The sequence below is a fragment of the Pseudoalteromonas spongiae UST010723-006 genome (assembly GCF_000238255.3).
In the GTDB taxonomy this organism is placed as follows: Bacteria; Pseudomonadota; Gammaproteobacteria; order Enterobacterales; family Alteromonadaceae; genus Pseudoalteromonas; species Pseudoalteromonas spongiae.
Genome location: NZ_CP011040.1, coordinates 692,060 through 749,730, shown reverse-complemented (window position 1 = coordinate 749,730; position 57,671 = coordinate 692,060). Strand labels below are relative to the sequence as shown.

Here is a 57,671-nt window from a genome sequence, read left to right as displayed (position 1 = left end):
GTTTTTTTCATACTGCTCTCTTGTTACCTAAATCGCTAAGGTTTCTAATTAATAGTGCCGTGATACTAATACCAATTCACTTAAGTAGCTGCTCATCCTCGCGGGATAAATATCATGCTAACGGCGTTAGAATTTATCAATGTGGAACAACTACATAAGAAATATTATGCCTTGTTACCATTTCATTTATCCAGCGCTATCCCTAGTCTCACACTTAACAGAATTGGTATCAAAAATCGCGCCTATTGTAACAAGAACATAAAAAAAGCCAATCACATGGATTGGCTTTGCAAGTACGTTAGGATTCTAATTAGCTAACTTGTTTTAGCTTTGCCTGTTCTGGCTTTAGTAAATTCATATCAAAATCAAATTCATCAACGCGTATTGCAAGCTCACGTTTTACGTTGTAGTCGACCAGCATTTTATACTCATCAGCTGTAATAACGTTTGCTACCAATGCGTTATCGAGTGTTTCAGCGAAGCGTACGCCAGCTTTAATTTCTTTCTTACGTAGCGACTTTTTAATCTTAGCTAGCATCTCTAAACACTCTAGTTTAGCGAGATACGCTTGCTGATTAATGTCGTGTCCATCGCCATTCGAAGCATGCACTAAATGCGTTAATTGCTTTTTAAATTTGGTATTTAACTGACACTGATGCGCAAGTTCTCTTACCAAATCATCACTGATACGCATTGAGCTTTCAGAGTAAGTTACTGTTATCAAGCGCATAAACTTACGTGTTGCACCTGATGGGAAGTTTGCTAAGAAATCGCTGATTGCGTTTTCAGCTTGTGCAATGGCCCAACGTGTTGCGTAATGGAAGTATGGTGCTGCTTGTGCACGGTCTTCAGCAGACACTTTTTGCTCGTAGTAACGAATTGATGCCATTGCTGCGTATAAGTAACTCATTACATCACCTAAACGCGCTGATAGTAGTTCAGCTTGCTTAAGTTTGCCGCCAAGTACAAGTAATGAGAAGTCTGCGTATACTGCAAGTTTTGCTGAAAGTTTATTTACCGCTTTTTCGTACTGACGCACTTCAGACAGTTTTGACTTCGCGCCTGCAGTAAATGGCAGTAAACCTTTAGTAAATGCACTTAGACTGTTGCCAACACTGTAGCCAATTGTTTTAGTTAACAAGCCGCGGAACGTAGCGTCTGCATTTTTTTCAGTACTGTGAATTGATTCAACCATGCTTTGTAGATGTGGGTGACAACGCATTACACCTTGACCAAAGATCATAAGGTTACGCGTAAGAATGTTTGCACCTTCTACTGTGATTGCAACTGGTTGACCAAGGTAGCCTTGCGCTAAGGTATTTTGCGGACCGCATTGAATTGCTTTACCGGCTTGAATATCCATTGCTGAATTTAGAACGTCACGGCCAAGCTCTGTCATATGGTATTTTGCAATTGCGGTTACAACGGATGGTTTTAAGCCTAAGCCCAAACCTTCTGTTGTTAATACACGCATTGCTTCTTGTAAGTACGTTTTGCCCGCAATATCAGCCAGTTTTTCTTGAATACCTTCAAATAAGCCAATGCTTAAACCAAATTGCTCACGCACTGCTGCGTATTCAGACGCTGATTTAAGTGCTACGTGGGCAGTTGAACAACCTAACGCTGGTAATGAGATACCACGTCCCGCGCCCAAACAACTTACAAGCATTTGCCAACCGCGACCAATGTTCTTTTGACCACCAATGATAAATTCCATCGGTACAAAAACACTCTGACCACGTGTTGTACCATTGTAAAATTTAATGCCCATTGGGTTGTGGCGATTACCCAGTTCAACACCTGGATGATCTTTTGGAATTAGCGCACAAGTAATGCCTAAATCTTCTTCGCCGCCAAGTAGCCCTTGTGGATCTTTTACTTTAACCGCAAGACCAAGTACCGTTGCAATTGGTGCAAGCGTGATATAACGCTTATCCCAAGTTAACTCTAAACCAAGTACTTGTTTGCCTTGGTATTCGCCCATCGTTACGATACCTTGGTCTGGAATACCGCCAGCATCAGAACCCGCTTCAGGGCTTGTTAGGGCAAAACATGGAATATCTTGGCCGATAGCTAATTTAGGCAAGTAGTGCTGACGTTGCTCTTCTGTACCATAGTGCATTAATAGCTCACCCGGACCAAGTGAGTTTGGTACCATTACGGTTACTGCTACAGCTGTACTTTTTGTGGCGATAGTCGCAACAATTGTTGAATTCGCATATGGGCTAAACTCTAAACCGCCATACTGTTTAGGAATAATCAGTGAAAAGAAGCGATTTGATTTAATAAACTCTAGAATATTGTCAGGTAAATGATTTGAACTTTGGATCTCAGTTTCATCAATCATGTCTAACAATTGCGCTACTGGACCATCTAGGAATGCTTGCTCTTCATCGCTTAGTTTTGCTTCAGGCACTGCACGTAACGCATCAAAATCAGGCTTACCTTGATAGATTGAACCTTCCAACCAAACATCGCCTGCATCTAAGGCTTCTTGCTCTGTTACAGAGATACTTGGTAATACTTTTTTCAAACTTGTTCTTAAACTCATGGCTACTCATCCGACCAGATAATTTTTATACATTACGTCATAAAATTTTGTTTAGATCAATTACTCTAGTTAAAAAAATTAATAAATTTATTACATTTAGTAGTTACATCACTGATTTTACATAATTTTTAAATAGACACACATGTACGCTGAAACGTTATTTGAGCATGTTTTTGTGGGGTAAATTTGCGCAGTAGAGCAAAGCACAGGCTGTAATTTAAACAGAACTATAAAGCAGAACGATAATAAAAAAGGCCATAAAGGCCTTTTTTAGGGGGCATCACTTTTCATTTGAGACTGAATATAATTTGGTAATCCAATCAGTTTTATTAAGTTCAGATGCTGCTCTAACCAATAGATATGATCCATTTCGGTATCATCAAGTAAGGTTTCGAGTATTTCCCGTGTCACATAGTCTTTTTCGTCTTCACATACTTTAATGATTTCGATAAGACTTTGCTGAACCGTGTGCTCTGCTGCTAAGTCGTTTTCGAGCATTTCTTGCACATTGCTGCCAACGTTAATTGGTTTACGTGACGCCGTGTCCGGTGTTCCTTCTAAAAATAGAATACGCTCAATCAATTTATTGGCGTGTTCTAGCTCTTCTTCATATTCGTGGGCTAATTGCTTGTGTAGTTTTTCAATGCCTAAATCTTCATAAATTTTACCGTGCGCCAAATACTGATCCATCGACGTTAACTCAAGTGTAAGCTGGCGGTTAAGTAAATCAATAATCTTCTGATTGCCTTTCATTACTTACTCCTCAATTTGACTTTGTAGGTAATTTTCAATACCGATGTTACCGATCAGTGAAAGCTGTGTTTCTAACCAATCAATATAATCTTCTTCATACTCTAAAATATCTTCGAGCAATTCTCGGCTAACGTAATCTTGTTTGTCTTCACACAATGCGATTGCTTGTTTTAATAATGGAACTTGGTCCATTTGCATAGCAAGATCACATTCAAGCATTTCAGTAGCGTTTTCACCTATGCGCAAACGCTCTAAATGTTGAAGGTTTGGTAAGCCTTCTAAGAATAAAATGCGTTCAATCAAATCATCCGCTTGCTTCATGTCTTTAATTGACTTTTTATAGGCCTTTTCATTTAGTTCCTCTAGGCCCCAATTTTTAAACATACGTGCGTGTAAAAAAAACTGATTAATTGACGTTAATTCGTGTGTAAGCACTTGATTTAACGTCATCAGTACGTCTTTATTTCCTTTCATTACGATTACTCTACGCGATATTAGATGTAATAACTCTAGCGCATATAAAACGAGAAACAAGGGATCTAAAAGACTGTTTTTATATTAAAAATTCAATAACCTAGCTAAAATGTTTAAGCAATTTTAAAGGCTATTGAAAATGATTTTTAATTGGTTTATTACCCAAGTTTGAACTATGCAATTTTTAACAATGTACTAAACTTGAATTATTGAGTTGTGAAGGTTTAGCACTATGAAAATTGCATTTAAAAAAGCCATTGCAGTTACGTTATTATTGGTTATCACAAGTACGTTTTTACTCAATATTCTTATGCAAGAATACACTGGCTGGACTAGAAAATTGGCGTGTTACGACAAGTGTGAAACACTCGGGTTTGAGTCATGTGTGTTGAAAACGAGCAAAAGCGATATACATCAACATCAATGCAACGGCATTAACAACAACGATATTATCGTGTTAGTTCTAAACTAATCAGGAAATCTCGCCTGTGTTGTTCGTAAAACTTCGTTAACACAGTCATTTAGTAAACTTAAATTAATTGGTCTTCAAGCTCTGTAAATAGGTTTTCTAACTCAGCTTTGTTGTACACAGAGCTAGCTGCACAACTAAATTTTAATGGTTGGCCGAGTAATTTGTCTCTATTGATTGAAATTGCTTCAAAACGTTTCTTTAATGCTTCAACATCACCTTGTTCAAGCCCTGGGCATACACAAATAAACTGTCCTGCCTGCCAATACGCTACTAGCTGGTCGCCACTTAGCTCTTTAGAGATATGGTATAAAATTTCAATTAAAACGTGTTCAACAACGGTCTGACCAAGTAAAGAGCGAATATTCTCAAGCCCTTCAATGTCGACTAACAACACCCCTACTGGGTATTCTTTGTTTTCGTTTGCTTGATTTAATATACGTTGCACCGCACGTCTGTTAGGCAAGTTGGTCATTGGGTCAATCATTGACAACTCTTCAGCGTAAAGCGAAAACGCTTTTGTATCTTGCCAACGTCTGTAAGCATATGCTGAAAACCCCAAACTCAAAACGCACAGCGTAGGAATGACTTCCGCGAGCCCCCTAACTCCAACTTCGTGGCTGATATGATGTAGCCAATCAATTACGTTGAACAACAAGAACAAAAAGTAACTTACAACAAACAACAAAATTAGCGCAATTAAGTCCCAAAACATACGCCTTCTAATTTGTTGCTTTATTACGTCTATCATAACTGCTCTCGGCTCTGCTTAACTGCTAATAGGGCTTTTCCTCAAAGTATAGCAGTGTGCAATGGGTTAACGTGATTATGTGCCACAAAACGTACGATAACTCGTATCAAACGGGTGATTAGCGTGAAGTTCGTTAGCGCTTTGATTGTTTAATAATGCAAAATAATGCGAAATGGTTTGAGTTGCCTGCTTGGGGTTAGTTACACACTTATCAAGCAAGGTTTCAATGTCGCTGTTGGAAAAATATGCATTTTTTATAACATGACACATTCGGGGTATTAAGTCCAATTTTCGCTGTGATTGCCATAACTTAAACCATTCTGATTGAACAATATCAAAATCAGCATGTATGTGTTTTTCCGTCATTGCCAATTGGCTAAACGCACCATTAAAATCTTTTTGTTCCTGTTCGAGATACTTCAATAATGCTTGAACAACTGGTTTTGATTGTTGTTCTTTTGGGTCAAGAGCAAGTTTTTCACACATTCGCTGGTGGAAATAGCTTTCATATTTTTGTGGAAACAAATTCAATACAGTTGAAAGTAGCGATATCGACTTGCCTTCATCTTGTGCGACAAGTCCAATAAGACTTTCGGCTAAGCGCGCAAGATTCCAGTGCATTATGCCTGGTTGATTACGGTACGCGTAGCGCCCTTGCCTATCAATACTGCTAAACACTTGCTCAGGTTTATAGATTCCCATAAATGCGCATGGGCCAAAATCAATACTCTCTGCACTTAATAAAACATTATCGGTATTCATAACCCCGTGAATAAAGCCATTAGCCATCCAACTTGCTACTAGATCAGCTAATCGGTCACTTACAACATCAAACAATGAGAGGTATGGATTTTCATGGTCAATAAGTTCTGGGTACAGTTGCTTTATTGTGAAATCGGCGAGTGTTTTTAATACAGCGCTATCTTGATGCATCGCCGCGTATTGGAACGAGCCAATGCGTAAGTGACTTTTTGCTACTCGGCATACCACTGCGGCTTGCTCAAGATCATCGCGCATAATTTTATCGTCGCCTGCAACCACGTACAGACTGCGCGTTGTATCAATACCCAGTTTATGCAGGTATTCACTTACGACATATTCTCGAAGGGCAGCTCTAAGTGTTGAGCGACCATCGCCACCTCGCGAATATCGCGTACGCCCACTGCCTTTAAGTTGCAAATCATAATGTAACCTATTCTCTGCTCTCACTTGACCCAATAAATGCGCACGGCCATCACCAAGCTGCGGGGTTAAATTGCCAAATTGATGCCCCGCATAGCCAAGTGCAAGAGGATTGCACGAATCAATCAATTCATTACCCGCTAAAATCTCTGGGTTTTTTGAACTAAAACTAACAGGCAGGGTTAAACTTGACGCTAACTTATCGTTAAACACAATAGTTTTAGGCTGTGCCAGCGACTCTGGTTTAATCGATTGAAATAACGCGTCAGGTAGTTCACTATAGTATTGAATTAAAGACATAAACGATCCCCAGAATAATTAGCGCCAACATGGAAAAGACGTGTGTAATGATTAAACCGTTATTCGACACTTTTGCTCAACTACCTTATCAAATCGATTACGCACAACGTCATTTTAATGTTGGAAATTATACACATTTAAGTAGGTTAACGCAGGCGCAATTAGACGACTTAACGTTTTGTTTAAAGTACTTACAAAAAGTAGGTATAAAAAATGAAAACAGTTTTAATCGTTTTCGTAATGAAATAGAAAAATTATTGCTATGGCTTTGGTTCAAACATAATTGCGGCTTGAGGTCGCTTAATAAAGAATTATTAACCACATATACATTATTTTGCCAATCTCCGGATGCCACTTGGTGCGCACTCAGGCATAATCCGCGTTTTAAACTGCGTAATGGCGAGCGCCATGTTAATGAAAACTGGCGCCCCTTTAAATCTGCGGTAATGAGTTATGAATCTCGCGCGTCGATGTTTACTGTGCTCAACCACTTCTGCGATGCCTTAACGCAAGCTGCTATTATTAAAGTCAACCCAATAAAAGCGCTGAGAAAAAACGACGCAATTTTAAAAAAGAATAATAAGCCTGTAACGCGCACAAAAGCGATTGACGAAAGCATGTTGCGGGATGCGTTTGCGCGCTACCAAAACGATATTCATAAAATGCGCAACTTGTTCTTGCTTTACCTAGTTAGGAAAGCGCAATTGCCGCTGCAAGCTTTTTCTCAACAAAACGCTGATTCAGGCCCACTGTTGGCCCACCTAGACCTTACCGAACAAGTACTTTATTTTTTTGATAATAATCAGTTAACCCCGCATCGTTTGTGTGACATTGGGTTACAAATCGCGACATGTTACAAGCAGCTTCGCGGAAATGCGCTTACGCTAGATGCCCCCTTGTTTCACAGAGAAAGGGGTAATGGCAGTTACGAAGTCCGGCAGTTAAGACGTTTAATCACCGCCATGGAAAAAGAGATCAGCTAATTATGGAAAATGAATACGCAATCTTCGTCGCAATTACAAGCTTGGTTATCGTCTATTCGCTTTTTGCCAAACGTATTGGACAAGTAAGCATCACAGGCCCAATGTTTATGCTGTTTTTCGGCTTTTGTTTTGCGTATTTTTTTAGAGCTCCTAACCACTTAGAATTTGACGTATCTGCATTTCAAATTTATATCGAACTCACCTTGGCACTCATCTTATTTGGCGACGCGGCGAAAGCCAGGATATCGGTGTTAACGCACAGCTACCTCTATCCGCTTTTACTGTTACTCATAGCAATGCCGTTAACCTTTTTATTTGGCACCTATATCGGCACTATTTTATTTCCTGATGAGCCATTTATCCATTTGGCTTTGTTGGCGATTATTTTAACGCCAACAGACGCAGCGCTCAGCAGTAACTTTATCGACAATCAAAAAATTCCAGCGCAAACACGCGAGGCAGTAAATGTTGAAAGCGGATTAAATGACGGTTTAGCGGTACCCGTATTTTTATTGCTTTTATATTCCGCGAGCAATCAACAAACCTTGAATCTAACAAATACGCTTATGATTGCAGTCAAAGAAATCGGCGTAGCGATTTTTGTGGCCGTTATTGTGTCTGTACTCGTCTTTAAGCTAGTGATATTTTCTGAAAAATACCGACTTTATAACAAACAAAATGAAGTATTTATTTGTGTTGCTATCGCTATTTTAATCTTTTTAGTTGCGCAACTATTCGGCGGTAGTGGTTTTTTTGCCGCCTTCACCGCAGGCTTGCTGTTTGATTTTAAATTTAAAAAAGCGTTTAAACGTCAGCGACTCAGTAACGCCCATGCCTTAGCTAACACCTGTGCACTCATAATCTGGTTTATTTTTGGTAACTTTGCCTTTAATTATTTGATTGATGGTGTGTCATTATTAGTTTTACTTTATGCATTATGCGCGTTAACTGTTATGCGCATCATTCCCGTGTTGTTGTCTCTGTTATTTACGCAACTTAACCTTAAACAACGATTTTTACTGGCATGGTTTGGCCCTCGCGGTTTAGCTTCCGTTGTTTTTACATTGATTTTATTGCAGCAATTAGATGGAGTCTCAGAACAGTTAATCGACATTGCTATTTTAACAATAATATTAAGTGTCTTTTTTCATGGAATAAGCTCTAGAGTCAAGTAATTGAAGGTTTTGAAAACAATATACATTAACAATTGTTTACACTCGCAAATGTTAAATAGTTGTAACCACATGTAACTCACTGTTACATTCCAAGTTCCTATAACGACAACAACCTGGGAACTATTATGACAAACAAACCTCTAAAGCTTTGTTCACTGGCAGCGGTAGCGCTTGCAGTTAACACCGCAGTAGCGACTGAAGCTGAAGGCTTATTAACCGTTAACTTATCAGACCGTGCAGCCGTAAAATCACCTTTACCAAAGCGCTATATCATTAAATATAAAAACAATTCAGCGTTTATGAATTTTGCACACTCAACAAATGTTGAGTTCGCAACTACTGATCGTTTATCAAAAATGGGCGTTAATAACGCGCAATTCAATGCATCTATTAACGCGAATATTGCACGCTTATCAGATTCACAATTAAAACAATTACAAAACGACCCTAACGTAGAATACATTGAAGAAGATTTACCGCGCCGATTAATGGCACAAACACAGCCTTACGGCATTGCAATGGTACAAGCTGATCAGGTTGATGATTCAGTTGCATCAGCTGCAAATAACGGTAAAAAAATCTGTGTAATCGACTCTGGTTTAGATCTTCCACATGAAGATATGGGCACTAATGGCGGTACCGTAACTGGCACAAACAACAGTGGTACAGGTAACTGGTACCAAGAAGGTGGTCCTCACGGTACACACGTAGCGGGTACAATTGCAGCCATTGATAATGGTGTTGGTGTACGCGGTGTAATTGGTTCAGATCCATCACTTCATATTATTAAAGTATTTAACGCAAGCGGTTGGGGTTACTCATCTGATCTTGTTGCGGCAATGAATGAATGTAAAAACGCAGGCAGCGACGTTATTAACATGAGTCTTGGTGGCTCAGGTTCGAGCACATCAGAGCGTAATGGTATTCAAGCAATTGCTGACGCTGGTTTATTACTCATTGCGGCTGCTGGTAACGATGGTAACCCATCGAATACTACTGATATTGAAAGCTTCCCTGCATCATATGATTCAGTAATGTCTGTCGCAGCGATTGACAGTGCAAAAGCACTGGCCGATTTCTCACAAAAGAACAGCCAAGTTGAAATCGCAGCACCGGGTGTAGATGTGTACTCAACTTACCCAGAAGGCACGGGCCAAGTTGTTTCGCTATCTGTTGGCAGCAATGCATACAGCGTTAACGCAATGGAAAACAGCGGCTCAGTTACTGCACCTCTTTATGATTTTGCTACAGGTGAATCTACTGATTCAGGCGCAAACGGTAAAGTATGCCTAATTCAGCGCGGTAACATCTCATTCCACGACAAAGTTAAAAACTGTCAAGATAGCGGCGGCGTTGGCGCGGTAATCTATAACAATGCAGCAGGTAGTTTCGGCGGTACGTTAGGCGATACAAACCAAACTTCGATTCCAGCTGTAACAGCTACCGATACTGACGGTGCAGCAATGCTGTCTCAAACTGGTCTATCAACAACAATTGAGATTGGTACTGGTAACTACGGCATGATGAGCGGTACTTCAATGGCATCACCACATGTAGCGGGTGTAGCAGCATTAGTATGGAGCCATCACCCAAGTTGTAGTGCAGACGATATTCGTGGCGCATTAAATGCAACGGCTGAAGATTTAGGTACAGCAGGTCGTGATCTGAAATTCGGTCACGGTTTAGTGCAAGCGAAAGACGCTATCGACTATTTACAAGCAAATGGTTGTTCGGGCGGTACAACACCACCTAACCCAGGTGAGAATGTACTTGTTAACGGTCAGACGGTATCAGGTATTAGTGCAAATACTAATGAAGAGATCCTGTACACATTTGAAGTTCCAGCAGGCGCTACCGACGTAACAGTATCAATGAGCGGTGGCTCTGGTGACGCTGATTTATATACGCAATTTAATGCAGCACCAACTGACAGCAGTTATGAGTGTCGCCCATATAAATCTGGTAACAATGAAACATGTAATCTAACGCAATCTGGCGGTACTTATTATGTGCGCTTAAAAGCTTACAGCAGCTTTGCCAATGTAAGCCTTACCGCAAGCTATACTGAAGGTAACGACGGTGGCACAGGAGAACTTACGCCAATTAACGATACCGTAAACGATGTATCAGTTTCACGTCGTAGCTGGCAGCGTTATACAATTGACCTAGCAGCTGGTTACACTGATTTTAATGTAACTATGTCTGGCGGTACTGGTGATGCGGACTTATATGTAACGCATGGTGCTCAATCAACAACGAGCAGCTATGATTGTCGTCCATATGAAAGTGGTAACAATGAATCTTGTTCATTCAGCACACCACAGGCAGGTACTTGGTACATTGACGTATACGGTTATCGCGCAGCAAGTGGTATTACGCTAAACGTGCAAGCTAACCCATAAGCAACACGACATCTTAATCATTGAAAAGCAAGGAAAGTGGCTAGCCACTTTCCTTTTTTGTATTAATAAACCTCTTGCGGGCCGTCAACCGCCACACATTTTTCATTTTTACACATGCCTTTTGGTTCAAATAGGCGCTGACAAATCCCCATTGTCCCCTCTAACGCATGTTTACTCTTTTCTAAGCGAATAAGTTCAGCAGTAAGTGCTTCAATTTCATCTTTATCACTAGTTTTTGATGATAAAACTGCATAACCACTTGCGCCGCCACAAGGGTTAGAACCGGTTGACACGACATAACATTGTGCACTTGTATCACAACTTACGTCCGATTGCGCAAGCTCAATACGCTCTTTAAAACCGTCTAGCGTTTTGCTGTCCGTTTTTGCAATGCTCACCTCTTTATCCAAGTTTTTAAGCTTGTCTGATGTCTCTACTTTTTTAACGCTTTGCTGTGCTTGAGGCTTTAACTCTTGTTTTAATTCTTGTTTTACGTCGTTATTGCTATTAACTTCGTTGTCACCACACGCAGTTAACATAAAAAGCGCCGACAGCGCGATTATTTTATTCATTGGAGCTACTCCTAATATTTAACCTCAAATATAAATTAAAAATTTGCTTCTAACTTTCATTTAAGCAAGCCTAAGTCTTTAACTCAGTAGCAATCACTTGCTAGGACTAATAAGTACTTTTATATTTTCAGGACTTTAATACGTCGTAATTTTGTATCTTACATTCAAGTTACTTAAACACGATTATCCTTAAGAAAAAGATACCAGTCTTGTAACAAAGACACAAAATCATCTAAGCCGCATTCACTTAGATCATTTGTTGTATCAACCGATAGCATTTCTTGATCAAACCGTTCTTGTTCAAAATCGCTTACGCAATGTTGGTTCACACGTACAGCAACCTCTCCATCAACAATCGACATCACCATTTCTTTACCACGGAAATTGACATCATGGGTAAATGCGCTCGTTTTTTGATTAACTTGAACGAGTAAATCATTCACCGCGCTACTACTAATGCCTGTTTCGTCAACAAGCCAACGGGCGATATTTGCTTGTTCATCGCTAATCAATAGTCTAAACCCATCGATCGGATCTTTGATAAACTGATATTCCACTACTTAAACTCTCAATACTAATTATGCTGCTAATTGTACGCGTTTGTTGTAACAACAACGATATCGATTTCGTGTTATTGCCAAATAAACACCTACCCTCGCAAAACCATTACCTAAACTGCACACCATTGCGTCGATTACAGTGAGTTATTAACTAGTATGATGTGTTCTTATTGATTATTTTATATAAAATAGAAATAACTAATTGCAAAGCCCAAGGTCATAATACCGTGCGGTAACATCACATGAGGCCAAAACAAGCTTCTGTAAAACAACGTTCTGCCTTGCTTATTGTATTCACAACTCCAAGATGCATTAATCTGTAAACAATCAATCTCAGTAATTGTACCGTTTAAGTACCCTTCTATCTCGGCAATACGTTGATAATTAGCGCTTTGAAATGTTTTCCAGTACCCTTCGATTAGCCAAAACAATAATGCCGCCATCGCCGCGTACAACAACACATTATACGTTTTGCTAAATGCCCCCGAGCTTAAAACAGCCATTGCCAATGACACACTCCACGCCTTAATGGTTAGCGACTTAGCATCAAAGCTTTCTACACGTGCTTGTAAATGAAAGTATTCCTTTTCTAAAAAAACGATTTTTTGTTCTTCTGTCACTTTGTACTCCTTTTAAAAACAAGGCTCATCTTGCGGTTACCACGGTTGTTTGTCTACTAAATTGTTGCATTCGTCCTGATTTCGCTGTTAAAGCCAATTAACTAGGATATTGTGATACAAACTAAAAAAATAAAAGGCATTTTATGTTTACTCCAACCAAAGCGATGATGCTAGTCGGTGCATTTGCGGCGTATGCAGCACCCAGTTTTGCAAATACATTTCAAGCAAATGACGTATTTCAGCTAGAGTATGCAAATTCACTTAGCGTATCACCTAATGGCAAACACATTGTGTATGTTAGAAATAGCAACAACATCATGCGTGACGCAACTGATAAGCACTTATGGTTGGTAAATACTGAAACAGGTGATCAAACACCGCTCTTTTCTGATGATAAACAATACAGTTCACCTATTTGGTCACCAAGTGGCGATAGGATCGCATTTATTAGTAACCTCTCAGGAAACAAACAAATACACGTCCACTACCTTAAACAAAACCGCACAGCAAAAATTAGTAATGTGCAAAGTGGCGTTACTAACCTAACCTGGTCACCCGATGAAAAGTGGCTCGCTTTTAGCCAAAAAGTGTCTGAAAAACCTAGCGTCATCGCAAAAATGCCTACAGCCCCTAAAGGGGCTAAATGGTCAAAGCCGGCCATTGTCATCGATAAAGCATATTATCAAGCTGACGGCAGTGGCTTAGTAAAACCCGGGTATAATCAACTGTTTGTAATTCCTTCGGAAGGCGGAACACCGCGCCAAATCACTTCTGGTAATTATCATCACAAAGGCCGTTTAGCGTGGCGCCAAGATAGCAAAGCGATTGTGTTTTCAGCGAACCGTATAACTGACTGGGAATACAAAACGTTGGAAGGCGACTTGTTTCAAGTAGACGTAAACAACTTAGAGTTAACTCAGCTAACAAACGCGCCAGGACGCGAGTTCAGCCCACAATTTTCAAAAAACGGTAACAAGCTCGTTTATTTACAAAGCTCTAATGCACTCAACCCATATCGCAATAACATCTTGAATGTGATGGATTGGCAAACGAAGCAATCAAGCCAAATTAAGCCAGACTTCGACCGCTCAGTTAACCAGCCAAGTTGGATTGGTAAAAACACCATCGCATTTAGCTATGATGATTTTGGTAAACGTAAAGTCGCCACTATTACGACTAAAGGTAAGTTAAAAGACTTAACTGATACCTTGTCAGGGACCACACTCGGTCGCCCATATATTAGTGGTGAATTTAGTGCAAATTACCAAGGTGATATTGCATTTACGCACGGCAGCGCAACAAAACCTGCCGATGTAGCGATAGTTTCAACAAAAGGTAAAGTTACCCAACTCACTGCGCTCAATAACGACTTACTAAACCATAAAACATTGGGTGAAGTTCACGAGATTAACTACAAATCGTCTTTTGATGGGGAGCAAATTCAAGGTTGGTACATCACTCCACCTAATTTTGATCCAAACAAACAATACCCAATGATTTTAGAAATCCATGGCGGTCCGCATTTAGCCTATGGTCCGCATTTTTCTGCAGAATTACAGCGTTTCGCTGCCGAAGGCTATGTTGTGTTTTATGATAATCATCGCGGCAGTAGTTCATATGGCGAGCGCTTTGCAATGCTTTTAAAGTATAAATACTCGTCAAAAGAAGACTTTGCCGATCACAATTCAGGCGTTGATGCGATGATAGCGAAAGGTTTTGTTAATCCTGACCAAGTTTATATTGCGGGTGGTTCCGCAGGGGGTATTGCAACAGCCTACGCCATTGGCTTGACCGATCGCTTTAAGGCTGCGGTTGTTGTAAAACCTGTTATTAACTGGCTAAGTAAAGTGCTCACCGCCGACAGTGGCCTTCGCCAAATTCCAACACAATTCCCGGGTATGCCTTGGGATAACGTAGAACACTATTGGCAGCGCTCGCCACTCTCGCTGGTTGGTAATGTAACAACACCGACCATGCTGATCACAGGAGAAAAAGATTTACGCACGCCGATGGCAGAAACTGAGCAATATTATCAAGCGCTTAAACTACGAAAAATAGATAGCGTATTGGTGAAAATTCCAGGCGCTTATCACGGTATTGCAAGTAAACCGTCACGCATGATTAGTAAAATTGAACATACGCTCGCGTGGTTTGAAAAATATAAATAATTTAACAGTGGAAATTGGCAAATAACAATCGGGGTGCCCCAACCTCAATGCCAATTACACATTGACCGTTTTCCCAACCATTTTAAGCCAGTTTCGACTGGCTTTTTTTTACGCATGAATTTTCGCGCTACACTATTTGATAAATTTATTTACGTTTTAATTATAAATTGATTAATTTTACCTTGATTATTTAAACGCACAGCTTCACTATGCATTCATCACCAACAGAATTACATAATAATGAATATCGACTATCAACTACTGTCATCAGAATTAAGACGTACAGCGCCACTTGAACAATGCGACTCCCTCGGATTCGGCCAACAAAGAACCGACCATATTTTCTTAATGGACTATAAAGATGGCCAATGGATAGCGCCGCGCATTGTTCCTTATCAAGCACTGCAGTTAGCCCCAGGCGCAATGGCATTACATTACGGCCAATCTGTGTTTGAAGGAGCCAAGGCGTTTTTACACCAAGACAACGAGATTTATACCTTTCGACTCGACAAAAATTGCCAGCGTTTAAATGTATCTGCCAGTATATTATCGATGCCCAGTGTACCCGAAGATATGCAAATGTCGGCAATACACGCGCTGCTCGATGTAGAGCGATTATGGATGCCACGTGCAAATGGCGCCTCTATGTATATTCGCCCATTTTTATTCGCTACTGAAGATAACCTATCGGTTAGAGCCAGTAACAGCTATACCTACGCGGTCATGTTAAGTCCTAGCGGTTCTTATTACCCAAAAGGAATGACAACCTCGCTTAAGCTCCTTATTTCAAATACTTATCACCGAGCGGTGTCAGGTGGTACGGGCGCTGCTAAAGCGGCGGGTAACTATGCGGCATCATTGCGTGCACAAAAACAAGCTGCAAGTTTCTCAGCAGACCAAGTATTGTACCTTGACGCAAGCAACACGTATCTTGAAGAAGTGGGCGCAATGAATCACTTTCATATAACTAAAAGTGGTCATTTAGTTATTCCAGAATTTACCGACACCATCTTAAAATCAATTACCTCTGAATCCATTTTAGCTTTGGCAGCGCGTCTATCTGAAGAACTTGGCCTAAAACCGATACAACAAAAAATAGCGCTAACAGATTTCTTAGACGATATAAAATCGGGTGAGATAATTGAAGCGGGTGGATTTGGAACAGCAGCAGTCACTGCATCCGTAGGCCATTACATATTAGAAAATGGTGAGCATTATACGGTTGGAAACGGTGAGATTGGCAAGCTGACTTTAGCACTTCACCAGTTTTACAGTGATATGCAACAAGGTCGTATCAAGGCTCCTAGTGGTTGGTTGCAAAAAGTAGCAACAAACGCGCTGTAATCGATTAACTATGGCTTAGCTCGGCCTTTCAGCAGCTCAGCTAAGCCATCTAAATTTTTTAACGTTTCACCTTTCTCCTAGAAGCCTCTGAATTAACAATCATTTTTTGCCGATTTTCGATTCTTTGACTAGAGTAGTTATACCAATTGTTTTAATTTTCTTGATGAGTTTAAAGATTACTCAACAGCATAGTTAACAACGTTTGGTTTAGAATTATGTTTCTTTTGTCACATTCAGGGACGAAATATGAAAAGTATCAAAGCTAAGTTAATGACAAGTGTACTGATAGGTCTTTTTTCAATTCTTATTGCAGCACTTATCTCGGTATTTATTTTACGCTCGCTCGCCAAAGACTTTGACAATGTAATTAACCAAGAACTGGATTCACGTGAGCAAGTAAATATGGTTTTGAGTAATTTTAAAATCCAAGTGCAAGAGTGGAAAAATACATTGATCCGCGGCCATGACGCAACACAGTATGAAAAATATTTGCAGAGATTCATAGATAAAGAAACGGAAATCCAAAACGACTTAGCGTCGCTAAAAACTAAGCCTTATTTGCCAACCGCGCTCCAAACAAAAATATCGGAACTACAAAAGCAACATCAACAATTAGGTGCGCTCTACCGAAAAGGCCTAATTGACTTTAATAATGCAGACTTTAATACACAAGCTGGCGACAGCGCGGTTAAAGGCATAGATCGCCCGGTAGTTAAATCTCTTAACTTGCTTAGTGACGAGATTAACAAAATTGCACTTACTGAAACATCACATTTGTCTAAACAAAAAGATCAACTGATTAACTATACCTTAATCGGCCTTACCGTGATTACAGTTTTAACCATTTTATTACTAACAAGGTACATTCGCATTTTAATTACTCGACCGATTAATCACGCAGCTAAGGTGGCAAACGAAATTGCCAATGGCAATCTTGATAATGCAATAACTGGGCACAACCGTGATGAAATTGGCTTATTATTAACTGCACTCTCGCGCATGCAGCACAATTTAAATGAGGCAAATACAAACTTAACTAACCAAATGGAACACCAAAAAGAGGTTGCAAAAGTGAATGGGCGCATTAAACAAGCGCTTGATAACGTTGCCGCGCCCGTTATGATGTCTGACAGCTCGCACAAGGTTATTTATTGTAATAACCAATGCAAGTCGCTGCTAAATAATCACCAATCTAACATTCAAACTACCCAGCCACACTTTACCAGTTCAGCTTTGATAGACCATGCCGATAGTCTGTTATTTGATAACCAGCCAGAATTTGATGTATTGAAAAATGCTATTTCGACACAAGTTGAATGTGAATTAACTTACCAAGATAGCGTTATATTTGTGATTGCAGGACCGGTTAAAGATAGTTCCGGTGACGTAATAGGCATTGTTTATGAACTTAATGATTTATCAGAACAATGCCGTGCAGAGCAGCAAGTTGCAACAATTATACAAGCTGCAGTTGAGGGCAAACTGGCAACACGAATTGATGCAAGTGAATTTGGAGGCTTTATGTTGACACTTGCAAACGGCATTAACCAAATGCTCGATGCCATCGTAAAGCCCGTTAAACAAACACAAGAATATTTAAATTTAATTGGCAACGGACAGATCCCAAAGAGCATATCTGGCGACTACAAAGGTGATTTTCTATTAATTAAAGAAAGCTTAGAGCAATCCACCAGCGCGATTGCAAAACTGATTAACGACACTAACGCCATTGTACAAAGCGCTGTTATTGGTGAATTATCCAAACGGGCAGACGCCGATAGTCACAACGGTGATTACAAAAAAATTATCGAAGGCATTAACGCAACGCTTGATGCCATTGTTACACCAATAAACAACACTTCGTTATATTTAGATCAAATAGCTAAAGGTGATATACCAAACACCATTAGTAACGATTATAAGGGCGACTTTTTACAAGTTAAGCGCAGTCTCGAAACCTGTTGTAATGCCATTGAAGGCTTAATATCAGATACTAACCTGTTGGTTGATGCTGCATCGAGTGGGCAATTATCAACTCGCGCCAACAGCAATAAACACAGTGGCGATTTTGCAAAAATAGTTATTGGCTTTAACGACACTTTAGATGCAATTACCCACCCATTAAACGAATGCCAAGATGTAATGCAAGCACTCGCCGATGGTAATTTATCTAAAACTGTAAATGGTCATTATCAAGGAGAGTTTGACACATTAAAACAAGCGGTTAATCGTAGCGTTGAAAACTTATCATTATTGGTTAAACAAATTACCGATACCGCCTCTAATATCACTGATTCTGCAGATGATATAAAGCACGGCATCAACGATTTAAGCAGTCGAACCGAATCACAAGCCGCATCAATTGAAGAAACAACCGCATCGATGCACGAAATTACCGAAACAGTCAAACGTAACTCTGAAAACGCGCAGGTTGCAAATCACTTAGCCACAAAAGCTGATGAACAAGCGCAAGAAGGCGGTCGCCTTGTTGGCAATACAGTCGATGCGATGAAAGAAATAAGTACAAGCTCAAGTGAAATATCGAGCATAATTGAAGTAATTAATGAAATTGCATTTCAAACTAATTTGCTTGCATTAAATGCAGCTGTTGAGGCGGCAAGAGCTGGTGAAAAAGGGAAAGGGTTTGCGGTTGTTGCAGCCGAAGTACGCTCTTTAGCGCAGCGAAGCGCCGATGCGTCAAAAAATATTGCTGATTTACTCAATGATAGCGCAACAAAAGTGGAACACGGCATGGCGCTTGTAACGCAATCGGGTGATACGCTTGCATCTATCGTATCTAACATTCAAGAACTATCTGCCAATATGGCGAAAATTGCCGATGACAGTGCGGAGCAAGCCAACGGGATAAATCAAATCAATACCGCCATTAAGCAAATGGATGGCATTATTCAACAAAATAATGGCTTAGTAGAGCGTGCAAATGCATCCAGTAATAATATGGCCGAACGAGCAAACGAGTTACGGCACTTGATGACACGTTTTTCTCACTAACAGTGAACTTATCGCCTTTACAACCAAAAGCCCGTTTTTTACGGGCTTTTATTATTTAAAAATAAACTCAAGCGTCAATCGTTTAGGCGATACCGCCTTGTGTTAATTTTTCAGGGTTGAGTAAATTTTCAAGCTCTTGTTGTGAGAGTTCGGTTTCTTCTAAAGCAACATCAATGATTGGTCGATTTTCTTTGTAGGCTTTTTTCGCAATGTCTGCTGCCTTTAAATAACCAATTACCGGATTTAGTGCTGTGACTAAAATCGGGTTCTTATTGAGTGATTTATTAATGTTCTCTTGTTTAACCACAAAGGTCGCAATTGCTTTATCCGCAAGGTGGTAACACGTATTCGTCAGAAGGTTAATACTTTCTAATACGTTATGGGCAATCACTGGCAACATCACATTGAGCTCAAAATTACCTGACTGACCCGCAACCGTAATTGTCGCGTCGTTACCAATTACCTGCGCGCCCACCATTGCAGCAGCCTCAGGAATAACTGGATTTACTTTACCCGGCATAATAGACGAACCTGGTTGTAATGCTTGTAATTCAATTTCACCCAAACCTGACAGTGGGCCTGAGTTCATCCAACGTAAATCGTTTGCAATTTTAATAATGGCAACTGCCAGCGTTTTTAACTGACCTGACAAAGCAACAATCGCATCTTGCGAGCCAATATTATAGAAAAAGTTTTCACTTGGTTTAAAGCTAATACCAACTGAAGCACTTAGGTTACTCGCAAATTTACCGGCAAATTGTGGGTCCGCATTTATACCCGTACCAACCGCCGTACCTCCTTGAGCAAGCGGCTTCACTTGTTCAAGCGATGTGTTAATACCCGCAATGGCATTTTCAATTTGGCTTTTCCAGCTATCAAGGGTTTGTGCAAACGTGATTGGCATCGCGTCCATTAAATGAGTACGGCCTGTTTTACAAATATGCCCTACTTCTTTCGATTTTTGTGTTAACGCATTAATTAAGTGGTTCGCCGCTGGCAGTAAATGGTAGTACACGCCAATACAACAACTTACCTGAATACTGGTTGGAATAACGTCGTTAGAACTTTGACCCATATTCACGTGGTCGTTAGGGCTTACGTTTTCATCAAGAGAATTCGAAGCAAGTGTGGCAAGTACCTCGTTCATATTCATATTAGAACTGGTACCCGAGCCGGTTTGAAACACATCCACTGGGAATTGGTTGTCATATTCACCTGTCAGTACTTTTTCACATGCATCAACAATGGCTTCACTGATATGTGGCTGTAAGTGGCCGAGTTCTTGGTTTGTTTTAGCTGCCGCAGACTTTACGTATGCTAATGCCTGAATAAACCATACAGGCATGGTTAAGTCACTAATTGCAAAATTATCAACTGCACGTTGCGTTTGAGCTTGATACAAGGCATTGGCTGGTACCTTTAATTCGCCCATGCTGTCTTTTTCAATTCGGTACTGTGTCATAGTTCACCTTTTACACGCTAAAAATTCATTACTTAAAATGCGTAACTCTCGTTCCAACTTATAATATGCCTCTAACTTACCATGATATGTACGATAAAACCGTTTGAGTGCAAACAACGGTTGATATGTAAAATCGAGACAGATGCGTTGCACCACACTACCAACAAGTGGGTCGCATACTTTACCCAGTAAATCAAAGAATAAACGCCTTAAAAAGAGCTCTTGTAGCAAAGATTGTTGGCGCTCACCATAGAAATTTGCAAGTACTAAACCGGTCGAAACCAATTCATCCACTATTTGATATGCACTTGCAGACGAACATTTGCTTAGTTTAGTTAAAAGCACTGAATAGTGGCTATGAGTGTCGCTCGCATTCATTTGTAAATGATTGTTATTATCAATTAATTGAGAGCTTAATATAGATACAAATCAAATGCAAACGATTATCAATTACACGAGGTTATCACCACAAAGATCTATTTGCTGATTTTTCCAAACGCCACAAGATGACATTTGTCATATGCAATTGCTGACAAACGTCTCTAACCACCAAGCTCCTTTTGAATAACACTATAACTGCGCCGAAAAAACGGTCAGTCATTAATCATATAAAGGAAATTACTATGTATCTAATTACGAAAAACATCTACGCGTTACTTATTGCTACTGCAACGTTTACAGCTAACTATGCAAGTGCTGATCAAACGACTATTGATGAGATTGAATTGGCATCACAACAAAATAATGTGGCTCAACTTACACAAATCGCAAACACTGCCAAAGGCTATGATGCAGCGTTCGTTAACTACCGCTTGGCTATCGCACATAACATTATGGGCGAGAGTGACAAAGCGATAAGCTTACTCGATAGCGCGCAAGTGATTTTAACAGATGAAAAACTTAGTGAAGATACAACAGAGGTTAATGCATTACTTGCCCAAGTTTACGGCTATCGCATTTCAATAAAGCCAATTACAGGTATGTACTACGGCATTAAATCGTCTAACGCGCTTGCAAGCGCGAGTGAAAGCGATGAAACAAACCCGCGTGTGCATTTAATTAAGGGCATTATCGCTTACAACACACCAAATATTTTTGGTGGTAGTAAACAACAAGCGCTTAAGTCACTCAATACTTCAATTAACCACTATCAAAATGACGACAATCTGGGTTATCAGTGGGGTCAGGCTGAAGCATTGGTTTGGCGTGGGCTTACTCATTTAGCACTTAACGATGTACAAAGTGCGCTTGATGATTGGCAGGCCTCGCTCGATATTGCACCAAACTACACCTGGCCACAAATGCTTATTAGCAATAATCAAGGTTAACCGCCCAAAACACAGCTAGTGGGCAGCATGCTGCCCACTCTCTACTTAGGATCTATCATGAAAACACTAGAACAGTACCGTGAAGAATATAAACAGAAAAAACTACTCGCCATGCCAATCGCTGGCTGTTTCACATGGGCCGTATTGGGTATTTTAGGTACCTTTATCGACAACCAATACATGGGACTTATCACCTTTATTGGTACCGGAATGATTTTTTACATCGCGTTAGGTGTCGCCAAGTTAACGAATGAAGCCCTGTTTGTTAAAAAATCTGAGCGCAACCCATTTGATAATTTATTTTTAAGTACAGTTCTTATGTCTTTGATGGGTTACGGCTTAGTGATCCCAATGACTCAACTTGATCACACCACCGTACCGTTAAGTGTGGGTATTATATCGGGGTTAATGTGGCTTCCACTTTCTTGGACGTTGCAGCACCCACTCGGTATTATTCATACAGTCACACGCACAGTATCCCTTGTTATTTTATGGTATTTATTTCCGGAAGATAGATTTGTAGTACTGCCTTTTGCTATTGTACTCATCTATTTATTTAGTATTTACCAACTGTATTCACGCTGGCAAAATCAACTAAAGCAAACACACTCAACGGCATTAAACGTAGGTCAAAATGGATAATTTTAAACAAAGCCTCGCGGTAGAAGGAAAGTCATATTGGGTGTGGGGGCCACTTGCCTTTTCTAGCTTTTATTTTTTACCCCTTATTTTTAGTTTTGAACGGTTTACGCTATTTAAACTTATCGCTATGTTTATGCTGTATTGCGTATTCATTGTGTGCTACGTAAAAGCAGTCAATGCGAAAGGTGAAAAAGCACTCTCACCCGTATTAACAATCGTAGTCCTTGCTACTTTCGGGGCTTATATTACACCCGGTACACAAGCATTGTTTGGCTTTGCCTGTTATTTTTGTGGTTTTAACTTTAGGCAACAAAAAGGGTTACAAGGGTTAATAGGCGTATTACTTGGCATTGCGTTATCGGCCTATTTGTTTAATCTGATGGATTTGTACTACATAGTGCCAGCCCTTATCACCAGTATAGGCTTATATTTTATGGGCCGTGCTGAGCGCCGAGAACGCCAACATAGATTAAGTGAAGAACAAAGCCAGCAACAAATAGAACAATTAGCTATGGTGGCAGAGCGCGAGCGTATCGCCCGAGATTTACATGATTTAGCAGGTCATAGCTTATCGTCAATCGCACTAAAGGCAGAGCTTGCTGAAAAGCTTATCTCGAACGACCAAGTATCGTTAGCACAAAACGAAATACAGCAAGTGGCAACCCTTAGTCGTGAATTATTAAGCGACATTCGCCAAGCGGTTACCAATATGAAGCAGTTTAAATTAGACGAACAGTTAAACCACCTAGCAGGCGAACTAATGAAAAATGGCTTTCAGGTAAACATCAAAAATAACTTACAAAACGCCTCACCAGCTTTACAAAATACCGTATCACTTGTGCTAACTGAAGCAACCACTAATATTTTACGCCACAGCAAAGGTAACAAAGTAACAATTGATATTAGCGAAAACAAAATTTCAGTAACGGATAATGGCAAAGTGCACACATTTACAAACGGCAATGGCCTTAGCGGTATAAAGCAGCGCATTGAAGCACTGGGTGGTGAACTCCTTGTCAGCAACAAAAATGGCTTTTGTTTAGCCATGACTTTTAAAACGGAATTATCATGATAAATGTACTTGTGGTTGAAGATCAGCAAATGGTTAGAGAAGCAATTAGCGCGCTGGTTGGTTTAGACCCGTTTATTAATGTTGTTGGCCAAGCACAAGACGGCAAAGCAGCACTCACGTTTTTACATGAAAACACAGTCGATATTGTGCTATCAGATATTGAAATGCCAAATATGACCGGAATTGAATTAGCGGAATCATTGCAAAAGAATAATGCTAATTTAAAAACCATGATTATGACGACCTTCTCAAAAGCGGGTTACATAAAGCGCGCGATGAATGCAGGTGTGTACGCCTTTATCCTAAAAGAAGCCCCGTCAGAGCAACTCATTAATGCAATTAAATCGGTGCAACAAGGCAAAAAGGTGATTGATCCCGAACTTGCCCTACTCGCACTATCTGATACCGATCCACTTAACGATAAAGAGCGTAAAGCACTTAAATTAGCGGGCGATGGCCTTAAAACCCACGACATTGCCGCTAAGTTATTTTTATCAGAAGGCACAGTGCGTAATTACCTGTCAGAAGCTATTAGCAAATTAAACGCGGTAAATCGTGTAGATGCAGCGCGTATTGCACAGCAAAAAGGCTGGTTGTAAACCAGCCTTTGTAAATACATTATTTGCAGTAGCTCATATCTAAAAAGATACTTTTAAATTTTAGGTCCGATCAAATCGTACTATTGACTAGATCTACTATGAGTGAACAGCGGTATTTCAAAAGTACTTTTCTATTTCGTCAAAGTATATTGCTTGCATAGTCAGGAAAACGACCCAATCGCTCGTTTTCGTCCCGAGATAAGAGCCATCACTGCTGCATTTTAATAGCACTAGCAAATAGTTATGAAGTTTGTTACAAATGAGTCATTCATAAAAACGAGCAACACTGTGGTAGAAAAACACGCGATTCATTCGCTATAAACATGTTAGTTGTATAGGCTGATTTGACCTAAATAATTATCAAAGGGTTTACTTATGGAAAAAGAGTCAAAAAAGTCAAATAGCTATTACGTTTCCTGTTTGTTGTCTGTAGCTGGGGCAGGTTACTTTCTCTCTGAAGATAATTCTGTTCTTTCGATGATACTTCTGGTGGTAGGTTTAGTGTTCCTATCTATTGGTTTAGTTAAAAGTCAAGAATCGTTTAAAGACGATATTGAATAAAATACAACTAACAAACAGTTTAAAAGTGGACAAAATTAAGTTGGCTGGTTTCGCTCCGCTTCACATTATAGCCAACCAAATTTTGCCTTTTAACTGAGGCGTTACGACTATCCGCTTACGGCTCTTAAGTGACTTTCAGATTTGATTGAGTCCTATTAATCGAATCTGAAAGATCACGTTCAAACTGATTTATTATTGCTCGTCAGGCTCAAAACCAAATTCACCACTAATATGATTTGGGTAACCACAAATAGCGCGCGATGTTGCCATACCTGCCATGGTTGCGGCTTCTACACAACCTGCATTAACACCGGTTTTAATCCAATCTCCGGTAATCAACAGATTAGTAAATTGCGTTCCATCCGTTGCTAAACGGTATTGGCTAGAATTAACCACCGACATTACATAACGCTCACTGGGATCGACATTTGCACGCCAATATTGGCTATCAAAACGCGCCTCTCCTACCGCATTTGTTTTATCCATTAGTGCTTGCCAATCAAATTCACCTTGTTTGGCAATATCCGGCCACAGTGGATACATTTGCTGCGTAAGTTTAAAAACACTATTGGCTTTTACGCGTGCGTTACACACGGCTTGAAAATCACTCTGGGTACTTGGTGGAAAACTGTCTTGCGTAAATGCGCTACAAAAATAGGCGACATTTTTCGGCTCAACATCACCTTGCCAATCTTCTTTATTAATCAGCTGATCCATTGACGCCCAAGTATCAAAGGGTTCACTAAAGCCACTTAAAATTGGTTGCTCACCACTTGCGGGCGTATACGCCCAACCTGTTTCATCGAGTGGTTTGTCTAACCACAATTGAAACGCTTGTGTCGCAACGGCTTTTACTTTTTGTGAAGTTAAACTTAGCCCATGGTCTTTTGCTAATAACTTTTCACATAAATGAGGCAAACTGGCGACTGATATCCCATAGATGACTTTATCAAAATCAACGCCCTGTTTTAGCGTCACTTCTGGCAGAGCTTCGCCAAAGTGTTGCTGATACACATTTGGCCAATCACTGTAAAAACATTCTAAATTAATATTGTGCTGTTTTATTAGCGCTGCCTGCTCATCGTCAATTTGCTCATAAAGTGGAAATGACGGCCAGCATGGTAACCCTTTTACATCAACAAGCGGATAATATTGCCCTGATTTTAGTGCAACCTGCTTAATCAGTTTAATCTCATCGACACTGTTTTCGCCTTCAATGCTTTGCGTTGGTAAAAGTTGCGTTACTTGATGGAAATATTCAAACTTAACACCGCGTTTAATAAGTAACTCGTAAATCGGACTAAATATGGTATCGCCCATACCTGCTTGCATTTTCCACATAACTCCGCCGTGATAACACAGCGATAAGCGCAGCATTGCCAACGCCGCGACGCCCGCTTCCACATTCGGTTTTGCAAAGTCCCCGTCTTGGTAAGCAAAGACAAGATCGTAAAAACCACGAACCGGCGCAGAATCAACTGAAAACTGTGTGTTTGCCCCGTGCTTTTCTAACCACGCTCTAAAATCAAGATTGTTAATTGCGCCAAAGCCACGTTCAAACACCTTGTCTTCAATTAAGCCTTCCATCATGGCAAGGGCTAAATCAGCGCAAATATAAAGGCGGCGAATATCAGCGTTATCTTCAAGTAAGTCTTCAAACTCTTCGTTTAACCAACGCTTAAAACGTCGGATGATCCACTGAATCGCGGATGGGTGTTTTGTATTAGATAGGTTTTTATCGCTCGCACGCTTATCAAAAAAGTAACTAAGCTCGCTTAGCGTAACTTGAATATGTTTTGAGAACGTTTCTAACGAATCTTCGGCATCGTCTTTAAACTCTTGCCATTCGTCTTTGATATCGTCGATTTTTTCTTTTACTTCATCAATAAAGTGGGCAAATAGGTTTTGCTCTTCATCGTTTTCAGGCGTTTTTATATCGCGACCTTTATTCAAAGAGTTCGCTTTGTGCTCTAATTCGCCGATAAACTTTTTTATCCAAAAGTATAATAAGCGCGCGATTTCCCAAAAGTGTAAATCCAATGTGCCATCGGCAGGGTTGCCTGGAATTAGCGGAAAATCAACAGGCCATGTTTGCCACTCGTTATCAATCAGCTCTTGTAATACAACATAACTGTGAGGCTTAAACGCCTCTTGCCAGGTTGCTAGTGGCATGCTTTCGGGGCGTGCTAATTTTTCGTAGACTGATTGAATTGTTTTAAAAGAGTTAACATAAGCGCCAAACCATACGTGAAGTCCGTGCTCTTCGATACGTTGCCCTAAATACGGGTTACGGCCACTAGCGCCTTTACCACCAATGCGCCAACCTTGCTGATACACTGTGATATCGTACTTATCTTGCCAGTTTTCATCGTCTGTTAAATACACTGCGGCGGTCATCGCTGACACGCCACCGCCAAGTATCACAATTTTTTCTTTTGCCATGTTAAAGTCCTTTTGTAGCGATAATTTCACACGCTTTTTCTTGGTCAAAATCCATTACAACATTAAATGGTAATAGCGCACGATGGGTGCCGGGATAAATTCCAAACATTTCACCAAGGGGAAACGTATCTAGCTGATAAACGGTCACATCAAATTCATGCTTATAGATTTTAGCGCTGTGTACCTTTTTAATAATTGACGGAGAATGTACAACGCCTTGGTAAACTGCTTTACTGCCATCACCATTTGGTAATTGCTTAAATAAGATCTGGTCCATTTGCGGGTTTACAAAACCATCAAGCAACTGCTTGATAGCGTTTAAATCAAGGTCAAAAAAATCAGTATCGGACTTTAGAATTTCAAACGCTTCTTTCACCAGTTCGACAAAATCACTGACAAGGTGTTCGCCGCCTTGCTCAACTAAATTTACTTCAAGCAGTTTATGCTTTGCCATTTTGGTATTCGGGGAAAAAGGTTGGAAGGCATCAAGGCTAAGTTCAAAAAACTGAGGTAATTCACCAATGTTTGGCATCTTATAGTCACACAAATATTTGTTGTAACCCCAGGTCTCGCGTCCATTAATCAATGCATAAATATTATTTACTGTGATAAACGCTGGATACCAATAAATATGGTCAACTTTTTCTTTACCACGTTTACTCACCATTTTGGCGACTGGTAACCAAAATATAATGTCGGTCTCTTGCATCCACCCTTGTTCACTAAACGGAGGTACTTTAGATGCGATGTTTTCGATATCCGTAAACGTAAGCAAGGTGTACGCACTTAGCGCCTTGAAGCGAAATTCATCTGATTTAACCGCGTTGAGTGTTACATCGATATAGTGTTGAATTTTTTCGCTACAGCCTTTAACGAAAAAGCCATATTGATTGGCATTCAACATGCGACACGGTGGTTCGGCTATCACATTGCCAGGAAATTGAATAAAGTTGGGTTGTAAAGGTGCTTGCGCCATAGTCTTCCCTCTAAATCGCAAATCAAAATTAGGTATTTAACCCTTTGAAAATAGTACAAACTTGCGAAAGAGGGAATAATTAGTTTCTATTATTTTTATGCTTTAATTGGTAATTTCGATGTGCTTAGCAATTTCACTGGCTAATAACGCATAGCCTTGCGCGTTGAGGTGTACTCGGTCGGATTTTTTGCTGGCATCACCCAATAAATCAGGCAAGGTATCTTCAATAAGCACCAGATCATATTCATCAGCCAGTTTTTTATACACTGGCATAGGTGAAAGTAACAACCCAAATTGCGGTACGGCAACTAACATCACCTGCGCACCGTGTTGCTTAGAGCGAACAATCATTTGCCTTAAATTTGCTTCGAGCTGGGTTTTACTTTTGTTTTGCAGCACATCATTACCGCCATAACAAATAATAATAAGGCTCGGCGTATGCGTAGTTAACACATTATTTAAACGCGCGAGCCCTTGGCTGCTGGTTTGGCCTGAAATGCCGCTGTTTATCACTTCAATGCCCAACTCACTTGCCAGTTTTGAAGGATAGCTATTTGATTTATCGACCCCAACTCCTTGTGTAAGGCTATCGCCAAACGCAACAATGTTAGCGTATGGGCTAATTTGCACGGTATTGTTACCACCGCAACCATAAAGGCAAGTTACCATAAACATTAACAAGGTGATGCGTATCATATTACTTGCCTCTTTGCGTTAAGCAGTTTAGCTATAGCAAACTGTTTAACAATTGAATTGGGTGTTTTGGTTTGTTGCCGTTATTAAAACGCTTAACTTGTGAGCGGCACGAAAATCCAGTTGCAACAAGCTGTTCAATTGGTGTGTTATCAACCGTTTGTTGCCAGCTCATTTCATAAAGCGCACGAGATTTATCTAAGTTTTGCGTTTCGTGCCCATAAGTGCCCGCCATACCACAGCAGCCTGTTGCTTTAGCATTGAGTGTTAAACCAAAATTAGCAAACAGGTTTTGCCACACCTTACTGGCATTTGGCATTGCTGTGGTTTCGCTGCAGTGGTTTAGTAACACAAATTGACTATCAGTGTTTGCTTCTTTTTGCTCAAAGCGTTGCGATTCAAACCATTCGTGGGCCAATAACACATGGAAATCGCCACGTTGTTCGCCAAGCGCTTGGTTATATTCGTCGCGATAACACATAACAAGCGATGCATCTAACCCAACCATAGGAATATTCAGTTCAGCTATCTGGTTCAAAAATGCAGCACTGTTTTTCGCTATTTTCGCAAACTCGTTTAAAAAGCCTTTTACATGCTGTGGCTTACCATTTGGTTTAAATGGTAATAGCACTGGCGTTTTACCAAGTTTTACCAGTAACTGGCAAAAATCTTCCACTAATTCAGCTTCATAAAAGCTAGTAAACGGGTCTTGTACAATTAAAACAGTTTGCTGCTTTTGCGATTCATCCAGTGTTTTAAGCTGATTTAGATTAAACGCAAACTGCTTCGACACGCGTTCTATAATGGCGTTATCACTTAATAATGGTGAATCCACATAACCGATTTGGTTTTTCAAAAAGCGTTCTACAAACCCTAATTTTAAAATAGGGTTTACTAGAAAGTGTATTTTGCTTAAAAGCGGCGCTTGCGATTCAATATTAGCCACTAAGTAATCTTTAAGCGGGCGTTTATAACGGGCATGGTATAAATTTAAAAAGCGCGCACGAAAGGTCGGTACATCCACTTTAATTGGGCATGCTGTAGTACACGCTTTACATGCCAAACATTCGTCCATCGATTCTTTCACTTCATGTGAAAAATCGTAAGCCCCTTTGGCTTTTTGTTTTGCGAAAATGCGTTTTTCCCACCACGACTTAGTCTCGCCTTTCGCTATCGCTTTTTCGCTTTCGAGTAGATCTATGCCCTTTTCGCTTTGTAAACGCATCCATTCACGCATCAAACTGGCACGCCCTTTTGGTGAATAACGTCTGTCTTTTGTTACTTTATACGATGGGCACATAGGCGAGTGGCTATCATAGTTATAACAAAGACCGTTACCGTTACACCCCATAGCGTTATCGAAGCTGTCTTTAATGGTGATCGGGATTTGTTTATCGAAATGTGCACGCTTCGTATCGTCAACGCTGACGAGCTGCTCATTTGAGTCAAGTGGCGTACAAATTTTACCTGGGTTTAACCGATTAAGCGGATCGAATGCAGTTTTGATCTTTCTAAGTTCAGTAAACAAGGTTTCGCCAAAGAATTCTGGTCCATATTCACTACGGTAACCTTTTCCGTGTTCACCCCACATTAAACCACCGTACTTAGCGGTTAGTTTTACCACTTCATCGGAAATATGACGTAGTAATTTTTCTTGGGCTGGGTCGCACATATCAAGGGCAGGCCTTACGTGCAGTACACCTGCATCAACATGGCCAAACATGCCATAGTTTAAGTTATGTGAATCAAGTAACTGCCTAAATTCAGCAATAAAGTCTGCAAGTGCTTCTGGAGGTACTGCCGTATCTTCGGCAAATGCCAGCGGTTTTTCTTTACCCTTTACATTGCCAAGCAAGCCTACCGCTTTTTTACGCATGGCATAAATTTTTAGAATGTCGGCCTTGGAATGCGTTACCTGATAACCAATGATCCCAGCTTGGTTATTTGCCATTAAGCTATCCAGCTTTGCCAATAAGCCATTTACTTTATCATCGATATCCGCCTGATTTGTCGCATTAAACTCAACCATGTTGAGGCCCTGCATATCTTTACCCGGCACATCTTCAATCAGGCTTGAAACTGAATGCCAAATTATGTCCTCTCTAGCAAGATTAAGTACACGGCTATCAACGGTTTCAACCGAAGTCGCTTTGGCGTCCACTAAAAACGGCGAGTTACGAAGCGCTGAATCAAAGCTATCGTATTTTATATTGATCAGCGTTTTAAATTCGGCAATCGGCGTAATATTGAGTTTGGCTTCACAAACAACCCCTAACGAACCTTCTGAGCCTGTAATAATGCGGCTTGCATCTAACGTGGTTAGTTCATCATTGAGAATATTTTCTAAATCATAACCTGTTAAAAAGCGGTTTAAGCGGGGAAATTTCGCTTTAATTTGGTCGCGTAAATTTATACCGGTATCGAGTAATTGCTGATAAATCTTGCCGCGTGTTGATTGTTCTTCGGCGTATGTTTTTGCAATATTAACAGCAACGGGGGCAGTATCGAGTTCAGTGCCGTCTACCAGCATGGTTTTTAATCCCAGTACATGATCGGATGTTTTACCATAAACAAGCGAGCCCTGACCCGACGCATCGGTATTTATCATACCGCCAACCGTTGCTCGGTTGCTGGTCGAGAGGTCCGGCGCAAAGAAGAATCCGTAAGGGCGCAGAAAATCATTAAGCTGATCTTTAATCACACCGGTTTGTACGCGCACCCATTTTTCTTCAACGTTGATCTCTAAAATCTCACGCATATGGCGCGATAAGTCAATCACCATACTGTGCGTTAGCGATTGACCATTGGTGCCTGTGCCGCCACCACGCGGTGTAAATTTGATTTGCTGATATTTGCTTTGATTTGCAAGGGAAAAAATCTGTTGAATATCTTGGCTTGTTTTTGGAAATAAAATACCTTGCGGTAACGCCTGATAAATACTGTTGTCAGTTGCGGTTACAATGCGTGTTGCGTAGCTGATGTCAATTTCACCACTGTAGTGTGTTGTCTTTAACTCAGCTAAAAACGCCTCTGCTAAAGGCGATAAGGTATCTTTTTGATCTATTACTTCAATCATTACTTGCTCGGTGACGGGGAACAGGGTTTGCACTCATTATATCAAAGAAATACAGCGAGTTTTGCTTCATATTTACAGTTTGTAACATCATTTATTCGCGCGCTAAACCAAATTTTTTATACTATGAATAAATATCGTGTTTATACGTAAATTTATGCGTTTAGGATGCTACAGATGAAAAAAATGATAAACCATGTGTTTGCAGTAATGTTTCTAGCGCTTGGCTTGCTTTTTATGGTGGTGCCAGGCCCATCACTGATCTTTTTTATTGCAGGTTTACTGTTATTGGCGTTTTACTATCCTTGGGCAAGGCGCTATTTAAGCCATTTTCAAAAAGCACTTAAATCATCTTGCCAGTTTATCGATAAAAAATTAGCAAGGCGTTAAGTTAAAATCGGTTTTAAAACATACATTCATGCTGCTCGCTAAACTAGCAGCTTAGCGGCTCGCACTGTAATCCATCTAACATTAAACTCATCTATAACTGATCGCTAAGTTAAGCGAAACGCTTCATTAACTCAGCGTAGGTCTCAAATACATAATCTGCTTGATGCGCATAGTCTGGTGTTTCAAACTCGCAAAACAGTGCACTTTCCACACCTGCATTTTTAGCAATGTTAATATCGTGAAGATAATCCCCTATGTATAACAAGTTAGCGGGGGCAATATTCCACTTTTCAGCCAGCATAAGTAACGCCGTAGGATCGGGCTTTGCCGGTGCGTCTTCGCGGGTTATTACGGTTTCGATTGGTATTTGATTGTTGGCTATTTTTATAGAACTTGCTTCAACACTGTTTCGCGTAATAATCGCGGTGGGATAGTTTTTATTGATTAAATGCTGCACGAAGTGCTCTGCCCCTTCAATCCACTTTGCACTATGAGCATCGTCAAGTTCTAAACGTTTTATTGTGTGATTTGCTAAAGACTGTTTAGGCTCTTCTAACGCATCAACAAACTGCAAAATATCTTGTTCTGATGGGCAGCCAATTTCCTTTCGCATTGTTTTAAAGCACAAACTGCACGTAACTAATGTACTGTCTAAATCGAAAATTACGCCTTTGATATGTTTCATAAAATCCCAAAGTAAACTCAAACACCGTAGTTTATACAAACACGACGAATCTGCAGATCATTTTACGAGGTATTTTTCACTTACAAACACGCTTAAGTCATTTCAGTATTTTTTTTCGGCAAATATGCGCTTAATTTTTGACTGAATACCTGAAAGTTTAATGGTTTTAAAATATAGCCAGTAACACCTGCATTAATTGCTTTAAGTATATGACTTTGCTCTCCATGACCAGTAAGAATATACACTGCTGTTTCTAACATGTTTGCGTCTAAACGAATTTCTCGTAACAAATCTAACCCTGATTTTCCATCCATTTCCCAATCCGTAATTACGATATCGAACTTATCGTCTTCTGCTACCGCTTTTTTCAACTTAATTAACGCACTTTCAGCGCTATTTGCTTCTTTAATATGCTCGAAACCTAACTTTCTGAGCATACTTGTGGTTACCACTCGCATTGATTCAACATCATCAACGATTAAGATTTTGTACTTTGAGGCATTACCATCGGAACTTGGTTGTAACTTTTGTAGATCATGCTTAATTTTGTTAAAGCACGACACTAACTGAATTAATTCTGTTTCAAGCTTTTCTTTATCATTTACATTCTTTGGTTGTTGCAGTTCATCACGTGATAAATCGATCGCGTCATTGATTAGTTGCGCTAACAAAGTGCCTTCTATTTTTGTAAACATGGGTGTCCCTATTGAGCGCTTAATATGTCAAAGCAAATCCACATAAAAAGACAAAGCGTATCTTATCTATATTATTTAAAGTAATGCCTAACTGTTAGTCTAGTTAATACATAAACTTATACATAACATTATGTATTTTATTTTAAATTAAACTTATTGATAATTATTTGCATTAACTATTGATTGTTATGTTATAACAATTTATATTACGTGATGTTGTAACATATTAATTGGAGCTTATATGAAACCTGGTATCCACCCTGATTACGGAAAAGTGGTTTTTCACGACACAGCAGCAGATGCATATTTTTTAGTTGGTTCAACCATCAAAACCGATCGCACAATCGATTATCAAGGTAAAACATACCCTTATGTAGCGATAGATGTATCGAGTGAATCGCACCCGTTTTACACAGGTAAGCAACGCGCTGCTCAATCTGACGGCCGTATTGCTAAGTTCAATAAGCGTTTTGGTAAATTAGGAAGCAAATAATGCAAGTATTAAGTTCATTAAAAAGCGCGAAAAAACGCCACCCTGATTGCCAAATCGTAAAGCGTCGCGGTCGTTTATTTGTAATTTGTAAATCAAACCCACGTTTTAAAGCAGTACAGGGCAAAGGCAAAAAGAAAAAATAGCATTATGAAATGAAAAAAAGGCGCATTGAGCGCCTTTTGTTTTGTCAGCTTTATACTGATGACATATCAGTTAAAGGAACTGGTTAATACAATTTATTTAGCGTGCTTCTCACCTAGGTATAGCCAAGTTTCAAGCACTGTGTCTGGGTTTAACGACACAGAATCAATACCTTGATCCACAAGCCAGGCTGCAAAGTCTTCGTGATCTGACGGACCCTGACCACAAATGCCGACATATTTACCTTTTGCTTTCGCTGTTTGAATCGCCATTTCTAATAGCTTTTTAATCGCAGGATTACGCTCGTCAAATAAATGAGCAATTAATCCAGAGTCACGGTCCAAGCCAAGCGTTAACTGAGTTAAGTCATTAGAACCGATAGAGAAACCATCGAAATACTCTAAGAACTCATCTGCTAATAATGCATTAGATGGCAGCTCGCACATCATAATTACTTTTAAGCCGTTTTCACCGCGCTTTAAGCCGTGTTCTTCAAGTAGCTCAATTACGCGTGCTGCTTCTTCTAATGTGCGGACAAATGGGATCATGATTTCGATATTGGTCAGACCCATATCGTTGCGAACGCGTTTAATCGCTTCACATTCAAGGGCAAAACAATCGCGGAAATCTTCTGAAATATAGCGAGATGCACCGCGGAATCCGATCATTGGATTTTCTTCTTCCGGCTCGTATTGCTCACCACCCACTAAATTCGCGTATTCGTTTGATTTGAAATCAGACATACGCACAATTACGCGCTCTGGCGCAAATGCTGCACCTAGTGTCGAAATACCTTCAACAAGTTTGCTGATATAAAATTCAACCGGACTTTCGTAACCTGCCATCATAAAATCAATATCAGATTTTACGTCGTCAGACTGAGCATCATAGTTAAGTAGTGCTTTCGGGTGTACACCAATCATACGGTTAATAATGAATTCAACACGTGCTAAACCAATGCCTGCATGTGGTAATCGCGCAAAGTCGAATGCTCTGTCTGGGTTACCCACATTCATCATAATTTTCATTGGTAGTTCAGGCATTTCATCAACGCGAGATGTTAATACCTCATAATCAAGTAAACCTTGGTAAATATAGCCAGTGTCACCTTCGGCACAAGAAACTGTCACTTCTGCGTTATTTTCGATGGTGTCAGTTGCGTTACCACAACCGACTACAGCAGGAATACCTAACTCACGTGCAATAATTGCTGCGTGACACGTACGGCCACCACGATTTGTAACAATCGCTGCAGCACGCTTCATAATCGGTTCCCAGTCAGGGTCGGTCATGTCGGTTACTAGCACATCACCTTGCTGTACTTTATCCATTTCATCAATTGAGTTAAGTACGCGTACTACGCCTTTACCAATTTTATGACCAATAGCACGGCCTTCGCATAACACGTTTGATGAACCATTTAGTTGAAAACGTTCCATTACATTGGCGTCTTCGTTAGAACGCACTGTTTCAGGACGCGCTTGTACAATATATAGCTTGCCGTCATTGCCGTCTTTAGCCCATTCAATATCCATCGGGCGACCATAATGCTTTTCAATGATCACTGCTTGTTTAGCAAGCTCCATTACTTCTTCATCAGTAATCGAGAATTGATTTGAGCGGGTTTGTTCAATATCCACTACTTCTACTTGCTTACCGTGAGCTTCATCGCTTGAATAGATCATCTCAACTGCTTTTGAACCAAGCGTACGGCGCACAACCGCAGGGCGATTTGCCGCAAGTGTTGGCTTGTGTACATAAAATTCATCTGGGTTAACCGCGCCCTGCACTACCATTTCGCCAAGGCCATAGCTTGATGTTACAAATACCACATCTTCAAAACCAGATTCGGTATCAATACTAAACATTACACCTGATGAGGCTTTATCAGAACGGACCATGCGCTGAATACCCGCAGACAGTGCAACACCACGATGGTCGTAACCTTGGTGAACACGGTACGAAATTGCACGGTCGTTAAATAACGATGCAAATACGTGCTTAATTGCCACCATTACTGCGTCAATACCGCGCACGTTTAAGAAAGTCTCTTGTTGCCCAGCGAAAGATGCATCTGGCATATCCTCAGCAGTTGCTGATGAGCGAACCGCAAACGAAACATCTTGATTTTTACCACCATGAAGCGTTGCATACGCTTCACGAATCGCAGAATCTAAATTACTTTGGAAAGGTGTATCGATAATCCATTGACGAATTTCGCCGCCTACGCGTGCTAGTTCGTTTACATCATCAACATCAAGCGTATCAAGTACATTGTGGATTTTGTCGTTGAGGCCTGATTGGTCTAAAAACTCATTAAAAGCATCAGATGTTGTAGCAAAACCACCAGGCACTGTTACGCCTGCGTTTGCTAGGTTAGAAATCATTTCACCGAGGGAAGCGTTTTTACCACCAACACGTGGTACGTCATTCATACCAAGTTCTTGATACCAAAGTATATATTGCACGGAAATTCTCCATAAGCAAAAGGTTGTGAGAGTGTGTTATCTAATCCTAGTTGAGATAACATCAAGTTGCTAAATGTGAACGCCTATTACATCTGCGATAAATTTGAACGGGTAGCAGGAATTAAGGTTTCGTTTAAAGCGAGCATGATTTTACATAGATGAACAAACCAGGTAAAGCGAGCAAAAACAACAAAATCAAGGACAAATACCCGAAAAACAGTAAAAATTAACCTTAAATGCGTTAAAACTGCATTTTTATGCTAGTGACACCGGTGCCAATAGCAAAATTAGAATAAATCATAACAATAAATTTTTTTTAAATATGATATTAAATAAGTGTTTAAAGCCCTAATTTGAAGCAAAAGCGGCATTAAAACCAATAGCTCCCCCCCGATAAGCACAACTCGGTTATTTTTGGCTTATCCCCTCCGAATACATTAATTCGCTCTAATGCCAAGAACTGATATTTTAGAGCCTGTAAATCGACCCTAAAGCGAGTAACGTTTGTCATGAACAGCAACGATTAAAGTGCCTTGTCAGGATATGTTAATTGGTTTAACATTTCTGTTAACGTGTATTTCGGCAAAGGAGTCGCCGTTTAAATACACCAAAACCTTACAAATAATTCATTAGCAAGCAGTTGAAAAACATGGAATATGCAATGAGACGCGCAGACTTTTACAACCGAAAACGTATGGTGCATTTGGCATCGTGCGCCGCTTTTGTCATCTCGACCATTTTAATAAGTTTAATCCTTGCAGATTGGCATAAGAAATCCTTAGCTTGGGTAAAAAATGGCTATTTAGCACAGGGAACAATTGTAAATCTTGATAACAACCCAAGTAAGCTTAATACGCTATTGCACCGGGCAAGACTTCATACCGCTTTCGCAATTACCTACAGTGTAAAAATCAATAACGCACTGTTTAAAAAAAATGCCTATGTAGATCAGCACGTGTATGCAAGTTTGAGTGAAGGTAAGTCGGTTCCAATATACATTGCAAAAAATGGCGAACAGCACAACTTAAAGAGCAATATCGATAATCAACTAGCGCAATCACATCTTATTTATTATTTAACTAAAACCGCCGTCATTACTGTGCCGGTATTTTTAATTTTTCACGCGCTGCTAATGCTGATATTTGTTCGAACTCGCGCAAATATCTTGCTCAAAGGGTTTTATACTAAGCACTCTTGGTTAAATACCAACGACAATGTACTAATTTGGTTAACCCATTCGCAAATCATCGTTATCCGCTTTGAAAAACATCAAACTAAAATGCTGGCTCAGTTATATCAACAAGAAGAGTTTTTAGACGATTTAATTGCCAAGCTTAAGCGTCCTAATATTTACGCAATTGATATCGCAGATATTAGCGCAATTGAAAGTGAATATGCCTCACAAAAATTATTGGTATCAACCGCAAATCGAGCCTACAAACTTAGCTTTATGAATTACGGGTTAAAACATCACGCATTAACTCAAATCGCACAACATCTACCCGCGCACCTTATTCACAGCGTTAACAAGAAATCACGGATTATGGGATTTATGCCATGGTTTTTACTCTCAGTGCTTTGCGTAGCAGCCGTTTTACAATTAAATAATCACGCGCTTATGCTAATAATTGCTGCGATTTTTGTACTAAAGCTATTACCGAAATGCATTTTTCATATCTGTTCGCCACGCGAAGTACAGCGCTGGCGAATCCCTGATATTTAACAGCTGTGCATTCAATTGCAGAAAACTATTGAAGTTTAAGTCGTATTAAATATCTATAGTCTTTTATGATACCTCTAAACTCGTCTACTAAACTAAATTTCTCTGATATTTCAAAGTTTTCGCATGATGAAACTGCATCTTTGTTTAAAGTTAAAAGAAAAGTGTCTTTTGCACGTTGAAGGTCATCTATTGCAACTGTTTTATCGCCAAACAGCGAACGCACTAGGAAGTCTTGAGGGTCTAGTGTCTCCAACACCTTAGATAATCTAATTTTTTTATCATTAGAATTGATTGTCGCTTTTAACGGTGGCATCACTGTAGTTGAATCTTGAAAAGATATTTTTAAAACACGCCTTTGTTTGTTCATTCGATTAGGGCTAGCGCGGTGAACAGCTGTTCGATTGAATAAGAATGAAAAGCCTCTTTGACCTATTAAACGATAGTATCGCGAACTCTTAAAAAGGTAAGGCCAAAAACTCAATGGTTTATCTGAAATTTCAAACGCGCCATCGGCCTCTCCTACATCGGTAAGATAAACGAATAGGCTAACATGTTGCGTCTTTTTATCCGATTGACGGTGCCTGCAATCTACATCTCGGTGCCAACCTCTTAAAAAATTACCTGATGAGATATGCGATTTATTATTTTTTCCATCAATTTCGTATGCATGACAGTGATAGAGTACAGGTTTGTCAAACATTGAGTAAATTAGTGATAACACTTCCTTGTTAAATATATCATTAAGTAGACCTAGCTCTTGAATGTGCTTCGCATCAACATAGCGTCTGCTTGCTTTTTGTTTTGCGAAAATATCGTCAAAACTTGTATTTAATTTCTCAATTATTTTGTCATTTAAAAGTGGATTAACTTTAACAACCGCATTCGCTTTTACTGCAGTATTAACTTCAATACTAGGTTTAAACATATTTAAAAAGACCGATCATTAAAAGTAATATAGCCGCCGAGCCATAAATCGTTATGTATGGGCTTAATGCAAAGAGGCCAAATAGCGCAAGCAGAAACACAGACAAAGCAAGCACCACACCGATTGATTCTTTTAGTTTAGTTTTAAGTAGCACTTAATTGATTTCCTTATTTCTAGATCCATAATGTGCGTAACTATATAATTTTATTAAACTTGAACAAAGAACTATTTAATCATCAATTAAACAAGTGTAAACAAATAAGCTTTAGAAAATATTCTCTTTCAATGTAGTTATATTTTAATATCTACATTCACAATGTTGTGTCGTGTTTAATTATTTGCTCTTATATAAGCGCTCTCACAACAAAAAAATAAGGTTATTATGCGCAGCGCATTTTATATATCCGATGGTACCGCAATTACCAGTGAAGTATTTGGTCATGCTACCTTGTCGTTATTTCCTGTCGAATTTAAACACATCACAATCCCGTTTGTTGAAACTGAACAAAAAGCATATGAAGTTAAGTTACAAATAGATAAAGCATTTAAAGTAAGTGGTGAAAAGCCTTTAGTATTTTTTACCTTTGTTGATCCTCAGTTGAGCGACATCATATTATCGTCACAAGGCCAATGCTTTGATTTTTTAACTGCTTACAGCGGCCAAGTAAAAGACACGATTGGCGTTGAACCTGTACCACGTACACACCGAACTCACTCAATCCATGAAAAAAGCTACGATTTCAGAATCGATGCCGTTAACTATGCACTTGCAAACGACGATGGCAGCAATTTAAAAGACTATGATGAAGCCGATATTATATTGGTGGGTGTGAGTCGCAGCGGTAAAACGCCCACCAGCTTATATTTAGCACTTCAATACGGCATAAAAGCAGCTAATTACCCACTTACTGAAGATGATTTGGATATGATGCGTTTGCCGAACGCGCTTAAAAACCACAAAAAGAAACTGTTTGGTTTAACGATAAATCCTGAGCGCCTTGCTGCAATTCGTAACGAACGTATGGCAAACAGCAAATATGCATCGCTAAGGCAGTGCCGCCTTGAGGTGCGAGAAGCTGAAATGCTCTATAAGAAAAATAAAATCCCTCATTTAAGTTCAACACACTTTTCAGTTGAAGAAATCTCCGCGAAAATCCTCGCCGAAACCGGTTTAGAAAGACGCAAATACTAGCACGTACAGGATTACACCTTCTAATATATTGCACCTAAAATCATACAAGTTTTAGGTGCAATACACATAAACACGTCGACAATGATCTTAAGTAGATTTATACCGTATCAATCTTATGGTGTATTCATTTGTCACGTCGTTTGTGCCATATTTACTGTGTAGGGATTTTGTTAAATAAGGAGCGTATTAACCTAACCGCGAGAGACTATGCGCGCAGTACTTTTTAGCTTGTTACTTTTTAACCATGGTTTGGCCTTTGCTCAAGTCATCGATATTTACATTCGCGATGATGTGTACAAGGATTATCAAACGTTTGTTAATGGCCGTGACATTGCCACAATCTCAAATTTTAATGGAAATGCAATTCGACGCGATGTAGTCGATATGATAATTGCCCAAAAGGCGCTTAAGTTAGGCGGCTTTAACCACAGTTTCAATTACATTCCAGGTAAAGTAAATTTTCGTAATACCCGCATGCTAGAAACCGGCAAGTTATCGATTAGTTTCGATACTTATTGGTTATCTGACGCACATGCTAAAACTAAATATTTGCACATTAGCAAACCCATAATCCGTCAAGGTGAATATATTGCTGGGGTTTATACTAAAGCAGGACGAGAAAAAGCCCTTGGCTTAACTCAAATGAGCGACTTTAAACGTTTAAGTGCGGTATCAACACCAAAATGGCGCACCGATTGGAAAACGCTCTCAGATTTACCGCTCAAAGAGTTAGTCATTGAACACGAGTGGATCAGTATGGCGCGTATGGTCAATACTGGTTGGGTAGACTTTATGTTAATGCCATTTAATTCAACTACTGACCAAAGCTTTAAGCTTGATAAAATCAATTTGGTACCCGTGCCAAATGTTGCAATAGAGCTAAAAGACAGTCGTCACTTTGTTATAAGCCGTAATCACCCTCTTGGCTCACAAGCATACCTAGCCCTTGAAAAAGGATTAAACATGTTACGAAACCAAGGCGAAATTGAGAAAGCCTATACACAAGCCGGCTTTTTTGTTGATAAACAGAATTTAAATATTATTAATGCGCAGCGAGAATGAGCGCTATCTAAAAAAACGATTGGGTCTTATTGTATTAACAACGCCTAACTTGCTTTGTTAGATTGAAATTTGTTAGTTGTATGTGTGCCAATTAAAGCCGCTAAAATGCAATATTTTTTCTTAAATTAAAATGAATAACACACTTTTATCTAACTTATATTTGAACAATTATGAGTTAGAGTCAACGGACGGTTCTGTGCCAGAAGCTGCCGTTGGGAAAGGGTTAAGTCAACGACTCGGACCTCATTGATTTAATTTAGATAAACATAATCATCATTAGCGTTAATGAGAAATGCTGTTGTACCAAAAACAAAGGGCAAATAATCGCAATTATAAAAAGGTTGGACCATAAGCTCTGAGTATTTTGCAAAGTCTCCAGGTTCTACAGGTAATGCTCTAGGGCGAATAGGGTCAAAGGTATAACCAAAATACCTTACTAATTGATACCCTGTTTCATATTTAAGGGCATCAACCAGATAACTTCTATTAGCACAATATTTTCTAGCAATAAAAGTTACGTAGTGATTATCCGGTCTTTCTAACAACCAAACTCTTGGGACTTCAGTAGCTGTTTCATTAGGCAAGTTAGTGACTTTAATTATGTCAAAATAGATTTCTGCTTTGTCTGTACCTACAAAACGATCATTCAATTTAATCCGAGTCAATTCACCTTCAACAGTATTAATACCAAAGGAGCGATATTCTGCTAAGCACTCAGGAGTGAGCAAGTGGGTAAGTTCAATACGCTTGACAGAGAAAACATCGTTCGCATCGACGAAGTTATTTGATGTTAAGATTGACACTATCTTTTCACAAGGATTATCTATGCTTTTGTTGTCTCTAATGCATAAAGGTGTGAAGGCACCTGATTCATAACTTAACCATGCTTCTGGGTCATCTTTTTTGTTACTTTCATAAATATGTTCAACCCATTTTTCTTCGGTGTTTTCGCTTGCTTCTTGCCAGATTTCAATCAATTCTGGTTTAACGAGCCCATGCTCTAAAACGCAGCGTTTAAACTCATCAACAAATAACTGTTTTTGCGCTGCCGCAGGGTTACTTTTATGCTCAGGAATATAATGTTGAATGACAGTGAACAGCTCTAAAATACATTTTCGCATTCCCCCTTTAGTGAACCCTTTCCATTTTAGATACGATAATGCTGAAAACCAATGGGGCATAAAGTAGACTAAACCTACATTACTCTGATTCTGCTTTTGGGTAAGCCAATCAAACGAATCGTAAATATACCCCATAAAAAAACCACTCATTTGATATTGGTCAACATGAAATGGAAAGCGATTATGAACAAGTCCATCGATTTCTATTGATTCTTCTGAGTATTCTTTCAGTCCATCAACAGAAGTAGCGTAAAGTTCTTCAATTAATGATTGCTCAAAGGATAATTCATTGAGTAACTTCCCTTGCAAAAGTAAGTTTAATACTCCTGTTCTAAACCCTAATTTTCCTTCTTCCCAAGGGATTTCTTTAAGCACTTGAAAGTAATAATGAACACTTGGCTCTGGTAACAATAAAAACTTTTCACTAAAACCTAAATCATACTCACTATATAATGTCCATTCACCTTTCAAAAAGTACCTTTTTAAGGTGGCATTTTTTTGTTTTACTACTGCCAATTATGGGTAAGAGCTTTTCAAATAAGGCTTCGCGTTCTGCTTTCCACACCGGATCATTAGTTTTGAATTGTTCTTTATGAAATGAAAATTTTGCCATTAATTACTCGCTCCCTGAGATACCAAAGTTTAGGTTCCATTTTTACTTATTCTTTGAGAAAAACATGGTGATAGGTCGAGCATTTTGCATGTTGAAACTAATTTTATCAATGACCGTTATTCGCTCATTACAGCCGGATACATAATTAAATCCAAAGGTTATTTCCTCGTCGTGCTCAAACTATGAAAAGTGCATTTTGACCAAACCGTTATGCCTTAAAATTCATCCACGAAGTTTGGTTACATCAGTCACCCATGATTTCACTTGCTCAAGCTGCGAAGCGATGCATCATAGCGTTTGTATTCACATTTAAGTAATAGATGAAAAATTGTTTGATTTAGGGGTACGTTTGGGTTCATTTTTGTCGTGTAACAAACATGAACAGAGCGCATCATAGATGGTGTGAGACTTAAAATTCAGGGACTAATTTGTACACCCACTAAGTTTAAAAACGGGTTACCTACATAACACTCTATTACTTGTGGTTTGAGCAAAATTATATCAGCAACTACTCCTCATTCAGAACTACCTGTCGGTCAAAATAAAGCCCATATCCAAAATGTTAAATCTGATATGAGCTAAATTAAAAACTTAAGTTTAAAAAGAATGTTTTAACAGCAATTAGTAAAAATCACGTTATTTACTGCGGTGTTTAAAACTAAAGCTTTTCTCTTTTACTAGCTCACCACTTTTATTTGTTGGTGTCGTATAAAAGTTAACGTTTAACTCATCTTGCTGGTTATCGAGTTCAATATGGGCAAATCCCCAAGTGAAAGCCTTATTCCAAATGAGATCGTATTCTTGATATTGACGCTCTTGATAATTTGCAAGTCCGCGATGCACACCGCGCATTTTAGACGCAGCGCCACTAATTATAAGCGGTAATGGTGGTTTTTTATCAGATGAAACACGCGAACAATCATCCGTTAATAACTCTAAATCATGTTCATGCCCTGCAATATAGGCATCTGCGTATTGGCATAGTTCAGGCAAAATTAAGCGCCTTAATACATGGCCTTCATCGTATTTTGTGCCGCCAATTGACCATAAAATATGGTGACCATAGACAATTTTCCATTTTGCTTTTGAGGTTTTTAAGCCTTTAGCCAGCCACGCAAGCTGTTTATGATCTTCACCATCAAGCGGTACTTCGTGTTTTTCAATGTCCTCGACTTCTGCTTGCCCTTTAGCAAGAGCCGTTGCTAAACCCTGCTCGCTACCATCTGTTGCTAGTGGGATTTCATAGTAATGCTGACCTGATAACAGCATATTGGTGTCTAACACAAAAAATTCCACATCATTTCCGGGTGAGCCTTGTTTAAAACGGTAATACCCTTGTTTATCCATGTGGAAATTAGGCTGTTTTGCCATCCAAGCTGTTTGAAGTGCAACCCCTTTACGCGATGTTTTCCAGTCATGGTTACCCAATGCAGAGTACACAACTAACTCAGGTTGTTGCTCAAACAAAGGCTTTAGCGGCGATAAAATAAGGTCGTTCATGCGTTTCTGGTCGTCTTTTCCATCATTTGCATCGGCGCCATCAGGGTAAATATTATCACCCAGCTGAATACCAAACTGACATGCAACGTTTTGGCAAAGCGTTGCCATTGCCTTGCCAACACTTGCGGCTCCTGTATCCTCAGTGGCAATCTCGGTGCCCGGGTAAACATAAATTGGCGCGTGGCCAAACTCTTCGATTGGGCGGTGCTCTTCTAGCCAATCTTTTTTTTCAGCGGCAATAAATTCAGCTTTAGTTTTTGGCTTTGTTAAATGTTTTTGTTTTGGATAATCTGGGTGGTAGCCGCCATCGCCAAATGCTAAAAACGAGATTCGCTCGTTGGAAAGTGCAGGCAATGCGCTCGCTGCTAATAATAAACTTGTTAAAATGGTTATTTTTTTCATACAAATCGCCGCTAGCGATTGGCTAGCGGCACCTCATTTAGAAAGATGTAAAAGTAAATCCGAGTTCGAACGAACGTCCGTATGTTTCATATTGTAGGCTGTAACGCTCATTACCATGCGACAAGTAATATGGCTCGTCAGTAATGTTCACGGCGTTAAAGTACACTTGGGTTTGTTGGTTGATATAGTATTTAGTACTTAAATCAAGTTGAGTATGGGCTTGTTCGTAAACCCCTTTATCTCCAAGCTCATATTGATACGCTTCGCTTTTGTAACTGGCGCTCAAACGTGCACTAATTTTAGCTGTTTCATAGCCAAACATGAGATTAGCAACAGTATCAGATTGATTTGGTAACTTATCATCAGCATCAACAAAGGTACCATTGGCTGAAAACATCAAGCCATTTTTAAAGTTCTTGGTCCACGCTAATTCAACACCTGTGAGTGAGGCGCTGCCACCATTAATTGGCTGCATTACTTCAGCAAAACCATTCCAAGAACCATTGTCTTGCACTTCGGCCATTACAATAAAGTTATCAATATCTTTGTAGAATAAACCCGCCGACATTACACCAATATTGCCTGGGTAATATTCAATTGATGTATCAAGGTTAAGTGACTCGTACGGGTCTAGATCCGGATTACCCACCTCAGCCTTACGCTCAGTGATTGTTTCGCCATCTTCATCAACAATTTCGGTTTCAATTAATTGATACGCAGCGCTGTCGCCAAATGTTGGGCGAGCAATGGTATTGGTGTAGGCAAAACGTGTAATAAGCTTTTCGTTTACGTCATATTTAACATTTAAACTAGGTAAAAAGTGGCTGTAATCTTTATCTACTTGCCACGGTGAAATTTCAACAAATTCACTGTCATTAATGTCATCAGCAACTAATTCAACACGGTTACCTGCGGTTGAAAATGACGTGTCTTCATAACGAACACCTGCAACAATATGCCATGCATTGATATCCATCGTGATCATGCCGTATGCCGCTAGAATGTCTTCATCACTGGTATAGCTTTGCCCAAAGCTATCAATTTTTGAATCAATGGCGTTTACATCAAAGTTTGATTTATTAGCGTTAACAAATTGTGCAATAGCACTGCGCGATAATCCTGGTCCAAATGAGCCCAAATCATAATCTGGTGTACCCACTGCAAATTGACTAGCTAATGCATCATTAAAGCCGCCATCAAAAACAACCACGTTTACATTGTTAAATTTTTCCCGCGTTTGGTATTTTGCACCAAATTTCAACTCAGCATTGTTGTTTTGCCACACAAAATCTTTACTGATATCAAACTTCACGCTTAGCGCTTCATCTTCCGACACATTGTTTTCACTTACAATTTCATCAAGCTCAAAGTTTGATAAATCATGCGCGTTTGGCGAGTGAGCTAAATCAGGTGCAGCATTCGTCGTGTTATAGCCTAAAATGAAGCCTTCGCCGGCAAAGTCCGCATCAATGCGATCGGGTTCTTTTTCATTTGATTTCGAATACCCTAAATCGTATTCAACAAACCAATCGTTTAGGTGATTTTTACCGCCTAACACCATAGACAGAATTTGCTGTGTCTCATAGCGGTCTTTTGTATCGCGGTCCATTTCTGCGTCAACAAATGTCGCTGATTTGTCGCTGATGCTATCTTCAAGCACAGTACCTTTATCAAACTTATATTCATTGCGTAAACGGAATTCATCATCAGCAAATTCACTCCACAAAGTACGCAAATAATATTCAGAGTTGCCCGTTGTTTTATAATCTAAGTTAAGTGCAGCCCCTAAGCGTTCACGGGTTACTAGATAATGACGTTGTTCAATCTCTTCAGCGCCGAAAAAGTTTATGTCGTCACCACTTGATTGGCCTTCAACTTCCATCTCATTCCAGCCACCATCAACTTCTGAATTGTGTGAGCCAAACTTGCGTTCAAACCAACTTATCGCAGTTGCAACACCGAGTTCATTGCCGTTATCTAATTCATATACGTCAGTAAAGCTTGCTGATATTTTTGGGCTGCTCTCACTTACTTGCTCATTGTATGACCCTTGTACCGTGGCACTGTAGCTTTGCCCTTCTCGATCAAATGCACTTAAGCTTTTAACATCAATCGAACCACCTACTGCACTTGCGTCCATATCAGGTGTCACGGTTTTGCTAACTTCTAAACTTTGCACTAGTTCGCTTGGGATCACATCCATCGCAACGCTTCGCACGCCAGCTTCTGGCGATGGCACGTTAGCACCGTTAATCGTTACGTTGTTTAAATTCGGGTCAATACCACGTATACCAACAAAACGCCCTTCACCTTGGTCGCGTTGAATAAACATACCCGGTAAACGCTGCAGTGCTTCTGCTGCGTTTTGATCAGGCAATTGGCCAATAGAGTCACTGCTCACAATGGATTTTATACTTAATGCGTTTTTCTGACGGTTAATGGCACCGGCTTGTCCCGCTCTGGTGCCAACAACTATCATGTCTTCGATTGCGGTTTGAGCCGACGACAAGCGCACATTTTTCTCTACAATGCCACTTTCGTTAATTGTTACACTGATTGTTTTAGGCAAAGCACCAAGGTACGAAATGACTAACGTGTAGTCACCCACTGGCAGGTTAGTGAACGAATACGAACCATCACGCGCGGTCACAACACTTTTATTGAGTTCTTGAATTTCGACTTTAGCACCTTCGAAATACACTTTTTGATTAGCATCGCTAACGCGACCAGAAACGGTATTCGCTGCTACTTGGCAGGATAAACAACTAGCAAGTACAGCAAGAGTAAGTTGCGTACGCTTAAAAACTGACGGTTTATTACTTTCCATTATTATTCTCTTTCAGGGGTTAAGGCATATGCCGAGAGATTCTGTTGTCTAGCGCTCGTTGCTGAGACAGCGCTACCCTACTTGGGAGATATGAAAAAAATATTGCAGTACAATCAACTAAGTACTGATATGGCTTAAAAATCACTTGGTTTACTGTGTTATGAGCTAAATTAACCCCCTCGCACCAACCTAAAACGCCTTTATCCCTGTAATGGCTCAATGATTGTCATAAAATTGATACCTTTTATGAGCTAATCTAACCCTACTCATATAGCTTAAAACCCAAGAAAATGATCAAAAAACCTGTTCAATCATTATGAAAATCACCAACCTTACGCTGCACAAACATTTAGTTTTTGCCTTTTTCACCTGCTTACTACTTTTGGCCAGTTCGTTTATTCACATGAGTAACGCAAAACCCGTTGCCAGTATTAAATGGCTCGATGTTATTGGTGAGGGCGGTATTGCTGTAATTACCTTATGCTGGTTAATTGTTACGCTTTACACCCGCCCGAAAGGAAAGTTAACCACGCTGTTATTCATTGGCATCAGCATGGTGCATTTTTCCATGTTACTTGACCTGCTCGATGAATTTTTTCGCTACAAAAATGAGTATGCGTGGTTTTCTCGGCTTGAGGCAATTCCCGCAGTACTTGGCCTCGTGATGATGAGTTTCGCCCTTTACTACTGGCATAAAGAACAGCAAATAATTAATAACCGTTTAATTAAAAGCGAGCGTTTTTATCGAGAACACAGTTTTTACGATATGATTTCGGGGCTGTACTCAGCTAGTTATATGAAAAAACAAATTGCCGCCGAGCTTGTTCATTTCAATACCCATAACACACCATTTTGCATAAGTGTGTTCGACATAAAATCGTTTAACCTTTATTTGCGCGAACAAGGTAAATTATCTGCCAATAAACTATTACATGATATTGCCAGCTTAATTCAAGTAAACATTCGCGATAGCGATTTAGCCTGCCGTTACGCTGGAGACCGCTTTATTGTACTGATGCCAAATACTAAACAGCATCAAGCCCAAGTAATTAACACCCACGTTGCGAATATGGTTAAGCAACATGTCTTGTACTTTGACAATAAAACCCTTTTTAACGCAATTCATCAGTCAAGTATTGAGGTAACGCGTGGCGATGACGTGACCTCTTTGCTGATGCGATTAAACCACACCCTAACGCTACAAAAACAGGTGGCATAGTTTGGCAAACGTGACCTATTTTGAATGCAGCGATAAAGTAATTCCAAGTGCACTTTTGTTATTGCCTTTGCTTGAACTTTGTCAGCAGCAAGGCGTAGATACCAGTAAAGTGCTAAACGGCAGTAAATTAGCCTATTACGACCTGTTAAAAAGCGACATTAACATTAGTTTTGATCAGTTAGCAGTCTGTTGTCACAATAGTATGAATTTATTGCCGCATAACGATTTTAGCTTTCAAATTGGTCAACAGTTTTTTAATCATTACAATTCTGAGATAAAAACCGCAATTGTAAACGCACGCAATCTAACGCACGTATTCAAGCTGCTCAGGTGCTTTAGTAATGAGTTTTTTCCGGTATGTAAATTTAGCGAATTTAACAGCGAACAACAGCGTCATTTTGTTATTGATGTGGGAATTAAACATTGCACCGAGCGAGTTGAACGTTTCTTTTATGAAACGTTAATAAGTATTGTGTGCCACTTTATTGACTGGCGTTTTCCAGAAATTGATATCACCATACAATTGCCGTTTAAAGCACCTAAACATCTTGAGTATTACCACACATATGTAAAACAACCTGTGATATTTGATAAGCCATTGCTTTTGATATCGATAAAGAGCGAACAGTTGGATGTACCGGCTAAAGGGAGCAGTACTATTTTAAGGCGCCAAGCATTTTATAAGCTGACTAAAAAACAAAAATTAAACAGCCTACTTACCGTGCTAGCGCGCCACATTGCCTGTAAACCAAATACAACGTTAGAAACTGCCGCAGCCCATTTATCAATGAGTCCGGCAACATTAAAACGCAAATTACAGGCTCACAATACCAGCTTTAAGTACGAGAAAGATCAGGTACTTAAAAACGTAACCTTGTTTCACTTACTGCAAACTTCTGCATCAAATCAATCCATCTCCGAAAAACTGGCAATCAATGATTTAACCAATTTTCGTCGCCTGTTAAAGCGTTTAACGGGGAAAACGCCAAACCAGTTACGTTTGGCGAAATAAGCCTTTTAATTATCGAAAGCTAGGCATAATTGCTGGAAGACCCGGTAACAACCCGACCAATGCCATTACACCCGTAAGCACAACAAACATGATAAGTGGAATAATCCAGCGGTTCATTGACGTTAATTCTTTAGAGCGCTCTTTACAGCCAATCAGACCTAAGTTATCCAATAACATAGTTAAAGACCAACCAAATGCAGGGTTTACCAACGCAGATGAGAACACGACAATTGCTGCTGATTGTGTGGTTTTACCTTCGCGAGTCATTTCCATGCCTGCTTCTAGTAATGGAATAAACACACCCACAATAAGTGCAACACACAGCACAGGTTGCCATATAGCAAGATCCATTGGGTAGCCCCAAATACCAGCAATAATACAAAATAGCGCGGTTAACACGGCACCTGCTGGAATGGGACGCTTAGCGATAGCCGCAGGTACAATGTATGTGCCCCAAGACGACGTAAAGTTTGCACCGCCCATAATTGAACCGAATGTTTGGCGTGCCGACGCACTTAACATAGTGTCATCAATGTTCATTTGTACTTTTTCAGTGCGCTCTGGGTAGCTAATTTTTTGAAACACTTGGTGACCTAAGAAATCAGGAGACCACATAGCCACTGCAAGCACAGCAAACGGTAGCACTACAATAAAGCTCTCTAAGGTGGGTAAGCCTAACATCCAACCAGTGCTTTCACCCCACCAATACATAGGGTCCATATTTGGTAAACCTGGACCTGTTTTAAATTCAAACGGCGCGCCTAACACAAAGGCAAGGCCACCACCAAGTAAACAACTTAGTGGCACAGCAAGCCAGCGCTTCTTAAAATGTTCAAGTAACGCATAAAGTAAAATCGTGGTAAAAATAATAACAAACGCTATATGCGCCATATTTATGCTTTCAGCCCAGGCAAATAGCTTTTTAACCTGAGACGTTGTGCCGATAAAACCAAGATAAAGCAACAAGCCCCCACATACGCCCCGACTGGTCAATCCCGCCAGCACACTACCGCCCTTACTAATCGCAAGCAGCAAACCAAATGCGCCAATTAACAAACCAAACGCCATTGGGTGACCGCCAGCAGCGACGACAATTGGAATAAGCGGAATAAGCGGCCCATGGGTACCTGCAAGGTTAGCAGTAGGTAATAAAAAACCAGAAAACAGTAAAATAAATAGTGAGACCAGTAATAACTCGTAGCGCACGTTTTCAAGTATAAAGCTATCGCTTAACCCTAATGGGCCAGCAAACGTCGCTGCAATTGCCCCTACCATAACCACTTTGCCTATGGTGCCGGCCATTGCTGGAATGGTATCTTCTAATTCAAAACGATAATCACGAAACGGTAAATTAGGGCGCCAGCGTTTGGGCTGCATAATTTGTAATTCATGCTCTAAATATTCGTCGCGTGTGTTGAATTCAGAGCTTGGTTTGTGAAGCGATTCATAACTTGCACTATGCGTATCGCAATTGGTGTCTGTTGGTGTTGTCATTGCATCTCCTACTACAGATGAGATTTTTATTATGAAAACACCATAGCGGAGTCGTTGCGTAATGAAAGTTAGCCATAAGTCGAGTAGCTATTTGAAAAACGTCCTTTTTTCGCTTTAAATTTAATCAGTTATTATCGGGATTTGTATTTAGTATATTGAAATCAATCACTTAGTATATTTTTAATTTAAATTAGCGTAACAACATTAGCCTATAGCTATTAGTCTAATAAGGGGTTTAGGTCTAACGTGTCAGAAGGGGGTTTAGAGTTTTACCTGAGCCGATACGTTACTAATTGAAGCGTCAGGATTTAGAGACATGATATAAACGTAATTCAACCTCACAAATCTAAATGTTGTGCATTACCGCCTTTACATAAAAAAGACGGCAATACTGCTTAAAAGCACATGTTTATACAATTGTTTTTGCGATATTTGCTATTACATCAAGTGCATTATCAAGCTGTTCATCTGTTACATAAGGTGCTGGCCCTAGACGTAATTGGTTTCCACGGCTATCAGTCTGAATTCCCTGCTCCGCTAGCTTTTTCACCCAAGTAGCAGCCTCAGGTGTCGTCAATGACAAAAATCCTGCATTATTATCAATGCCATGCTCTGGCAAAGTCAGTACGCCTGCGGTTAACGCCATACTTTCAATGCCTTGCCAAAGGCGTGTTATTTGCTGTTTATTAATGTCAGCAAGTCGTTCTGCACTTAATTCTTGCGCATTAAAAAAATCAAATACAGCCGCAGCGCGGTAATGACTTGTTGGATCATATGTTGAACCGGCAAATGCACCTTGCCCTTTGCCATACCCGACTTTTCCAGGGGCTTGATCAAGGCTTTCAAATTCAGCAAACCAACCGGTAATAATTGGACTACCATTATACCCTTTTGGAATGCGCATAAAGCAGTTCCCTTCACCGGCTTGGCAATACTTATAACCACCACCAACAATAAACGCAGTTTCAAGTTGCCAGCTCGCTAAACTAAATGGAATGACATTAAGCGCGTGATACACATCCACTAAACACGGTATGTTTAACGCGTGTGCAGCAACCGTAACATCGCCAACTTGGTGGAAAATACGACTGGATGCAAAAAACACTGCAGAAACTAACACGGCATCTGTGTCTTTATCTAATGCGTTGATTAAACGCTCTGCCAAGGTGTCTTGTGGTTGAGTATCAATCACCTTGACGTCAATATTGACGTCCTTTAGACGATCTAACTGGCGACGCATTGAATGAAATTCACCATTAGTGGTGACGATTTTTATCGGTGTTTGTTTTTTATGCTTAAAACAGCTTAAGTCAGATAAAAAACGTAAAATCAATTCATGGGTGGATTGGCCTAGCGCAATTTCACCGTGTGATTCTCCGAGTAACGTACGATAAAAGTCACGCACTTTATCGGCCTTTTCAAACGCTGCGCCCCATTTATCGTCGATATGCTTTGCCGCATCGTTAAAACAATCAAGTAACCCTTGTTTTGCTGCATTAGGCCACGCTTGATGCGAATGGCCAGACAAAAGAATACGATTGGTCACATCAAACTCAGAATAAAACCCTTGTAACTGGTGTGCAGTTGTCATCGTTTATACTCCTGTTACAGTTTGGTTCTAAGTTCAAATAACTCAGGGAAAAAGCTAATATCCAACGCTTTTTTCAAAAACGCCACGCCTGATGATCCACCTGTACCCGACTTGTTCCCGATTATACGCTGTACTGTGTACATATGTTTAAAGCGCCATTGTTGAAAGCTGTCTTCAATATCAACTAGCTTTTCAGCAAGTTCGTAAAGCTCAAAATACTTGTCAGCGTCTTTATATACTTCGAGCCATGCATTTAGTACTGACTCATTTTTTTCATACGGTTGACTTTTATCACGCTGTAAATGGCTTTCATCAATTTCTAGCCCTTGTTTGGCAAGAATGGATAAAGTGACATCGTATAAGCTCGGCGCATTGAGAATAGTAGATAATTCTGTGTGCACTTGCTCATCACTCTCATGTACTTTTAATAAGCTGTGATTTTTGTTGCCAAGTAAAAACTCAAGCTTGCGGTAACCATACGATTGGAAACCTGACGAGTGACCAAGGGCATCGCGAAACTTTAAATAATCAACCGGTGTTAATGTTGATAAAATATTCCACGATTGAGTTAACTGATTAAAAATTTGTTTTACGCGAGAAATAACTTTAAACGCATGGCCAAAATCACCATTATTTAAATTGTCTATTGCGGCACTTAGTTCATGCCCTGCCAGCTTTAACCAAAGTTCACTCGATTGGTGAATCACAATAAACAGCATTTCATCATGCTGATTTGATAGTGGCTTTTGCGCGGTAAGGATTTGTGACAACTGAAGGTAATCACCATACGACATGTCGTCTTTAAAGTCGGTGTGAATGTCTTTTTCTAGTTCACGAAAGTTATGATGTGGGCACGACATAGCTAAGCTCCAAAAATTATTATTATGCGTTATACGGCGCTATTTTATACATGTGTTTGATTACGCCTAACATATGCGATGATATATAACCCAAAAGCATATCTTAGAGACGCACGTAATTAAAACATGTTGAATAAAATATGTCAGTGTTTGCCTAATACCGCGCTATTAAAATGTGTACTTTTTGCTTAACACCTGTGTAAAGCGCAGCAAAATCGCGCCTTTATTAACTAATCCGACCTATTAAATGCCAATTTTACTAGACAAAACACCCTTAAAGGACTAATATTCAAAGCGCTTAAAACATAGATCAATCCCTATTACTGCGTTGTTCCTTCGTTACTCCTTTTTAAAAGTTGTACCAGATGCTAGATGCGATATTAGCTGAAATATAAATTAAGCCCGACGGTGATAATCACCAAAATATACACTTTTAAAAAAGGTTAAAAACATGTCTAACAAAGTAGAAGGCGTTGTAAAATGGTTTGACGAGTCAAAAGGTTTTGGCTTTATTTCACAAAACGACGGCGGCAAAGACGTATTCGTACATTTCCGTGCAATCCAGTCAGAAGGTTTCAAAACTCTTGCTGAAGGTCAAGCGGTTTCTTTCGAAGTTGAAGACGGTCAAAAAGGTCTTCAAGCTGCGAACGTTGTAGTACTTTAATTAGTCACTACAAGAAAAAAGCGAGTTATTAACTCGCTTTTTTTGTGCCTGTTTTTTGTATTCACTCAGTAAAACCTAGCCTAATACAACTCATACTAGTCACAATGCTTGAGCACATTAAATTGTTTGCAAAAGAAAAGCTCTGCCTAGTTTATAAAAAGCCTCACGTACGCATTTAAACATTAAGTTTAAACAAGCACCTTTCAATCGGGTTCATCGCCGCAGTAATTAAGCGCTCGTTTATTAATTGCTGGATAGTTTAATTTCGCTATAAAAGCCTATTATTGAACGCAAATAACTAAACAGAAATATCGTTAATCACCTGTTCTGCTAATGCTTTTAACTCATCTGGCTCAGGATGTGTGTAACCATACGTACGCAAGCCATAAATACTCATCACCAACGAACGTGCCCTGCACTTTGCATCACGCTGGCCAACAATTTCACCGGCAAGAATGCCTTTTTCAATGATTGCTTCTAATCCTGCTTGCCAACGATGAAGTTGCTCTGTAACCAGCGTTTGCACGTCAGAATCTTGTTCCGCCAATTCATTAAGTGCTTTTTGTAATAAACACGACGCTTCAGGTTCGCAACTTAAACATTGCTCAACAATATGGTTAAGATACGCACTTAAACCTGCTAATGGCGATGGCGCTTTTTCAAAGAAGGCGTTAAAAAATGCAGTGCTGTCTTGGTTGTACTGACCAATTGCTGCAAGCAGTAACCCTTTTTTATTTTCAAAAGCGCAATAAATTGAACCTGGATGCAAGCCCGTTGCGGCCTTTAGATCTTGCATGCTGGTTTTATTGTATCCCTTATGCATAAACGCATTCATCGCAGATCGCAAAACCGTTTCGCGATCAAATTCAGCACTTCTCATAGCGGACCTCTTAATCAATAGTTTGCCAATATAACTTAATTTGAATATTTGTTCAAAAAAGCACTTGAATGAACATTCAAATAAAGCTAACTTGAATAAGCATTCAAATTAACGAGACATAAACACATGGCTAAATCACTTTTTGATGAAGTTGCGTTAAACGCTGAAATCACATTACAAAACCGCATTTTAATGGCGCCATTAACACGCTGTATGGCTGATGAAAACCTCGTACCTACAGAGCAAATGGCAACATATTACGCAAAGCGCGCACAGTCGGGCCTGATTATTTCAGAAGCGACTATTATTCGTGCCGACGGCCAAGGTTATCCAAATACACCGGGATTATTCACCGCGGAACAAATTCAAGGTTGGCAACGCGTTACAAAGGCAGTACATAACAACGGCGGCAAAATTTTTGCACAACTTTGGCACACAGGTCGTGTTGCTCACCCTCACTTTTTTAATGGCAACAGTGTATTAGCGCCAAGTGCGTTAAAAGTTGAAGATACTGTGCCACGGATGCGTGAACTTGAATATATTGAGCCGACCCCTGTTACCGTTGCGCAAATTGAGCAATTAGTAAAAGACTATGCGCAAGCGGCAAGCAATGCCATAGATGCCGGTTTCGATGGTGTTGAAATTCACGGTGCAAATGGTTATTTAATCGACCAATTTTTGCATTACAACAGCAATCATCGTACTGATGAATTTGGTGGTTCGCCAGAAAACATGTCACGCTTTGCTCTGCTTGTGGTAGACGCTATTTCCGAGCGAATTGGCGCTAAACGTACAGCGCTTCGTATTTCACCAGGAGCTTATTTTAATCTTGAACCCCATTCAGACGACCGCGCAGTATTTGACTATTTGCTCGATGCACTTTCAGAGCGCGAACTTGCTTATTTACACATTGGTATTTTTGACGATGAGCAACGCTTCGAGTACCTAGGCGGTCGCGTATCTGACTACGTGCGCGAAAATTACCCGCATACATTAGTAGGTAACGGTGGTTTTAGTGCGCAATCGGGTGAGTTGGCAATTAATCAGGGGCGTTTTGACTTGCTTGCCATTGGTCGTCCATTTATTGCCAACCCAAATTACGTTGAACGCATAAAAAATGGGGAAGAACTTACGCCATATAACGAAGAGATGCTGCAGGAGCTGGTTTAATTTATATCACTAAAAAAGGGGCTAACGTAGCGCCTTTTTAATCTTTTTAAAAGCATTTGAAATTAAATAAGTACTTGTCGGGTCAAGTAAGTAACGTAATAACTAGGACCCCAAATATGAAACGTTTTTTACTTTGCCTTGTGCTTATTGTTCCATTTTTACTAAGCGCAAAGCCAATTGCTGAGTCGAGTGATGAGGTTACCCCTTTATTGAACGGACAGGTTATCCCTGACGTTGACGTTACTCAAATAAACGGTAAAACCACATCGCTAAAAGAGTATTTAAATGGCGATAAAGCGATTTTATTTTTCTATCGTGGAGGCTGGTGCCCGTTTTGTAATACCCAAATGGGGCAACTCAAAAAAATTGAGCCAGAACTA

General features: G+C 39.9%; 49 protein-coding genes (2 of these 49 running past the window's edge). 23 read left to right on the top strand and 26 right to left on the bottom strand.

The window, feature by feature from the left end:
- The 4 genes from PSPO_RS17580 to bfr (PSPO_RS17565) form a co-directional block, all read right to left on the bottom strand.
- A protein-coding gene (locus tag PSPO_RS17580) for a cytochrome b562 (protein WP_010559236.1) crosses the window boundary here: on the bottom strand, positions 1–11 show its 5' portion. It extends 367 nt beyond the left edge of the window; 11 of the gene's 378 nt are visible here — the first part of the coding sequence; the start codon lies at positions 9–11; its stop codon lies beyond the left edge, outside the window.
- A gap of 299 nt (positions 12–310) precedes the next feature.
- Positions 311–2,551 carry an acyl-CoA dehydrogenase gene (locus tag PSPO_RS17575; protein ID WP_010559238.1) on the bottom strand — a complete coding sequence of 747 codons (2,241 nt, stop codon included), beginning with the start codon at positions 2,549–2,551 and terminating at the stop codon, positions 311–313.
- Between the two features lie 270 nt (positions 2,552–2,821).
- A complete protein-coding gene (gene bfr, locus PSPO_RS17570) occupies positions 2,822–3,304 on the bottom strand; it encodes a bacterioferritin (RefSeq protein WP_010559239.1) in 483 nt (160 codons plus the stop codon).
- A 3-nt stretch (positions 3,305–3,307) separates the two neighbouring features.
- Positions 3,308–3,778: a bacterioferritin gene (gene bfr / locus PSPO_RS17565; protein ID WP_040642549.1), complete on the bottom strand. Its 471-nt coding sequence runs from the start codon at positions 3,776–3,778 to the stop codon at positions 3,308–3,310.
- Between the two features lie 232 nt (positions 3,779–4,010).
- On the opposite strand from bfr (PSPO_RS17565), the gene PSPO_RS17560 reads away from it, so the two are divergent.
- The gene (locus PSPO_RS17560) at positions 4,011–4,250 is read left to right on the top strand and encodes a hypothetical protein (RefSeq protein ID WP_010559241.1); all 240 of its coding nucleotides are present in this window, start codon (positions 4,011–4,013) and stop codon (positions 4,248–4,250) included.
- Positions 4,251–4,308: 58 nt separating this feature from the next.
- On the opposite strand, the gene PSPO_RS17555 is transcribed toward PSPO_RS17560, so the two are convergent.
- Positions 4,309–4,998 carry a diguanylate cyclase domain-containing protein gene (locus tag PSPO_RS17555; protein ID WP_084616588.1) on the bottom strand — a complete coding sequence of 230 codons (690 nt, stop codon included), beginning with the start codon at positions 4,996–4,998 and terminating at the stop codon, positions 4,309–4,311.
- Positions 4,999–5,073: 75 nt separating this feature from the next.
- Entirely contained in the window at positions 5,074–6,480 is a 1,407-nt protein-coding gene (locus PSPO_RS17550; RefSeq protein WP_010559243.1) for a protein adenylyltransferase SelO family protein, read from the bottom strand.
- A 47-nt stretch (positions 6,481–6,527) separates the two neighbouring features.
- On the opposite strand from PSPO_RS17550, the gene PSPO_RS17545 reads away from it, so the two are divergent.
- From PSPO_RS17545 to PSPO_RS17535, 3 genes are all read left to right on the top strand, one after another.
- Positions 6,528–7,463 (top strand): hypothetical protein, encoded by a 936-nt coding sequence (locus tag PSPO_RS17545; RefSeq protein WP_010559244.1) that lies wholly within the window; start codon positions 6,528–6,530, stop codon positions 7,461–7,463.
- 2 nt (positions 7,464–7,465) lie between these two features.
- Entirely contained in the window at positions 7,466–8,638 is a 1,173-nt protein-coding gene (locus PSPO_RS17540; protein WP_010559245.1) for a cation:proton antiporter domain-containing protein, read from the top strand.
- 125 nt (positions 8,639–8,763) lie between these two features.
- On the top strand, positions 8,764–11,040 hold the full coding sequence (locus PSPO_RS17535) for a S8 family serine peptidase (RefSeq protein ID WP_010559246.1): 2,277 nt from the start codon (positions 8,764–8,766) through the stop codon (positions 11,038–11,040).
- A 62-nt stretch (positions 11,041–11,102) separates the two neighbouring features.
- Here the strand turns inward: PSPO_RS17535 and PSPO_RS17530 are convergent, their stop codons facing one another.
- From PSPO_RS17530 to PSPO_RS17520, 3 genes are all read right to left on the bottom strand, one after another.
- On the bottom strand, positions 11,103–11,612 hold the full coding sequence (locus tag PSPO_RS17530) for a hypothetical protein (protein ID WP_010559247.1): 510 nt from the start codon (positions 11,610–11,612) through the stop codon (positions 11,103–11,105).
- A 173-nt stretch (positions 11,613–11,785) separates the two neighbouring features.
- Positions 11,786–12,169 carry a YacL family protein gene (locus tag PSPO_RS17525; protein WP_010559248.1) on the bottom strand — a complete coding sequence of 128 codons (384 nt, stop codon included), beginning with the start codon at positions 12,167–12,169 and terminating at the stop codon, positions 11,786–11,788.
- 182 nt (positions 12,170–12,351) lie between these two features.
- Complete coding sequence (locus tag PSPO_RS17520; protein WP_010559249.1) at positions 12,352–12,792, bottom strand: hypothetical protein; 441 nt, start codon at positions 12,790–12,792, stop codon at positions 12,352–12,354.
- Positions 12,793–12,956: 164 nt separating this feature from the next.
- Here PSPO_RS17520 and PSPO_RS17515 point away from each other — a divergent pair, with 164 nt between their 5' ends.
- From PSPO_RS17515 to PSPO_RS17505, 3 genes are all read left to right on the top strand, one after another.
- On the top strand, positions 12,957–14,960 hold the full coding sequence (locus tag PSPO_RS17515; protein ID WP_040642602.1) for a S9 family peptidase: 2,004 nt from the start codon (positions 12,957–12,959) through the stop codon (positions 14,958–14,960).
- 240 nt (positions 14,961–15,200) lie between these two features.
- On the top strand, positions 15,201–16,304 hold the full coding sequence (locus tag PSPO_RS17510) for a branched-chain amino acid aminotransferase (RefSeq protein ID WP_021033073.1): 1,104 nt from the start codon (positions 15,201–15,203) through the stop codon (positions 16,302–16,304).
- Between the two features lie 246 nt (positions 16,305–16,550).
- The gene (locus tag PSPO_RS17505; protein ID WP_010559252.1) at positions 16,551–19,316 is read left to right on the top strand and encodes a methyl-accepting chemotaxis protein; all 2,766 of its coding nucleotides are present in this window, start codon (positions 16,551–16,553) and stop codon (positions 19,314–19,316) included.
- Positions 19,317–19,398: 82 nt separating this feature from the next.
- On the opposite strand, the gene PSPO_RS17500 is transcribed toward PSPO_RS17505, so the two are convergent.
- Positions 19,399–20,778, bottom strand: a complete 1,380-nt coding sequence (locus PSPO_RS17500) for a class II fumarate hydratase (protein ID WP_010559253.1) — start codon at positions 20,776–20,778, stop codon at positions 19,399–19,401.
- Between the two features lie 3 nt (positions 20,779–20,781).
- Positions 20,782–21,123, bottom strand: a complete 342-nt coding sequence (locus tag PSPO_RS17495; protein WP_148665286.1) for a hypothetical protein — start codon at positions 21,121–21,123, stop codon at positions 20,782–20,784.
- A 278-nt stretch (positions 21,124–21,401) separates the two neighbouring features.
- Between PSPO_RS17495 and PSPO_RS17490 the strand changes: the two genes are divergently transcribed.
- The 5 genes from PSPO_RS17490 to PSPO_RS17470 all read left to right on the top strand — a co-directional run bounded on the left by PSPO_RS17490 (position 21,402) and on the right by PSPO_RS17470 (position 24,980).
- Positions 21,402–22,106, top strand: coding sequence for a tetratricopeptide repeat protein (locus tag PSPO_RS17490; protein ID WP_010559255.1), 705 nt, complete (start codon positions 21,402–21,404; stop codon positions 22,104–22,106).
- Positions 22,107–22,163: 57 nt separating this feature from the next.
- On the top strand, positions 22,164–22,748 hold the full coding sequence (locus PSPO_RS17485; protein WP_010559256.1) for a DUF7010 family protein: 585 nt from the start codon (positions 22,164–22,166) through the stop codon (positions 22,746–22,748).
- A complete protein-coding gene (locus PSPO_RS17480; RefSeq protein ID WP_010559257.1) occupies positions 22,741–23,820 on the top strand; it encodes a sensor histidine kinase in 1,080 nt (359 codons plus the stop codon). Before PSPO_RS17485 ends, PSPO_RS17480 begins: the two co-directional genes overlap by 8 nt.
- Positions 23,817–24,419: a response regulator transcription factor gene (locus PSPO_RS17475; RefSeq protein ID WP_010559258.1), complete on the top strand. Its 603-nt coding sequence runs from the start codon at positions 23,817–23,819 to the stop codon at positions 24,417–24,419. Before PSPO_RS17480 ends, PSPO_RS17475 begins: the two co-directional genes overlap by 4 nt.
- A 375-nt stretch (positions 24,420–24,794) precedes the next feature.
- Positions 24,795–24,980 carry a hypothetical protein gene (locus tag PSPO_RS17470; RefSeq protein WP_010559259.1) on the top strand — a complete coding sequence of 62 codons (186 nt, stop codon included), beginning with the start codon at positions 24,795–24,797 and terminating at the stop codon, positions 24,978–24,980.
- A gap of 192 nt (positions 24,981–25,172) precedes the next feature.
- Here the strand turns inward: PSPO_RS17470 and PSPO_RS17465 are convergent, their stop codons facing one another.
- The 4 genes from PSPO_RS17465 to ydiJ form a co-directional block, all read right to left on the bottom strand.
- On the bottom strand, positions 25,173–27,422 hold the full coding sequence (locus PSPO_RS17465; RefSeq protein ID WP_010559260.1) for an NAD(P)-binding protein: 2,250 nt from the start codon (positions 27,420–27,422) through the stop codon (positions 25,173–25,175).
- A gap of 1 nt (position 27,423) precedes the next feature.
- A complete protein-coding gene (locus PSPO_RS17460; protein WP_010559261.1) occupies positions 27,424–28,398 on the bottom strand; it encodes an acetoacetate decarboxylase family protein in 975 nt (324 codons plus the stop codon).
- Positions 28,399–28,500: 102 nt separating this feature from the next.
- Positions 28,501–29,094, bottom strand: coding sequence for an arylesterase (locus PSPO_RS17455; protein ID WP_010559262.1), 594 nt, complete (start codon positions 29,092–29,094; stop codon positions 28,501–28,503).
- Between the two features lie 31 nt (positions 29,095–29,125).
- Complete coding sequence (ydiJ, locus tag PSPO_RS17450) at positions 29,126–32,167, bottom strand: D-2-hydroxyglutarate dehydrogenase YdiJ (protein WP_010559263.1); 3,042 nt, start codon at positions 32,165–32,167, stop codon at positions 29,126–29,128.
- A gap of 174 nt (positions 32,168–32,341) precedes the next feature.
- Between ydiJ and PSPO_RS17445 the strand changes: the two genes are divergently transcribed.
- Positions 32,342–32,554 (top strand): PGPGW domain-containing protein, encoded by a 213-nt coding sequence (locus PSPO_RS17445; RefSeq protein WP_010559264.1) that lies wholly within the window; start codon positions 32,342–32,344, stop codon positions 32,552–32,554.
- A 109-nt stretch (positions 32,555–32,663) separates the two neighbouring features.
- On the opposite strand, the gene PSPO_RS17440 is transcribed toward PSPO_RS17445, so the two are convergent.
- Positions 32,664–33,239: an HAD family hydrolase gene (locus tag PSPO_RS17440; RefSeq protein ID WP_010559265.1), complete on the bottom strand. Its 576-nt coding sequence runs from the start codon at positions 33,237–33,239 to the stop codon at positions 32,664–32,666.
- Positions 33,240–33,331: 92 nt separating this feature from the next.
- Entirely contained in the window at positions 33,332–33,934 is a 603-nt protein-coding gene (locus PSPO_RS17435) for a response regulator (RefSeq protein WP_010559266.1), read from the bottom strand.
- 241 nt (positions 33,935–34,175) lie between these two features.
- Here PSPO_RS17435 and PSPO_RS17430 point away from each other — a divergent pair, with 241 nt between their 5' ends.
- On the top strand, positions 34,176–34,427 hold the full coding sequence (locus tag PSPO_RS17430; protein WP_010559267.1) for a type B 50S ribosomal protein L31: 252 nt from the start codon (positions 34,176–34,178) through the stop codon (positions 34,425–34,427).
- The gene (gene ykgO, locus PSPO_RS17425; protein WP_010559268.1) at positions 34,427–34,570 is read left to right on the top strand and encodes a type B 50S ribosomal protein L36; all 144 of its coding nucleotides are present in this window, start codon (positions 34,427–34,429) and stop codon (positions 34,568–34,570) included. The genes PSPO_RS17430 and ykgO overlap by 1 nt, the downstream gene beginning before the upstream one ends.
- Before the next feature lie 93 nt (positions 34,571–34,663).
- Here ykgO and ppsA read toward each other — a convergent pair whose 3' ends face one another.
- On the bottom strand, positions 34,664–37,036 hold the full coding sequence (ppsA, locus tag PSPO_RS17420; RefSeq protein WP_010559269.1) for a phosphoenolpyruvate synthase: 2,373 nt from the start codon (positions 37,034–37,036) through the stop codon (positions 34,664–34,666).
- 661 nt (positions 37,037–37,697) lie between these two features.
- Here ppsA and PSPO_RS17415 point away from each other — a divergent pair.
- Positions 37,698–38,759 (top strand): hypothetical protein, encoded by a 1,062-nt coding sequence (locus PSPO_RS17415; protein WP_148665285.1) that lies wholly within the window; start codon positions 37,698–37,700, stop codon positions 38,757–38,759.
- Between the two features lie 25 nt (positions 38,760–38,784).
- On the opposite strand, the gene PSPO_RS17410 is transcribed toward PSPO_RS17415, so the two are convergent.
- On the bottom strand, positions 38,785–39,684 hold the full coding sequence (locus PSPO_RS17410) for a phytanoyl-CoA dioxygenase family protein (protein WP_010559271.1): 900 nt from the start codon (positions 39,682–39,684) through the stop codon (positions 38,785–38,787).
- A gap of 382 nt (positions 39,685–40,066) precedes the next feature.
- Between PSPO_RS17410 and ppsR the strand changes: the two genes are divergently transcribed.
- Positions 40,067–40,876, top strand: a complete 810-nt coding sequence (ppsR, locus tag PSPO_RS17405; RefSeq protein ID WP_010559272.1) for a posphoenolpyruvate synthetase regulatory kinase/phosphorylase PpsR — start codon at positions 40,067–40,069, stop codon at positions 40,874–40,876.
- Positions 40,877–41,083: 207 nt separating this feature from the next.
- A complete protein-coding gene (locus PSPO_RS17400; RefSeq protein ID WP_010559273.1) occupies positions 41,084–41,938 on the top strand; it encodes a hypothetical protein in 855 nt (284 codons plus the stop codon).
- A gap of 251 nt (positions 41,939–42,189) precedes the next feature.
- Here PSPO_RS17400 and PSPO_RS17395 read toward each other — a convergent pair whose 3' ends face one another.
- The 3 genes from PSPO_RS17395 to PSPO_RS17385 all read right to left on the bottom strand — a co-directional run bounded on the left by PSPO_RS17395 (position 42,190) and on the right by PSPO_RS17385 (position 48,401).
- Entirely contained in the window at positions 42,190–43,530 is a 1,341-nt protein-coding gene (locus PSPO_RS17395; protein WP_096035306.1) for a hypothetical protein, read from the bottom strand.
- Between the two features lie 778 nt (positions 43,531–44,308).
- Positions 44,309–45,574, bottom strand: coding sequence for a metallophosphoesterase (locus tag PSPO_RS17390; protein ID WP_010559275.1), 1,266 nt, complete (start codon positions 45,572–45,574; stop codon positions 44,309–44,311).
- Positions 45,575–45,611: 37 nt separating this feature from the next.
- On the bottom strand, positions 45,612–48,401 hold the full coding sequence (locus PSPO_RS17385) for a TonB-dependent receptor (RefSeq protein ID WP_010559276.1): 2,790 nt from the start codon (positions 48,399–48,401) through the stop codon (positions 45,612–45,614).
- Positions 48,402–48,804: 403 nt separating this feature from the next.
- Here PSPO_RS17385 and PSPO_RS17380 point away from each other — a divergent pair, with 403 nt between their 5' ends.
- Both PSPO_RS17380 and PSPO_RS17375 read left to right on the top strand, forming a co-directional pair.
- Positions 48,805–49,620 carry a GGDEF domain-containing protein gene (locus tag PSPO_RS17380; RefSeq protein WP_158523464.1) on the top strand — a complete coding sequence of 272 codons (816 nt, stop codon included), beginning with the start codon at positions 48,805–48,807 and terminating at the stop codon, positions 49,618–49,620.
- A gap of 10 nt (positions 49,621–49,630) precedes the next feature.
- Positions 49,631–50,632 carry a helix-turn-helix domain-containing protein gene (locus PSPO_RS17375; protein ID WP_233430579.1) on the top strand — a complete coding sequence of 334 codons (1,002 nt, stop codon included), beginning with the start codon at positions 49,631–49,633 and terminating at the stop codon, positions 50,630–50,632.
- Positions 50,633–50,641: 9 nt separating this feature from the next.
- Here PSPO_RS17375 and PSPO_RS17370 read toward each other — a convergent pair whose 3' ends face one another.
- The 3 genes from PSPO_RS17370 to kynA form a co-directional block, all read right to left on the bottom strand.
- Positions 50,642–52,126, bottom strand: coding sequence for a DUF3360 family protein (locus PSPO_RS17370; protein WP_010559279.1), 1,485 nt, complete (start codon positions 52,124–52,126; stop codon positions 50,642–50,644).
- A gap of 409 nt (positions 52,127–52,535) precedes the next feature.
- Positions 52,536–53,717 carry an aminotransferase class V-fold PLP-dependent enzyme gene (locus PSPO_RS17365; RefSeq protein ID WP_010559280.1) on the bottom strand — a complete coding sequence of 394 codons (1,182 nt, stop codon included), beginning with the start codon at positions 53,715–53,717 and terminating at the stop codon, positions 52,536–52,538.
- A gap of 14 nt (positions 53,718–53,731) precedes the next feature.
- A complete protein-coding gene (gene kynA, locus PSPO_RS17360) occupies positions 53,732–54,577 on the bottom strand; it encodes a tryptophan 2,3-dioxygenase (RefSeq protein WP_010559281.1) in 846 nt (281 codons plus the stop codon).
- 451 nt (positions 54,578–55,028) lie between these two features.
- On the opposite strand from kynA, the gene cspE reads away from it, so the two are divergent.
- On the top strand, positions 55,029–55,241 hold the full coding sequence (gene cspE, locus PSPO_RS17355) for a transcription antiterminator/RNA stability regulator CspE (protein ID WP_010559282.1): 213 nt from the start codon (positions 55,029–55,031) through the stop codon (positions 55,239–55,241).
- Between the two features lie 298 nt (positions 55,242–55,539).
- Here the strand turns inward: cspE and PSPO_RS17350 are convergent, their stop codons facing one another.
- Positions 55,540–56,121, bottom strand: a complete 582-nt coding sequence (locus PSPO_RS17350) for a TetR/AcrR family transcriptional regulator (RefSeq protein WP_010559283.1) — start codon at positions 56,119–56,121, stop codon at positions 55,540–55,542.
- A 126-nt stretch (positions 56,122–56,247) separates the two neighbouring features.
- On the opposite strand from PSPO_RS17350, the gene PSPO_RS17345 reads away from it, so the two are divergent.
- Both PSPO_RS17345 and PSPO_RS17340 read left to right on the top strand, forming a co-directional pair.
- The gene (locus tag PSPO_RS17345) at positions 56,248–57,291 is read left to right on the top strand and encodes an alkene reductase (RefSeq protein ID WP_010559284.1); all 1,044 of its coding nucleotides are present in this window, start codon (positions 56,248–56,250) and stop codon (positions 57,289–57,291) included.
- 116 nt (positions 57,292–57,407) lie between these two features.
- A protein-coding gene (locus PSPO_RS17340) for a peroxiredoxin-like family protein (protein ID WP_010559285.1) crosses the window boundary here: on the top strand, positions 57,408–57,671 show its 5' end (the start). It continues 360 nt past the right edge of the window; 264 of the gene's 624 nt are visible here — the first part of the coding sequence; it begins with the start codon at positions 57,408–57,410; its stop codon lies off the right edge, out of view.

Coding starts and splice junctions, on each gene's coding strand:
- PSPO_RS17575 (WP_010559238.1), bottom strand. CDS start 2,551: ATGAGTTTAAGAACAAGTTTGAAAAAAGTATTACCAAGTATCTCTGTA.
- bfr (WP_010559239.1), bottom strand. CDS start 3,304: ATGAAAGGCAATCAGAAGATTATTGATTTACTTAACCGCCAGCTTACA.
- bfr (WP_040642549.1), bottom strand. CDS start 3,778: ATGAAAGGAAATAAAGACGTACTGATGACGTTAAATCAAGTGCTTACA.
- PSPO_RS17560 (WP_010559241.1), top strand. CDS start 4,011: ATGAAAATTGCATTTAAAAAAGCCATTGCAGTTACGTTATTATTGGTT.
- PSPO_RS17555 (WP_084616588.1), bottom strand. CDS start 4,998: ATGATAGACGTAATAAAGCAACAAATTAGAAGGCGTATGTTTTGGGAC.
- PSPO_RS17550 (WP_010559243.1), bottom strand. CDS start 6,480: ATGTCTTTAATTCAATACTATAGTGAACTACCTGACGCGTTATTTCAA.
- PSPO_RS17545 (WP_010559244.1), top strand. CDS start 6,528: ATGATTAAACCGTTATTCGACACTTTTGCTCAACTACCTTATCAAATC.
- PSPO_RS17540 (WP_010559245.1), top strand. CDS start 7,466: ATGGAAAATGAATACGCAATCTTCGTCGCAATTACAAGCTTGGTTATC.
- PSPO_RS17535 (WP_010559246.1), top strand. CDS start 8,764: ATGACAAACAAACCTCTAAAGCTTTGTTCACTGGCAGCGGTAGCGCTT.
- PSPO_RS17530 (WP_010559247.1), bottom strand. CDS start 11,612: ATGAATAAAATAATCGCGCTGTCGGCGCTTTTTATGTTAACTGCGTGT.
- PSPO_RS17515 (WP_040642602.1), top strand. CDS start 12,957: ATGATGCTAGTCGGTGCATTTGCGGCGTATGCAGCACCCAGTTTTGCA.
- PSPO_RS17510 (WP_021033073.1), top strand. CDS start 15,201: ATGAATATCGACTATCAACTACTGTCATCAGAATTAAGACGTACAGCG.
- PSPO_RS17505 (WP_010559252.1), top strand. CDS start 16,551: ATGAAAAGTATCAAAGCTAAGTTAATGACAAGTGTACTGATAGGTCTT.
- PSPO_RS17500 (WP_010559253.1), bottom strand. CDS start 20,778: ATGACACAGTACCGAATTGAAAAAGACAGCATGGGCGAATTAAAGGTA.
- PSPO_RS17490 (WP_010559255.1), top strand. CDS start 21,402: ATGTATCTAATTACGAAAAACATCTACGCGTTACTTATTGCTACTGCA.
- PSPO_RS17485 (WP_010559256.1), top strand. CDS start 22,164: ATGAAAACACTAGAACAGTACCGTGAAGAATATAAACAGAAAAAACTA.
- PSPO_RS17480 (WP_010559257.1), top strand. CDS start 22,741: ATGGATAATTTTAAACAAAGCCTCGCGGTAGAAGGAAAGTCATATTGG.
- PSPO_RS17475 (WP_010559258.1), top strand. CDS start 23,817: ATGATAAATGTACTTGTGGTTGAAGATCAGCAAATGGTTAGAGAAGCA.
- PSPO_RS17470 (WP_010559259.1), top strand. CDS start 24,795: ATGGAAAAAGAGTCAAAAAAGTCAAATAGCTATTACGTTTCCTGTTTG.
- PSPO_RS17465 (WP_010559260.1), bottom strand. CDS start 27,422: ATGGCAAAAGAAAAAATTGTGATACTTGGCGGTGGCGTGTCAGCGATG.
- PSPO_RS17460 (WP_010559261.1), bottom strand. CDS start 28,398: ATGGCGCAAGCACCTTTACAACCCAACTTTATTCAATTTCCTGGCAAT.
- PSPO_RS17455 (WP_010559262.1), bottom strand. CDS start 29,094: ATGATACGCATCACCTTGTTAATGTTTATGGTAACTTGCCTTTATGGT.
- ydiJ (WP_010559263.1), bottom strand. CDS start 32,167: ATGATTGAAGTAATAGATCAAAAAGATACCTTATCGCCTTTAGCAGAG.
- PSPO_RS17445 (WP_010559264.1), top strand. CDS start 32,342: ATGAAAAAAATGATAAACCATGTGTTTGCAGTAATGTTTCTAGCGCTT.
- PSPO_RS17440 (WP_010559265.1), bottom strand. CDS start 33,239: ATGAAACATATCAAAGGCGTAATTTTCGATTTAGACAGTACATTAGTT.
- PSPO_RS17435 (WP_010559266.1), bottom strand. CDS start 33,934: ATGTTTACAAAAATAGAAGGCACTTTGTTAGCGCAACTAATCAATGAC.
- PSPO_RS17430 (WP_010559267.1), top strand. CDS start 34,176: ATGAAACCTGGTATCCACCCTGATTACGGAAAAGTGGTTTTTCACGAC.
- ykgO (WP_010559268.1), top strand. CDS start 34,427: ATGCAAGTATTAAGTTCATTAAAAAGCGCGAAAAAACGCCACCCTGAT.
- PSPO_RS17415 (WP_148665285.1), top strand. CDS start 37,698: ATGAGACGCGCAGACTTTTACAACCGAAAACGTATGGTGCATTTGGCA.
- PSPO_RS17410 (WP_010559271.1), bottom strand. CDS start 39,684: ATGTTTAAACCTAGTATTGAAGTTAATACTGCAGTAAAAGCGAATGCG.
- ppsR (WP_010559272.1), top strand. CDS start 40,067: ATGCGCAGCGCATTTTATATATCCGATGGTACCGCAATTACCAGTGAA.
- PSPO_RS17400 (WP_010559273.1), top strand. CDS start 41,084: ATGCGCGCAGTACTTTTTAGCTTGTTACTTTTTAACCATGGTTTGGCC.
- PSPO_RS17390 (WP_010559275.1), bottom strand. CDS start 45,574: ATGAAAAAAATAACCATTTTAACAAGTTTATTATTAGCAGCGAGCGCA.
- PSPO_RS17385 (WP_010559276.1), bottom strand. CDS start 48,401: ATGGAAAGTAATAAACCGTCAGTTTTTAAGCGTACGCAACTTACTCTT.
- PSPO_RS17380 (WP_158523464.1), top strand. CDS start 48,805: ATGAGTAACGCAAAACCCGTTGCCAGTATTAAATGGCTCGATGTTATT.
- PSPO_RS17370 (WP_010559279.1), bottom strand. CDS start 52,126: ATGACAACACCAACAGACACCAATTGCGATACGCATAGTGCAAGTTAT.
- PSPO_RS17365 (WP_010559280.1), bottom strand. CDS start 53,717: ATGACAACTGCACACCAGTTACAAGGGTTTTATTCTGAGTTTGATGTG.
- kynA (WP_010559281.1), bottom strand. CDS start 54,577: ATGTCGTGCCCACATCATAACTTTCGTGAACTAGAAAAAGACATTCAC.
- cspE (WP_010559282.1), top strand. CDS start 55,029: ATGTCTAACAAAGTAGAAGGCGTTGTAAAATGGTTTGACGAGTCAAAA.
- PSPO_RS17350 (WP_010559283.1), bottom strand. CDS start 56,121: ATGAGAAGTGCTGAATTTGATCGCGAAACGGTTTTGCGATCTGCGATG.
- PSPO_RS17345 (WP_010559284.1), top strand. CDS start 56,248: ATGGCTAAATCACTTTTTGATGAAGTTGCGTTAAACGCTGAAATCACA.